Consider the following 57,671-nt stretch of genomic DNA (forward strand, 5'->3'; position numbering starts at 1 on the left):
CGTCTTTATACCAAACAAAGCATTCTTTCCAGTTTTCAGACTGCCTTGTTAAAGTAAGCGTGTATTAAATTCTGACGGTTGCCATTATGTTGTTACTCAAAACGCCTTCTGTATTGCCGGGTTTCAAGCTCAGTTTGGGTTTGACGGTTTTATGCCTGTCGCTTTTGGTGGTTTTGCCGTTTGCGATGATGGCGGCCAAAGCAGCAGAAATCGGCTGGAGCGGATTTTGGAACACGATTACCGAACCCAATGTCTTGGCGGCCGTCTGGCTGAGCTTGCGGATGTCGTTTTATGCGATGTTAACCAATATCGTGTTCGGCACGTTGGTCGCCTGGGTATTGGTGCGCTATGAATTTCCGGGCAAAGGGTTGGTAAACGCTTTGGTCGATTTGCCGTTTGCGCTGCCGACAGCGGTAACAGGCATTGCGTTGGCAACCCTGTATGCGCCCAATGGCTGGATAGGCCGTTTTTTCGAGCCTTTGGGTATCAAAATCGCCTTTACGCCCATCGGTATTTGGATTGCGCTGATTGTCGTCAGCCTGCCCTTTATCGTCCGCGCCGTACAACCGGTATTGGAAGAATTGTCGGGCGAGTATGAAGAAGCAGCGGCAACTTTGGGCGCAAGCCGTTGGACTACGTTCCGCCGTGTTCTCTTGCCTGAAATCACACCGGCCTTGTTGACCGGTGCAGGCATGATGTTTGCCCGCTCTACCGGCGAATACGGCTCGGTCATTTTCATCGCGGGCAATATTCCGATGGTGTCTGAAATCCTGCCCTTGATTATTACCGGCAAACTGGAGCAATACGATGCTCAGGGCGCGTCTGCCGTTGCTCTGTTTATGCTGATGATTTCGTTTGTCATCCTGCTGATTTTAAACATTATGCAATGGACTTTGAGCCGCCGTGCCGGAGCGAAGGTTTAACAAACAATAGGCCGTCTGAAACATCAAGCAAACATTTTTTAGACGGCCTAAACGGATACAAGAATAAATAGAGACTTCACTAACATGAAAACCCATTCTACCAATCCAAACCTGAGCGAACCGCGTTGGCTGCGCGTATTGCTGACTGCTACCGCCTTGGGCTTTCTGCTGCTGATGCTGGTCGTGCCTTTGGTTGCCGTATTCTACGAGGCCTTAAAAGGCGGTTGGGATTTATACCTGCAATCCTTGACCGATCCCGAAGCATGGTCTGCCATCAAATTAACCCTGATTACCGCTCTGATTGTTGTTCCTATCAATGCCGTATTGGGTGTGGCGATGGCGTGGCTGTTGACCCGTTTCGACTTTCGCGGCAAGCAGTTGCTGACCACCCTGCTCGATTTGCCGTTTTCCGTATCGCCCGTGGTGGCCGGTTTGATGTTCGTCTTATTGTTCGGCACGCATACGGCATTGGGCGGCTGGCTTGAAGCGCAAGGCATACAGATTATCTTCGCCATCCCCGGCATTATTTTGGCGACGCTGTTCGTTACCTTCCCCTTTGTCGCGCGCGAAATCATTCCTTTAATGCAGGCGCAGGGCGACAGCGAAGAACAGGCCGCGCTAATACTCGGCGCAAGCGGCTGGCAGATGTTTTGGCGCGTTACCCTACCCAACATCAAATGGGCGCTGCTCTACGGCATCATCCTCACCAACGCCCGCGCGATGGGCGAATTCGGCGCGGTCAGCGTGGTATCGGGACACATCCGCGGCGAAACCAACACCATCCCGCTTTTGGTTGAAATCTTCTACAACGAATACAACTTCACCGGCGCATTCGCCCTCTCCGGCGTATTGGCACTTTTAGCCTTGGCCACATTGCTGGTGCAAAACATCATCACAAAATTACAAGACAAAAAACTCGCCGCCGCTGAAAGGAACGCAGCATGAGCATTACTATTCAAAATCTAAACAAACACTTCGGAGCGTTCCACGCGCTGAAAAACATCAACCTCAACGTCCCCACCGGCAAACTCGTTTCCCTGCTCGGCCCATCCGGCTGCGGCAAAACCACGCTCCTGCGCATTATCGCCGGACTGGAAAACGCCGATGGCGGCCAAATTCTCTTTGACGGCCAAGACGTAACCGCCAAGCATGTGCGCGAGCGCAAAGTCGGCTTCGTATTCCAACACTACGCCCTCTTCCGCCACATGAACGTGTTTGACAACGTCGCCTTCGGTTTGACCGTATTGCCCAAGTCCGAACGCCCGTCCAAAGAACAAATCCGCGCCAAAGTCGAAGAATTGCTCAAACTCGTGCAGCTTTCCCAACTCGCCAAATCCTATCCGCACCAGCTCTCCGGCGGCCAACGCCAACGCATCGCCCTCGCCCGCGCCCTCGCCGTCGAACCCAAACTTCTGCTCTTGGACGAACCCTTCGGCGCGCTGGATGCCAAAGTGCGCAAAGAATTGCGCACCTGGCTGCGCGACATCCATCACAACCTAGGCGTAACCAGCATTCTGGTGACGCACGACCAAGAAGAAGCCCTTGAAGTTTCCGACGAAATCGTCGTCATGAACCACGGCAAAATCGAGCAAACCGGCAGTGCCGAAGCCATTTACCGCAAACCTGAAAACGCCTTCGTTACCGAATTTCTCGGCGAAACCGACGCCTTCGAAGGCAGAATCGAAAAAGGCATCTGGCATTACAACGGCTTCGCGTGGAAATTGGACACGCACTACAAATGGCAGGAACAAACCGCTATCGGCTACATCCGTCCGCACGAATGGCAGCTTGCCGCCGAAAACGAAACCCCGATGATCCGCGCCAAAATCGAAAAAATCCACGCCGTCGGCGCATTGACGCATATTGTGGTAAAACACGACAAACAAGACGTGCATATCACGCTGGCAGGCAGCGATGCCGCGCGTTACCAAATCGCCGAAGGCAAAGAATTGAGGCTGATTCCGAAACAGGTTTATGTCTTTTCTCAAAACGAGCTGATTGAATATTCGATTTGAGACTAAAGCATAAGGCCGTCTGAAAATCTGCTTTCAGACGGCCTTTCATCTTATTTAAACCTGCCAATCAATCGGCTCTAAACCATGTGCCTGCAAATAAGCGTTTGCCTGCGAAAAATGTTTGCAGCCAAAAAAGCCGCGATATGCCGATAAAGGCGAAGGGTGCGGCGCGGTCAGCACCAAATGGCGATTGCGGTCGATAAACGCGCCTTTCTTCTGCGCATGGCTGCCCCACAGCATAAAGACTAAATGCTCGCGTTCCTTATCCAATTGTCGGATGACTTCATCGGTAAACGCCTCCCAGCCAAAAGTCGCATGGGAATGCGCTGAACCGGCACGGACAGTCAATACCGTGTTCAACAGCAACACGCCCTGTTCCGCCCAATGCTGCAAATAGCCGTGTTGCGGAATCTGAAAACCCTCAATATCCGTCGCCAACTCTTTATAAATATTGACCAGCGACGGCGGCACCGCAATTTCAGGCTGGACGGAAAACGCCAAACCATGCGCCTGACCCGCACCGTGATACGGGTCTTGCCCTAAAATCACTACCTTTACATTTCCGAATTCAGTCGTCCGAAAGGCATTGAATACATCGCGCTCGGGCGGATAAACGGTTATCCCCGCCTGCCTTTCATGGCGCACCTTCTCCAAAATCGTTTGAAAATACGCCTTTTCTTTTTCCGCACCAATTGCCTCGTGCCAAGTCTGCATTATTTGCCGCTCCGTATTTGAATGGGCTTATTATAAAGGATATGCCGCATAACGATATGGTTTGTTGTCGCCGCAGGACTGAAGATTATCGACAGCAACAAACCTAAAGCGTCATAATAGCGTTCTGACTCAGGCCGTCTGAAAACCCAATACGGCTTTTCAGACGGCCTTTTTATATCGTTCGATTTTTATATGAATACACAAACCATCAAAACCTATCTTGTCGGCGGCGCTGTCCGCGACCATCTTTTAGGCCTGCCCGTCAAAGACCGCGACTGGGTAGTCGTCGGTGCAGATGCGCAAACCATGTTGGCTCAAGGCTATCAACCTGTTGGCAAGGATTTTCCCGTCTTTCTCCACCCGGACAGCCACGAAGAATACGCCCTCGCCCGTACCGAGCGTAAAACTGCCAAAGGCTATGCCGGATTCAGTTTTCATGCCGATAAAGACGTTACGCTGGAACAAGACCTAATGCGCCGCGACCTGACCATCAATTCCATGGCTCAGGATTCAGACGGCACGATCATCGATCCTTTTGGCGGACAACAAGATTTGGCGGCCGGCATCCTGCGCCACGTTTCGCCTGCCTTTGCCGAAGACCCTGTGCGGATTTTGCGTATCGCCCGTTTTGCCGCGCGTTATGGTTTTCAAATTGCCGATGAAACCATGTCGCTGATGCGGCAAATGGTAGAAAACGGCGAAGCGGATGCCTTGGTTGCCGAACGTGTCTGGCAGGAATTGGCCAAAGGCTTGATGGAGAAAAATCCGCGCCGAATGATTGAAGTTTTGCGCGAATGCGGCGCACTCAAAGTTTTACTGCCAGAAGTCGATGCCCTTTTCGGCGTACCGCAACGCGCCGACTATCATCCCGAAATCGACAGCGGTATTCATACGCTGATGGTTGTACAACGAGCCGCCGAGATGAACCTGTCCCTCGCTGAACGCTATGCTGCCTTATTGCACGACTTGGGCAAGGCAAAAACACCGGCCGATATACTGCCGAAACACTACGGACACGACCTTAACGGCGTCGAACCCGTCCGCGAAGTCAATCAACGCCTGCGCGCGCCCAAACACTGCGCCGAGCTTGCCGAACTCGTCTGCCGTTGGCACATCATGCTCCATCAAGTCGGGCAGTTCAAAAGTAAAACTATTTTGAATGTTTTGAAAAAAACCGACGCATTCCGCCGCCCCGAACGTTTTCAGACGGCCTTAAACGTCTGCGTGGCCGACAAACAAGGCCGTCTGAATCTTGAAAACACGCCTTATCCGCAACGTGAACACTGGCTGGCCTTACTTGAGGCCGCCAATCAAGTAGATGCAGGCAAAATTGCCGCCGAGTGCCGCGCACAAGGCAAAGCCCATTTAATTGCCGAACAAATCGATCATGCCCGCTTGGCGCAAATTAGGCCGCTGCAAAAAGCGTATCAGGCTGAAAAAATAGGAGGCTATTGATGGCATCTTCGCGTTATAAAATCGAACGCATGCCCGACGGCATTGCCGTATCTGCTCGTGTTGTACATGACTCGCAGGAAATCGGTTTTACCGCGGTATTTCTTATGTTTTCCTTTGTTCTTACATGCATCGCGCCGTTTTACCTTGAAGAGCACTATTTCACTAATTTAGAAGCCATTCTCATCCCTTTACTTTTTACTTTCTACTTAGTCGGTTCACTTGTTTACGGCCTTCTTTGGCAACTTTTCGGACGTGAAAACATCAAGATCCGTAACCATACGCTGTCTCATGGTTATACCTTGTTTTCCATTGGGCGTTGGCGTAGTTTCCCGTTGTCAGAAATCTCCGAATGGCATTCTCGTGACCATATTCCCCAAGCTCCTGTTGCACAAGGAAGGAAACAGAGGTTGCCAAACGAAAACCTCTACCAAAATGGTATGAAACGAAAAATTCACAATGTCCCCAATATTTTACGTATCCAAAAATGTGTACAAGGTGCATGGTCTTTCGATTATCAGGGAAAAACCATACGTATCGGCGATTTTTTTGATAGCCGCGATTTTCAGGCAGTCAATATTGAATTGAACAGATTTATCCCCACATTCGCCAAAGCCCGTCAACTTAAAGACGCCCTTTGAAACAGCCGACACGATATCCGCTATAATCCGCACCTTAACCATCTTATTTCAACAATAAAATCATGACTATCCAGACCAATTTACTTCACGAAAAAATCAGCAATAAAGATTATCAACGCCTCATTGTCAAACACAGCGAATCTTTCAGCGACGGCGAAATCTGCCTATTGAATGAGATTTTGGAAAAATTTGAATTTGATGTCGTACAGGAACAAGCATTGGCGCAAGCTGTGATGCAGCAGGTGCGCTTCGATCCAAACGACTACCATATCGACAGCGACGATGAAGACACAACCGGCATCTGTCCGCACTGCATCAATCCGCCCATGCCACCCCTGCGCGATTATTTGGTTTGGCGCGAAACACGCGGCTGAAAATTTTCCTAATCGATTTTGATAAGTTATTAACAATTCGCTATCGAATAAGGCCGTCTGAACAGGTGTCATCGTTACATATGTTCAGACGGCCTTTTGTAAATAAATGTTCACAATTAGGATAAATCAGTATAATCTGCGCCATTTGAATTTTCTTCGGAGCTTTTATGAATCAGCTTAAAACGGCGGTAGCCGGTGCGCAGATTTTGTTTGTCGCATTCGGTGCCATGGTGCTTGTGCCGCTTCTGACGGGACTGAACCCGGCTTTGGCATTATTGGGCGCAGGCTTGGGCACTTTGTTGTTCCAATTGGTTACCAAACGTAAAGTGCCGATTTTCCTCGGCTCTTCTTTTGCCTTTATTGCACCGATTATCTACTCCATCGGCGAATGGGGCCTGCCTTCTACCATGTTCGGCCTGTTTGCGGCAGGTTTCATGTACTTTGTCTTTGCCGCGCTAATTAGATGGCGCGGTCTAGATGCGGTACACAAGCTGTTGCCGCCCGTGGTTATCGGTCCGGTGATTATGGTAATCGGTTTGTCCGTGGCCGCTGCAGCCAGCAGCATGGCCATGGGTCAGGCGGATGGAAAACAGGTCATCGACTATATCGACTCGCTGATTCTGTCCGGCTTTACCTTTGCGGTAACCGTCATTGTTTCTGTCTTCGGCAGCAAAATGATGAAGCTGATTCCGATTCTGATCGGCGTGGCTTCAGGCTATGTGTTGGCTTTGATCATGGGCTTGGTCGATACCAGCGCCATCATCAACGCTCCTTGGTTTGCCGTCCCTCATTTTGAAACGCCTCAAGTCAACTGGCAGGCTGCCTTGTTTATGTTGCCCGTTGCCATCGCCCCGGCCATCGAACACATCGGCGGCATTATGGCCATCGGTAATGTAACCGGCAAAAACTACACTAAAGACCCGGGCTTGGACAAAACCCTCGCCGGCGACGGCTTGGGCGTGTGCGTGGCCGGTTTGATCGGCGGCCCGCCTGTGACCACTTACGGTGAAGTGACCGGCGCGGTGATGATTACCAAAAACAGCAACCCCGTTATCATGACTTGGGCGGCAATTTTTGCGATTTTCATGGCATTTTTCGGTAAGTTCAACGCGTTTTTGGCTTCGATTCCTATGCCGGTTATGGGCGGCATTATGTTGCTGCTGTTCGGTACAATCGCCTCTTTGGGCATCAAAACATTGATTGATGCGAAAGTCGATTTGATGCAGCCGAAAAATCTGGTTATCGTCAGTTCCGTATTGACGACAGGTATCGGCGGCATGATTATCAAAGTAGGTACTTTGAGCTTCGCCGGTGTAGGTTTATGCGCCGTATTGGCCATTATCCTGAACTGCGTTTTGCCCAATACAAAATCAGAAGAAGCATAAATAGCTGGCTCATAAACTCAAAGGCCGTCTGAAAATGAGATTTCAGACGGCCTTTTTATTACGCTTTATACAATGAAAAATGCCGGAGACTTAACCATCTCCGGCATTTTTGAATAAGGTGGCGAGCCGAACCCCCGGCACTGGCTCATCAGAGTGGGCTGCTGGCTTCCGCCCCTGACCCGGTGTTCCGAATTACCATGCGGGGAGACCCGCCATAGAAGAAACGCATTATAGCGGTTTTACAGAAAAACTCAAGCGATAAAATCTGTCAGGCCGTCTGAAAATCATTTACATGACAAGATTGTAAACAATATTACCTAGTTGAAAATCATTCCCATTGAAATGTTTATTGTCTTTTCCGTTGAAAAATATCGAAAATTACACTACATTAACACTTTACGCCATCAAGAAGAAATTGCATTTTTCAGACGGCCTTTAATATAAAAACATTACATCCATCAACGGAACACGACCATGACCACGACTACTGCCCCTCAGCGTATTCGAGAAATTCCCTATAACTATACTTCTTATACCGACCGCGAAATCGTCATCCGACTGTTGGGCAACGAAGCGTGGCAAATCCTGCAAGACCTGCGCGGTCAACGCAAAACAGGACGTTCGGCACGAATGCTGTTTGAAGTATTGGGCGATATTTGGGTGGTCGTGCGTAATCCGTATCTGGTCGATGATTTGCTGGAGCATCCGAAACGCCGCGCCGCGCTGGTGCGGGAAATGCGCCACCGCTTAAATGAAATCCGCAAACGCCGCGACGATAATCGGCAAGTGGATGTCTTGGTTGCAGCAGCAGAAAAAGCAGTCGAGCGTTTTGATAGCAGTTTTGATGAAACCAGCCAAAAACGCCATCAAATTTTGGATCGCTTAAGCAAAATTACCAAGCCGCACAATATTATGTTTGACGGATTGGCTCGAGTAACGCACGTTACCGATGCGACTGACTGGCGCGTGGAGTATCCGTTTGTTGTCGTTAATCCTGATACCGAGGCAGAGATCGCGCCTTTGGTGCGCGCTTTAATTGAGTTGGACTTGGTCATTATCCCACGCGGTGGCGGTACCGGCTACACTGGTGGCGCAGTACCTTTAGACGCAAACAGCGCAGTCATCAATACCGAAAAACTCGACAAGCATCGCGGCGTCGAATATGTTGAGCTGGCAGGCTTGGACGGCAGACATCCGATTATCCATTGTGGCGCAGGCGTAGTAACCCGCCGGGTGGAAGAAACCGCGCATCAGGCGGGTTTGGTGTTTGCCGTTGATCCGACTTCCGCCGATGCGTCTTGCGTGGGCGGTAATGTGGCGATGAATGCAGGTGGCAAAAAAGCTGTGCTGTGGGGTACTGCCTTGGACAACCTCGCCTACTGGAACATGATCAACCCTCAAGGCGAATGGTTGCGTATCGAACGCGTTCGCCACAATTTTGGCAAAATCCACGATGAAGAAATCGCCTTGTTTGATGTACATACGTTGGATTCAGACGGCCGCAATATCGTCAATACCAAACGCTTGGAAATCCCCGGCCACAAATTCCGCAAAGTCGGTTTGGGCAAAGACGTTACCGACAAATTCTTGAGCGGTCTGCCCGGCGTGCAGAAAGAAGGCACAGACGGCATCATCACCAGCGTCGCCTTCGTATTGCACAAAATGCCGAAATACACGCGTACTGTATGTATGGAATTTTTCGGTACAGTCGCCACCGCAACGCCTTCCATCGTCGAAATCCGCGATTTCCTGCTTACCCATGAAAGCGTTCGGCTGGCGGGTTTGGAGCATTTAGACTGGCGTTACGTCCGCGCCGTCGGTTATGCCACCAAAGCGGCAGGTAAAGGCCGACCTAAAATGGTCTTGCTGGCAGACGTGGTTTCCGATGACGAAGCCGCCGTACAGGCAGCCGCCGAACACATCTGCAAACTTGCCCGCGCCCGCGACGGCGAAGGCTTTATCGCCATATCTCCAGAAGCGCGCAAAACCTTCTGGCTTGACCGCAGCCGCACCGCCGCCATCGCCAAACATACCAACGCCTTTAAAATCAACGAAGACGTAGTGATTCCGCTGGAGCGGCTCGGTGAGTATTCAGACGGCATCGAGCGCATCAACATTGAGCTTTCCATTCAAAACAAACTCAAACTCTGTGCCGCCTTAGAGCAATATCTGTCCGGCAAACTCCCCATCGACAAAATGGGAACAGACCTGCCAACCGCCGAACTATTGGGCGAACGCGGCAAACACGCCCTAGCCCACGTTTCCGCTGTCAAAGCGCGTTGGGAATGGCTGCTTGCTAACTTAGACGCGCCGCTTGCCGACTATAAAGCACGCTATGGCGCAGCCGTCCACGCTGCGCCCGAAGCCAAAAACAATGAAAGCTGCTTTATTGCCTTCCGCGATTTCCGCCTGCGCGTGTCTGTCAAAGCGGACGTAATGAAGCCGCTTTCTGAAATCTTCAGCGGCAAAACAGATACCAAAATTATCCAAGGCTTGGGCAAAATCCACGCCAAAACCGTACGCAGCCGCGTCTTCGTCGCCCTGCATATGCACGCCGGCGACGGTAACGTTCACACCAATATTCCGGTTAACTCAGACGATGCCGAAATGCTTCAGACGGCCTACCGTTCTGTGGAACGCATCATGAAAATCGCCCGTTCGCTCGGCGGCGTAATTTCCGGCGAACACGGCATCGGCATTACCAAGCTCGAATTCCTGACAGATGAAGATTTGCAACCGTTTTGGAATTACAAAAACCAAGTCGATCCCAAACACACCTTCAACCGTCACAAACTGATGAAAGGCTCGGACCTGCGCAACGCCTATACGCCGTCTTTCGAGCTTTTGGGTGCGGAATCGCTGATTATGGAAAAATCAGACCTCGGCACCATCGCCGATTCCGTCAAAGACTGCCTGCGCTGCGGCAAATGCAAACCTGTTTGCTCTACTCATGTTCCGCGTGCCAACCTACTGTATAGCCCCCGCAACAAAATCCTCGGTGTGGGCTTACTGACCGAAGCCTTCTTATACGAAGAACAAACCCGTCGCGGCGTTTCCGTCAAGCATTTTGAAGAACTGATGGACATCGGCGACCACTGCACCGTGTGCCACCGCTGCGTTAAGCCCTGCCCTGTCAACATCGACTTTGGCGACGTTACCGTAGCCGTCCGCAACTACCTTGCCGATTCCGGCCACAAACGCTTTGCGCCTGCAGCTTCAATGGGTATGGCATTTTTGAACGCCACAGGCCCGAAAACCATTAAAGCCCTTCGCGCCGCCATGATACAGACCGGCTTCCCAGCGCAAAACTTTGCCTACAAAATCGGCAAGCTTCTTCCGATTGGCACTAAAAAGCAAAAAGCCGAACCGAAAGCCACCGTCGGTACCGCCTCAATCAAAGAACAGGTTATCCACTTCATCAACCGTCCTTTGCCGAAAAGCGTGCCTGCTAAAACTCCACGCTCCATGCTGGGTATAGAAGACGACAAGAGTATTCCTATCATCCGCAATCCGGCTTCTCCGGAAGATGCCGAAGCCGTGTTCTACTTCCCCGGCTGCGGCTCTGAGCGCCTGTTCAGCCAAATCGGACTAGCCGTTCAAGCCATGCTCTGGCATGTCGGCGTACAAACCGTCCTGCCGCCGGGCTATATGTGTTGCGGCTATCCGCAAGACGCAGGCGGAAATAAGGCTAAAGCCGAAGAAATGAGCACCAACAACCGCGTGGCTTTCCACCGTATGGCGAACACCCTCAACTACCTCGACATTAAAACCGTCGTCGTCAGTTGCGGTACCTGCTACGACCAACTGGAAAAATACCGTTTTGAAGAAATCTTCCCAGGCTGCCGTATCATCGACATCCATGAATATCTGCTTGAAAAAGGTGTGCAGCTAAACGGCGTACAAGGTCAGCAATACCTCTACCACGACCCTTGCCATACCCCGATCAAAACCATGAATGCCACCCAAATGGCCAGCAGCCTGATGGGACAGAAAGTCGTCTTAAGCGACCGCTGCTGCGGCGAGTCCGGTATGTTTGCCGTCAAACGACCCGACATTGCCACTCAGGTCAAGTTCCGCAAACAAGAGGAAATTGAGAAAAACCTCAAAGAGCTGCCTCAGGGCGAACCCGTCAAAATGCTTACCTCCTGCCCAGCCTGCCTGCAAGGCCTGAGCCGCTACGCCGACGACAACAATATGCCTGCCGACTACATTGTCATCGAAATGGCGAAACACATCCTCGGCGAAAACTGGCTGGATGAGTTTGTAAAAAAAGCCAATAACGGCGGTGTAGAAAAAGTATTGCTCTAAGGACTTAGACAAAAACTTTTGGATGTAATAAAGGCCGTCTGAAAATCTTTCAGACGGCCTTTTTATTCAAAAGAATCAAAATACAATAATCAAATCAAATGCCTTTACAAATAGCGATGCTACACCAGCAGTATTCAATAAAAAATAAAACTTGAGGCTTTTATCCCCCAGGTTTTATTTTCAAGTCTTATGCTTTTTCTTGCTGACGTTTTCTTTCTGCCATCATCTCATGCAATGTTTGCTTGGCAGGTTTCATCGGAACATGGTTATTGGTCCAGCTTAACTGCTTGCTTGGCGTCAATGCACGGAATTTGGTAGCAGCCCAGCCGAATGCTCGATAAGCCTTACTGCCGCTGAAAATGCCGTTAAACGTACGCCACGCCATTTGCTCGCCGAAGGTATGCGATGCGCCTTGACCACGGATAGGATGAGGAACGGTTTCTGTTGGCGAACGTTGCGCTTCAACACGCAGACGTTGCATTTGTTCGGTAATCGGAATGCGTACCGGACAAACCTCAACACAGGCGCCACACATGGTACATGCAGTCGGCAGATCGCGTGTCGCATCCAAGCCTAACAAATGCGGAGAGATAATCTCGCCAATCGGGCCGGGATAAGTCGTACCGTAGGCCGCGCCACCGATACGGGTATAAACCGGACAGTGGTTCATACACGCACCGCAACGGATACATTGCAAGGTACGGCGCATTTGATCTTCTGCATACGCTTGACTACGGCCGTTATCAAGCAGTACCAAGTGCATTTCTTGAGGGCCGTCCAGCTCTTCGCTACGGCGAGGACCGGTAATCATATTAAAATAAGTGGTAATGTTCTGACCGATGGCGGAGCGTGGCAGCAGGCTGTACAAAGGCGGAACATCCGACAGCTTCGCAACCACTTTTTCAATACCGGTAATGGCGATGTGCACAGGCGGTACAGTGGTACTCAAGCGGCCGTTGCCTTCATTTTCGACCAGACACAAAGTGCCCGTTTCAGCAACGGCAAAGTTCACACCGCTCAAACCGACATCGGCAGTGCTGTAAATATCGCGCAATGCTTTACGCGCAAATCCAGTCAACTGGTCTACATCATCTGTTAATGGAGTGCCGAGGTTTTGATGGAAAAGCTCGCTAACCTGCTCTTTGGTTTTATGAATGGCAGGCATCACGATATGGGTTGGTTTCTCGCCGGCCATTTGAACGATAAACTCGCCCAAGTCGCTCTCAATCGCTTTGATGCCTTGATCTTGCAGATAATGGTTCAGCTCAATCTCTTCGCTGACCATAGATTTGCCTTTCACCATCAGCTTACCGTTTTTATCGGTAATGATGTTGTGAATGATTTGGCAGGCTTCGGCAGGTGTTTCTGCCCAGTGGACTTTAACGCCCAACTTGGTCAGGTTTTCTTCCAGCTGTTCCAATAATGCAGGCAATTTGGACAACGAACGTTGACGGACATGCTCACACAAGTCACGCAGGCTTTGCAGCTCTTCTTCATCTGTCAAAACGGCTTTGCGCTTGGTCATCAGCATGTCCATCGCTGTGCGCAAGCTTTTACGCAAAGGTTTGTCTTGCAAAGAAATCGCGGCGTTTTGCTTGAACGTTTCCGGCTTCATATGGAATTTAATGGTTTGGGAACTCATGCTTTTTCCTCCAAATCGGCAGGGGAAATGTGATCAGGCAGAACGGCCAAAACCACCAAATCGCGCGGGCCGTGTGCACCATAGGCCAAAGTCAATTGAATATCAGCAGTCTTAGACGGGCCGGAAATCAAAATAACGTTGGTAGGCATGCCTTTTTCTACCAGTTTTTCGCCTTCAACAGCATTATGTAATTCGTTGTACATTTTGCTGGTGTCAAACAAGCAGAAATGCACAGGCGGAACCAAACTCAGGCTGCGTGGCTCGACAGGACTGGACTCCAGCATAATCGTACCGGTACGGGCAATACCGCATTTAGAGCCGCTAAAACCAGCCTCAATATCGGTAAAGAATTCGTTTTTCCAGTCGTCGATTTTTCGCTCAAAACCACGCGGTTCAATATCGGTATCGGCCAAAGCTGCACGGGCCAGCTGACCATGTTCTGTTTCCAATGGAAGCAGAATGTTTTTCAAGCCCTTGCCTTCGGCGGCTTGACGGAATACTTGCGGCCAGTTGGATTTGGTAACCCAATAGATTTCAGTTTTGACGGCACGCATGGCAGCCGCCCAATGTTTCAAGCGTTCGACATCGTTTGCCCAAGAAACACCCATTTCACGGTAATAATCGAAAACCGGCGGTTCTTCCATCGGCAAGGCATCGGCTTTTTTCAATTTCGCTAAAATATTTTCGCGCGCGCTCATGCTTTACCTCCGGTGCGTTCCAACAGGAAAGATGCAATATGTTTCGGACGTGGCATATTGGGTTCGTCTTTAGCGATTTTGCCGCCAATATTCATCATGCAACCGCAGTCCGCGCTGATGATTTCAGTTGCGCCGGTTTCTTTCAGCGCGGCAACTTTGTCGGTTACCATCGCTCCGGAAATATCGGCTTGTTTCACAGAGAATGTACCGCCAAAACCGCAGCACTCGCTTTCATGGTCGTGAACGATACGTTCAACATTTTCCATGCCGTCGATCAACTGCCAGCCTGACAAATGTACATTCATCTCGCGACGCGCCGCGCAGGAAGTATGAACAGCCACTTTAACCGGCTCGCCTTTATCTTCAGGTTTGTAACCAATCGCCAGCAGGAAGTGGGTAAATTCAATGATACGATTGGCGCAATCAATGGCTTTTTGCTCGTACTCGGTACCTTTGAACAAAGTCGGCCAGTGGTGTTTCATCATGCCGCCGCAAGAACCGGAAGGCACGACAATCGGCCAATTTTCAGGGAATAAATCCAGTTGCGCTTTGGCAACATCAAAGGCTTCTTTAGGATGGCCTGACGAATAGGCCGGTTGACCGCAGCAGCTTTGCTCCATTGGATAATGGACACGGATACCCTGTTGTTCGATTAAAGTAATGGCATCCATGCCTGCTTCAGGCATGAAAAGGTCGAGAACGCAAGTACCGAAGAAATAAGCATCGGTTGGCTTGCTGTCGAATACAGTGATTTGTGGTGGTTTGATTGCGCTCATTTTTTAGAACGGGACAACCCGTTTTCTTGTGTAAAAATAAGATGGATACTTTAAGTAATTGCTTGTAATGGGTCAAGTCTAATTTTAAAAAATAATATTAAAAAAGCATGACAAACCAGACAAACACCTTTTCCTTATTAACTTGATAATCTACATAATAACCACTATCAATAAGAAAACTGATGGATTCATTTTTTAATGAATGAAGCTCGTACATTCTCTCTATTTAAAACACAATAACTGCCTCTTTATAGAATCTTGATTTACATCAGAAGTCATGAACTTAATCTCTATGACTCATTTTTAAACAAAATAAGCGACCCATTATGCTGTACATATGTTTCAGACGGCCATATCTGAATAAAAAGATGTCTAAGATAATAAAAATAAAAGTTTTTCTCACAAGACTCAGGTCGTCTGAAAGATAAGTTCGTCAAAAGGCCGCTTTCCATATGCTCAACCTTACTTTTAATCAAAATCAAACACTTGAAAAATCATCCTTCTTAACCTTGAAAACTCTATGCACACTCAAGCACTTCCAGTATCATTGAGACAGTCTCTTGACGCAAAATTACAGTCTTAGCCGCCCACAATCGGCATGGATTTGTAAAAGAAGTGAAACCAAGCTTCAAAACAATTTCACCTTAATTTCAGAGTAGGCATTATGTTGACCCAGACTCAACAGGTTGATTTGACCTTGCATCACCTTAAAGAACGCACCCTATCGATTTATACCCCCGAACAGCGTGCAAGCATCGAGACATCTGAAGACTGGAAACAGTTTGACAGACGACTTGAGGAACACTTCCCAAAACTGATGCATGAGCTGGACAACGTATACAACAACAACGAAGCCGTCCTCCCTATGCTGGAGCAACTGATTGCCCAAGCATGGCAAAGCTATTCCCAACGCAACGCATCTTTAAAAGATATTGATATCGCGCGAGAAAACGATCCTGACTGGATTTTGTCCAACAAACAGGTTGGCGGCGTGTGCTACGTCGATTTGTTCGCAGGCGATCTGCAAGGGTTGAAAGCCAAAATCCCTTATTTCCAAGAATTGGGCCTGACCTATCTACACCTGATGCCCCTGTTTAAATGCCCTGAAGGCAAAAGCGACGGCGGCTATGCGGTCAGCAGCTACCGCGATGTCAATCCAGCACTGGGTACAATAGACGACTTGCGCGATGTCATTGCCGCCTTGCACGAAGCAGGCATTTCCGCCGTTGTCGATTTCATCTTCAACCACACTTCCAACGAACACGAATGGGCAAAACGCTGCGCTGCCGGCGATCCACTCTACGACAACTTCTACTATATTTTCCCTGACCGCTGGATGCCCGACCAATACGACCGCACCCTGCGTGAAATCTTCCCTGACCAACATCCGGGCGGCTTCTCCCAACTGGAAGACGGACGCTGGGTATGGACGACGTTCAACTCCTTCCAATGGGACTTAAATTACAGCAACCCGTGGGTATTCCGTGCCATGGCAGGCGAAATGATGTTCCTTGCCAACTTGGGCGTTGATATTCTGCGCATGGATGCCGTTGCCTTTATTTGGAAGCAAATGGGCACAAGCTGCGAAAACCTGCCTCAGGCACACGCCCTGATTCGCGCGTTTAACTCTGTAATGCGTATCGCAGCGCCAGCCGTGTTCTTCAAATCCGAAGCCATCGTCCACCCTGACCAAGTTGTCCAATACATCAGCCAAGACGAATGTCAAATCGGCTACAACCCTCTGCAAATGGCATTGTTGTGGAACACCCTCGCCACGCGCGAAGTCAACCTGCTCCATCAGGCACTGACCTACCGCCACAACCTGCCCGACCACACTGCATGGGTCAACTACGTCCGCAGCCATGACGACATCGGCTGGACCTTTGCGGATGAGGACGCATGGCAGTTCGGCATCCACGGCTACGACCACCGACAATTCCTCAACCGCTTCTTCGTCAACCATTTTGACGGCAGCTTCGCGCGCGGTGTACCGTTCCAATACAACCCCAACACTGGCGACTGCCGTGTCAGCGGTACAGCCGCAGCATTGGTTGGTTTGGCTCAAAATGACCCGTATGCCGTTGACCGCATCAAACTTTTGTACAGCATCGCTCTGAGTACCGGCGGTCTGCCGCTGATTTACTTGGGTGACGAAGTGGGTACGCTCAACGATGACGACTGGTCGCAAGACAGCAATAAGAGCGACGACAGCCGCTGGGCACACCGTCCTCGTTATAATGAAGAGTTGTACAACCAACGCCATGACAGCTCGACCACTGCCGGTCAAATCTTCCAAGGTTTGCGCCATATGATTGCCATTCGCCAAAGCAATCCGCGCTTTGACGGCGGCAAGTTGGTTACCTTCAATACCAACAACAAACACATCATCGGCTATATGCGCAACAACGCACTATTGGCATTCGGCAACTTCAGCGAACATCCGCAAACCATCAGTGCGCATACGCTGCAAGCCATGCCGTTTAAAGCACACGATTTGATCAGCGGTCAAACCGTTTCCCTGAATCAGGATTTGGTACTGCAACCCTATCAAGTCATGTGGCTTGAAATTGCATAAGCCGAAATTTTGATACACCACTCAAGGCCGTCTGAACAAATCAGCGTTCAGACGGCCTTTTAAGAAACTAAGATGTATTTTGTATTTTGGGCAGTTTCGCTTAGAATGCATGCTTTAATACCAGATGACACACTAAAAATCAGGAGTAAAAATCCATGTTGAAAAAATTCGTACTTGGCACCATCGCTGCAGTAGTTTTGGCTGCTTGCGGCGGCGAAAGCAGCAACTCAGCTTCTTCTGCACCGGCCCAATCCGGCGCGGCCTCCGGCTCACTGATTGAGCGTATCAACAACAAAGGTACCATCACTGTCGGCACAGAGGGCACTTACGCACCCTTCACCTACCATGATAAAGACGGCAAATTGACCGGCTACGATGTCGAAGTTACCCGCGCCGTTGCCGACAAATTGGGCGTAAAAGTCGAATTTAAAGAAACACAATGGGACTCCATGATGGCAGGTTTGAAAGCCGGCCGTTTCGACGTGGTTGCCAACCAAGTCGGCCTAACCAGCCCTGAACGTCAAGCAACTTTTGACAAATCCGAGCCTTACAGCTGGAGCGGTGCTGTATTGGTTGCACGCAAAGACAGCAACATCAAATCCATCGACGACATCAAAGGCGTGAAAACCGCACAATCCCTGACCAGCAACTATGGCGAAAAAGCCAAAGCGGCAGGAGCTGAACTTGTACCGGTAGACGGCTTGGCGCAATCCCTGACCTTGATTGAACAAAAACGTGCCGATGCAACTCTGAACGACGAATTGGCGGTATTGGACTACCTGAAGAAAAATCCGAATGCCGGCGTGAAAATCGTTTGGTCTGCACCGGCTAACGAAAAAGTCGGCTCCGGCTTGATTGTCAATAAAGGCAACGATGAAGCATTGGCTAAATTCAGCACAGCCATGAACGAACTGAAAGCCGACGGCACGCTGAAAAAACTGGGCGAACAATTCTTCGGAAAAGACATCAGTGTTAAATAATTTCCTTGCCTCTCTGCCGTTTATGACGGAAACACGCGCTGATATGCTCATCAGCGCGTTTTGGCCCATGGTCAAAGCCGGCTTCGCAGTATCTTTGCCTTTGGCGATCGCTTCTTTCGTTATCGGCATGATTATTGCCGTAGCAGTTGCTTTGGTGCGGATCATGCCCTCCGGTGGTGTTTTCCAAAAATGCTTGCTGAAGCTGGTAGAATTTTATATTTCCGTCATTCGCGGTACGCCGCTTTTGGTGCAGTTGGTCATCGTATTCTATGGTTTGCCTTCCGTCGGCATCTATATCGATCCGATTCCTGCCGCCATCATCGGCTTTTCGCTCAATGTCGGCGCATACGCTTCCGAAACCATACGCGCGGCAATCTTGTCCGTACCTAAAGGCCAATGGGAAGCCGGTTTCTCCATCGGTATGACCTATATGCAGACGTTCCGCCGCATTATCGCGCCACAGGCATTCCGCGTTGCCGTACCGCCTTTGAGCAACGAGTTTATCGGCTTGTTCAAAAATACCTCGCTTGCCGCCGTAGTAACGGTAACCGAGCTTTTCCGTGTTGCCCAAGAGACAGCAAACCGTACTTATGACTTTTTGCCCGTTTATATCGAAGCCGCATTGGTTTATTGGTGCTTCTGCAAAGTGCTGTTTATGATTCAGGCGCGCTTGGAAAAACGCTTTGACCGCTATGTCGCCAAATAAGGAGTTGTCATGATTAAAATCCGCAATATCCATAAAACCTTTGGCGAAAATACCATTTTGCGCGGCATCGATTTGGATGTCGGCAAAGGACAAGTGGTTGTTATCCTAGGCCCGTCCGGCTCGGGCAAAACCACGTTTTTACGCTGTTTAAACGCTTTGGAAATGCCTGAACAAGGTCAGATCGAGTTTGACAACGCACAGCCGTTAAGCATCGATTTTTCCAAAAAACCAAGCAAACACGATATTTTGGCACTGCGCCGCAAGTCCGGCATGGTGTTCCAACAATACAACCTCTTTCCGCACAAAACTGCGTTGGAAAACGTCATGGAAGGGCCGGTTGCCGTACAAGGCAAGCCTGTCGCCCAAGCGCGTGAAGAGGCTGTCAAATTGCTTGAAAAAGTCGGTTTGGGCGACAAGATCGACCTCTACCCCTACCAGCTTTCCGGCGGTCAACAGCAGCGCGTCGGTATTGCCCGAGCATTGGCGATTCAGCCTGAACTGATGCTGTTTGACGAACCGACTTCCGCGCTTGACCCCGAATTGGTGCAAGATGTTTTGGATACCATGAAGGAGTTGGCACAAGAAGGCTGGACCATGGTTGTCGTTACTCATGAAATCAAGTTTGCCTTAGAAGTGGCAACCACCGTCGTCGTGATGGACGGCGGCGTTATTGTCGAACAAGGCAGCCCGCAAGATTTGTTCAATCATCCCAAACATGAACGGACACAAAAATTCCTGCGCCAAATCCGTGCGGACAATGGCGATCTTCAAATTTAATTGAAACGACAGACAATTTGAAAGCATTTCCGACTGTCATTTCATAAAGGCCGTCTGAATAAGTAAAATAGAAATCAGTGATTTCGTTTTCATACTTGTTCAGACGGCCTTTTATATGTCTTTTCAGGTAAAATAATGCCTTTCGTTTTACACCCCCTTGCCTGCCATCATGATAGAAATTAAAAAACTCACCCTCCAACGCGGTTTGAAAGTCCTACTCGACAAAGCCGATGCCGTAATCAACCCCGGCCAACGCGTTGGTTTAATCGGTAAAAACGGTACGGGAAAATCCAGCCTGTTTGCGCTGATAAAAGGTGAAATCACACAAGATGGCGGCGAAATTCTTATTCCCAAAACATGGCGTCTGGCTTCTGTCTCTCAAGAAACGCCTGATTTAGATATCTCCGCTTTAGATTACGTTTTGCAAGGTGACGCTGAATTGCAGGCTTTTCAGACGGCCTTGGCTCAAGCAGAAGCGCAAAACGATGGCATGAAGCAAGCCGAATATCACGCCAAACTTGAAGAAATCGATGCCTATACTGCTCCGGCACGCGCCGCCAAACTGCTTAACGGCTTGGGTTTCGCACAAGAAGAACATACCCGTCCCGTCAAATCTTTTTCCGGCGGCTGGCGTATGCGCCTCAACCTTGCCCAAGCGCTGATTTGTCGTGCTGATTTGCTGCTTTTGGACGAACCGACCAACCATTTGGATTTAGAAACCGTACTATGGCTGGAAAACCATCTCGCTTCCCTGCCCTGTACGCAAATCATCATCTCCCATGACCGCGACTTTTTGAATGCCACCACAACGCACACCATCGAACTGTCGCAACAAAAACTGACCCAATACGGCGGCAATTACGATTTCTATCAAGCCGAACGCGCCCAACGTCTGGCGCAACAACAAGCCGCCTACGTCAAACAGCAGGCGCAAATCAAACATCTGCAATCCTTTATCGACCGTTTCAAAGCCAAAGCCACAAAGGCCGTACAAGCTCAAAGCCGCATGAAGGCATTAGCCAAGCTCGAGCGCATCGCCCCTGCTCATTTGGATAGCGAGTTTTCCTTTGAGTTTGCCAATCCGACCCACCTGCCCAACCCATTATTGAAACTCGACCATGCCGACTTGGGCTATGGCGACAATACCGTTTTACACGATATCACCTTGTCTCTGGAAAGCGGCGCACGTTACGGCCTATTGGGCGTTAACGGCAGCGGTAAATCCACATTTATCAAAGCATTGGCAGGAAAAATCGATTTACTTTCCGGCAGCATCGTACGCTCCGAAAAGCTCAATATCGGCTATTTTGCCCAACACCAACTGGACACATTGCGCGCCGATCAAAGTCCGGTTTGGCATATCCAACAGCTTTCGCCCGAAGTCCGCGAACAGGAAATCCGCAACTTTTTAGGCGGTTTCAACTTTGTCGGCGATATGGCGGTTCAAAAGACCGAGCCTTTTTCGGGTGGTGAAAAAGCGCGGCTCGCCCTTGCCATGATTATCTGGCAAAAACCTAATCTGCTGCTGCTTGACGAACCGACCAACCACCTAGACTTGGATATGCGCCACGCCCTAACACTTGCCCTGCAAAGTTTCCAAGGCGCATTGATTGTCGTATCGCACGACCGCAGCCTGCTTGAAGCGACTACCGACAGCTTCCTCCTTATCGACAAAGGCCGTCTGAACAACTTCGACGGCGATTTGAACGACTACCGTCAATGGCGGTTGGCACAAGAAAACGCTGCAGCAGCCCCCGCCGCATCTGCCCAAAGCCAAAGCCGCAAGGACACCAAGCGCATAGAAGCACAAATCCGTCAGGAAAAAGCCAAACGCAGCAAACCGATTCAGCAGAAGATCGACAAAGCCGAAAAAGAAATCGCACGATTGACTGATATTCAGACAGCCTGTGAAGCATTTTTGGCACAAGAATCTGCTTATTCAGAAGAAAATAAACCCAAATTGCAAGAGACACTCGCACAATTAACAGAAACTAAAGTAAAATTAACGCAACTGGAAGAAAACTGGCTGCAATGGCAGGAAGAGCTTGAGCAAATCCAAGTTGATGTCGAAGCCGAGTTTTCCCAATAAAAATAGAGCCATCAGGCCGTCTGAAATAAAACACAATACGGAAAAACATGACTTCAACCATCAAACAAGCCGGATACTTCCTCGTATCCTCTTTCGTCTTGGGCATTTCTCTTCATGCAGCCGCCGCAGTCTACTCCTGCGGCAACGGCAGCTATACCTCCGAACCCAAATCCTCCTGCGCACAGGCTCAATTGCCTAAAATCAGCGGCCATCAAGGCAGCGGTTACCACCTTAACATCCGAAGCCTCAATGCCTCTGATGAACGCGCAAGTGCAAAGCCTAAGAAAAAGGCACGCGCGGAAAAATCTGATAAACAAGAGAAAAAAGCCGACAAACCGAGCAAAAACAAAAACAGTGCAAAAGCTAAAAAACAGCAGCCCATACCGTCTGAACAAGAATAAAATGCTCAAGTGCAACGAATCAGCCCTATCTGAATCATGAAAAAATATCTGCTTACCCTATCCCTGCTGCCGCTCGCTGTTTTCAACAGCCAAGCCGACGCCGCAAAAATTTACACCTGTGAAGTCAACGGCTCGATTGTCTATACCTCGCGCCCAAGCGGCAACTGCCAGGCCGTCAACGATTTGCCGATTGTCGGAAAATACAGCAGCAGCCGATACGATGCCCCGGTCAGCGATGCGCCTACACTCAACGCGCCGACATCACAAGCGGCTCCGGCAAAAAGCAAAAATACGGCTGCAAAATCCAACCATAAGGTAACGCCCAAACCTGCCCCTGTCCGCACCACTTCTGAAACAGCTCCTCCTCCGGTTCCAAAATCCTCCGGCGTCAACAGTCGCCGCTCTATTCTGGAAACCGAGTTATCCAATGAACGCGCAGCTTTGGCCGATGCCAAAAAGCAACTGAGCCAAGCGCGGACAGCCAAAGGTGGCAGCGTCAATCAACAGGCCATCAGTACGCTGCAAGGTGCGGTTCTGGATAGAGAGAAAAACATTCAAGCCCTACAACGCGAACTGGGCAGAATGTAAGTCCAAATCAATCAAAACATCAGGCCGTCTGAATAGGTGGAAACGAAATCCAAAATTTTCGTCACGCCAAACAGACGGCCTGAATCCCATAATGATTACGCCCGTTTCAATTTCTTGTGCCCAGTAAATACGGTATAATTTGCCCTTTACGCACATTACCTCCGGTCTTTTCAGACGGCCTTTATCTCATGACTGCAAAATCTTCTAAAACCCAAACAAAAAAACGCGTCTCTACCAAACCGGCAGCCAAACCGACCACACGCAAATCCACCAAAGCACAAACTCAAGCCGACAATAAAGTCTCCCAACGCCTCAAGGCCGCCAAAGAGCTGCAAAGAAACGAAGAAAAAAAAGCGCGCCCCGAGCATGTCGTAAACTTGATTAATGATGCTTTATGGCTGTTTGGCTTGGTTATCACCATTTATCTGGCTATTTCCTTGGCCAGCTTCAGCATGGACGACCCTGCATGGTCGCGCAGCGTTCCCAAAAGCAACGATGTCGCCAACCTTGGCGGCCTCTTTGGCTCCTATCTTTCCGATGTCGGATATTATCTGTTCGGCCTGTCGTTTTGGTGGTGGATAGCTGCATCTTGCGTTTTCCTCTACAAAAACTTCCGCCCCATGAAAAAGCAGGAAAACCACAAGCCCTACAATCATGGCGTAGCCGCTTTGGCATTGTTTCTCCTGCTGGTGTGCAGCCCGATTATCGAACATTTTCTGTTTGACAACGCATTGAGCGAATCCCTTCCCGTTGGTGCCGGCGGCTTGGTCGGCTTACTTGCGGGCTCAGGCTTGGCTTGGCTATTGGGCAAATCAGGCAGCCTGTTGATTATGCTGGTGATGTTACTTTTATCCATTTCCCTGTTGGCTCAGGTGTCATGGTTGGAAGTCATGGCCAAATCCGGCAGCCATATGGGCGGCCTGTTTGGCAGCCTGATGAAAAAACTGTCTCAATTCCAAAATAGAAAAGAAGATGTCCGCACCGAAGCTTTGGAAACCCAAAATACGCGCCGCATGGTTAAAGAGGCCAAAACCATTACCGCCACTCCGGTTGCTCCGTTGGCAGGCAGCAGCAGCAACCGTAAAACTGTTGCCGTATCCGTTGCGCCGCCCCCTAAAATCCAAACTTCCCTGTTTGACGATACAGAACCTAAAAACAACGGCGAATACCACAAACCCAACATGAACCTGTTGCGTATGCCGTCTGAAGAACCGGTTGCCGTCAATCCGGATGAATTGCAACAGACCGCAGAATTGATTGAAGCCAAGCTGGCTGAATTCGGCATCGGCGTACAGGTTGTTTCCGCCACTTCCGGCCCCGTGATTACCCGCTACGAAATCGAACCGGCACAAGGTGTCAAAGGCAGTCAAATTGTCGCCCTGTCCAAAGATTTGGCGCGCTCGATGTCTCTGCAAGCGGTACGCATCGTAGAAACTATTGCCGGTAAAAACACCATGGGCATTGAATTGCCCAATGAGAAGCGCCAAGACGTCATGTTGAGCGAAATCCTCTCTTCATCCGTGTTTACCGACGCCAAGTCCAAACTGACCGTTGCCTTGGGTAAAGATATTGCGGGTACGCCCGTTGTCGGCGACTTGGCAAAAATGCCGCATCTTTTGGTCGCTGGTATGACCGGCTCGGGTAAATCCGTCGGCGTGAACGGCATGATTATGTCCATGCTCTTTAAAGCCACGCCCGACGAAGTCCGCTTCATCATGATTGACCCGAAAATGCTGGAATTGAGCATTTATGACGGCATTCCGCACCTGCTCTGCCCGGTTGTGACCGATATGCGCGAGGCCGGACAAGCATTGAACTGGTGTGTTGCCGAAATGGAAAAACGCTATCGTCTGCTTTCCCATGCCGGCGTGCGCAATCTGGACGGTTTCAACCAAAAAGTCGAACAAGCCAAAGCAGCAGGCAAACCATTACTCAATCCGTTCAGCTTAAATCCTGATGATCCTGAGCCTCTGGAAAAACTGCCGTTGATTGTGGTCGTTATCGACGAGTTGGCTGACTTGATGATGACCGAACGCAAATCCGTTGAGCAGCAAATCGCACGCCTTGCCCAAAAAGCGCGTGCGGCAGGTATTCACATGATTGTCGCCACCCAACGCCCAAGCGTTGATGTGGTTACCGGCCTGATTAAAGCCAACATTCCGACACGCATGGCCTTTACCGTACAAAGCAAAATCGACAGCCGCACCATTCTTGACCAAATGGGTGCGGACGAATTGCTCAAATACGGTGACTCATTATTCCTGCAACCGGGCAGCGCGGAACCGACACGCCTGCAAGGTGCGTTTGTTTCCGATGATGAAGTGCATCAGGTCGTCAATTTCGTCAAAGAACAGGCTCCGACCAATTATGTGGAAGGTCTGCTCAGTGGTGAAGCAGCCATCGAAACCACCAATATTGTCAATCCGAATGCAAACAGCGATGAGCTATTCGATCAAGCCGTTGCCTTCGTATTGGAAAGCCGGAAAACTTCCATTTCTGCACTGCAACGCCAATTACGCATCGGCTACAACCGTGCCGCCAATTTAGTAGATGCGCTTGAAAATGCCGGTGTTCTCTCTCCTGCAGACATCAACGGCAGCCGACGGATTCTGGCTCAAAAAGACCAGCTGTAAAAAACAACAATATTGAAACGCAAAGGCCGTCTGAAAAGAATTTCCTACTTTTCAGACGGCCTTTTTATGTTATTCGTGAAACATTGTGTTATACTAAGCAGCTAAATTTTGACCTTATGCACGCTTCCGAAATCTTTCGGAATACTGAGCAGAAGGATAACCGTTTAAACACAACAAATTTAAGGGCTTACGATGAGCGTAACTGTTGAAACTTTAGAAAATCTGGAACGCAAAGTAGTATTGTCTCTGCCTTGGTCCAAAATCAACGCAGAAACTGAGAAAAAACTGAAACAAACCCAACGCCGTGCAAAAGTTGACGGCTTCCGTCCGGGTAAAGCACCGTTCAAAATGATTGCCCAAATGTACGGCGCAAGCGCACAAAACGACGTTATCAACGAATTGGTACAACGCGAATTCTACGAAGTTGCCGTTGCTCAAGAATTGAAAGTTGCCGGTTACCCACGCTTTGAAGGCGTTGAAGAACAAGACGATCAAGAGTCTTTCAAAGTTGCCGCTATTTTTGAAGTCTTCCCCGAAGTAACCATCGGTGACCTTTCTGCCCAAGAAGTAGAAAAAGTTATTGCGACTGTTGGCGATGCCGAAGTTGACCAAACTGTAGAAATCCTGCGCAAACAACGCACCCGTTTCAACCATGTTGACCGTGAGGCCCAAAACGGCGACCGCGTCATCATCGACTTCGAAGGCAAAATCGACGGCGAACCTTTCGCCGGCGGCGCGTCTAAAAACTACGCTTTTGTATTGGGCGCAGGTCAAATGCTGCCTGAATTCGAAGCCGGTGTTGTCGGCATGAAAGCCGATGAAAGCAAAGACGTTACCGTAAACTTCCCTGAAGACTACCGCGGTAAAGATGTTGCCGGTAAATCTGCCGTATTCACCATCACTCTGAACAACGTTTCTGAAGCTACTTTGCCTGAAGTTAACGCTGACTTTGCTAAAGCTCTGGGCATTGAAGACGGCGACGTTGCCAAAATGCGTGAAGAAGTGAAGAAAAACGTCGGCCGCGAAGTTGAGCGCCGCATCGGTGAACAAACTAAAGAATCTGTAATGAACGCCCTGCTCAAAGCAGCCGATTTGCAAGTTCCTGTTGCTTTGGTCAACGAAGAAGCCGCTCGCTTGGCAAACGAAATGAAACAAAACTTCGTTAACCAAGGTATGGCTGACGCTGCCAACTTGGATCTGCCTTTGGATATGTTCAAAGAACAAGCAGAACGCCGCGTTTCTTTGGGTCTGATTTTGGCTAAATTGGTTGAAGAAAACAAACTTGAGCCAACTGAAGACCAAATCAAAGCCGTTGTTGCCAACTTCGCTGAAAGCTACGAAGATCCTCAAGAAGTTATCGACTGGTACTACGCAGAGCCTTCCCGCCTGCAAGGTCCGACTTCTTTGGCAGTAGAAAGCAACGTTGTTGATTTCGTTCTGAGCAAAGCTAAAGTAACTGAAAAAGCGCTGTCTTTTGACGAAGTAATGGGCGCACAAGCTTAATTGCTCCAAGGCCGTCTGAAACAGACAATCAAAAGCACCGAAGCGCTTTAAATGCTTTGGTGCTTTTCCATCATTAACAGGAGACAAAAATGTCCTTCGATTTCAATAATTACCTTGTCCCTACCGTTATCGAACAAAGCGGTCGCGGCGAGCGCGCATTCGACATCTACTCACGCCTTTTGAAAGAGCGCATCGTTTTCTTGATCGGCCCGGTGACAGACGAATCTGCCAATCTGGTTGTTGCGCAATTACTGTTCTTGGAAAGTGAAAACCCTGATAAAGATATCTTCTTCTATATCAACTCTCCGGGCGGTTCGGTTACTGCCGGTATGTCGATTTACGACACTATGAACTTCATCAAGCCTCATGTTTCTACCTTATGCTTGGGTCAAGCGGCAAGTATGGGCGCATTCCTGTTGTCCGCAGGCGAAAAAGGCAAACGCTTTGCCCTGCCAAACAGCCGCATCATGATTCACCAACCGCTCATCAGCGGCGGCTTGGCTGGTCAGGCTTCCGATATTGAAATTCACGCTAAAGAGCTGCTGAAAATCAAAGAGAAACTGAACCGCTTACTCGCCAAACATTGTGATCGCGATTTGGCCGACTTGGAACGCGATACCGACCGCGACAATTATATGTCTGCCGATGAAGCTAAAGAATATGGTTTGATTGACCAAGTTTTGGAAAACCGCGCCTCTCTGCAAGCCTAATCTTTATAGTTTTTAAATCAAAAGGCCGTCTGAAAAATATATATTCAGACGGCCTTTCTTCAATCTTACTTCGTGTTGTCTTTGTTATTCACTTGAACCGGATACAGCAAAATCAAAGGATTGGCTTTCACTTGACTCCAGAAACTCTTCAGCAGATTACGCATACTGCCCAAACGCGTGCCTCGAGAGCGGAGCGCAACGGCCAAAGCTAAAGAAAAGCTGACCACCAGATTCACCATGCCGATTGCCAATACACTTGCCAAGCCAAGCATAAAAGTGAATATATCTGCATGACCGCTAATCGCGGCATAACCCAAATTTGCCGAAGAAAACGCCACATGGCGAATATCCAGCGGCAAGCCGAAAAGATGGCCAAAATAGCCGGTCATACCTAAAAGCATACCGAAAATAAAATTGCCCATAAGCGAGCCGTAATGCTTATGAATATAAGCGGCCAGAAGGCGGCGTGGCTGCGGGCGCATGATTTTTCGTAACAACGGATTAAACGGCAGACGCTGACGCAGGTTCAGATAATCGGAACGATTGTCAAAAAAGCCGGCAATAATACCCGAACAAAATAACCATACACCGGCAATAGCGGCATACCATAAGGTCGGCTGAGTAAAAATCTCAATAGATTTAAGCTGGTAGGCTGTAACCGCCTCGTTTAATAAAGGCTGACCATGCGTGTAGGCATAACCCCAAGCGATCCCCGCCGCCAACAATATGGCAATCGATACATTGCCAAACACGGCAACACTTTGCGAACGGCACACATCAATCAGCAGTTTTGCCAATTTATTGTCCACCGCTTTGCTACCTTCATTTGAGTCCACCTGCTCGGCAAAGCTCGCCGCCGTCATGGCTGGCTGCTTGGTCGCAACAGTGCAGTGCAGCATATGAATCAGCATAAAGCCTAAGCCGTAGTTAAGTCCGGCAAGGAATGAAGTCGTAAACTCGCCGAACCCCAAAGACGCAATATGGATTTTATTCAATGCCATCAAAGCAATAATTACGCCACCGCCCGCTGCGGAATAAAACATTTTGAAATATTCGCTACGGTTGCGCGTAATGTAATGCTCGCCATGATGACTTTTGTTTTCCGTAATACTGCGTGCCAGCATTCGGATACTGCTTTTACGCAAGTGGCTGGTGCTGTATTGCTCCACCGCCGCATAAATCATCGCATTCATCAGATTGACAGTTAAGCGGGTACGGCTAGTTTCGATTTGAATATTGGTCAACAATTTCAGGCGGTCTATGGTTTGTTGCAGGCGTTCGAGCAAGTGGGCAACTTTTACTGACGAACCAGACCCGGCTCCGGTACCACGACGGCGCAAATAGTCAATTTGCTTTTCACACTGGTCAAACATAACCTCCAAATGCGCCGTGTCATAAGCTTCTTCGCTATGGCGATAGTGTTCCACCATCTTCGCAATTTCGCGCTGTAAAGCGACAAATGCAGAATCCGCTTCCAACAAACGGGGGGCAATCCGTATTAAATCTGGCTCAATCGCTTCGGAAGCAATCCAAATAGACAGCATTTCTACCGCTCGCAAACGGGCATCCGCCAACTGTCGGCTGGCCGTCTGAAGCAAAGCAGGATCCGCCTTACCCTGCAACAATTCATACATGCTCAACCATTGTCGCAAACTCAGTGTTTGCAACCATTTATCATCGTTTTCAGAATGAAAAAGATATAAAAACACTTCGCGCAAGTTGGAAAAATCTTTATAAGACGGACTGAACCGCTCATAAATCCGTATGCCCATTTCCCGGGTAAAACTATGGCGCGAGAAAATACCCAGTTTAATCAGCGCAGGATAAATGTGAACTTTAGACAGCCAAGTATAAAAGCGCAGGCTGAATTGACGGCATAAAGCATCGTCTTGTTTTAAAGTAGATAAAATCAAATCGAAACGTTCGGAAGCCTGTTTTTTACCTCCTCGGCGCAAAAATTTGATTAATGCATTGAGAATAAGAACAAAGTCGGTATCATTTAAGCGTTCCGACAAAATAATGTGAAGATTTTGATTAGTCAGTTTCTGCATTGTAGCATTATTACATAAAATGAGATATTTAGCAAGAACCTCGGCAAACAGGTCGAATTATATCGTATTCTTTATCAACCCATGTCACAAGATTTTCAATTAATATTCTCTAAAATTCAATGAATAATCAAATTACATAATAAATATATGATGTGAATCAATAACTAAGAAAGGCCGTCTGAATTCTTTCAGACGGCCTTTTACAACAACATACTACATTGTTTAAATCCTATGCAAACAAGAGCTTACCACCCTCTTCTTTAACATGGATTGTGCTATCAGGTGCATATTTGCCTTCAAGCAATGCTTTTGCCAGCGCATTTTCGATTTCTGACTGGATGGCGCGTTTGAGCGGACGGGCACCATACACAGGATCAAAACCGGCTTCGGCAATCAGATCCAAGGCAGCATCATCGACTTTCAGATGCAGATGTTGCACTTCCAAACGTTTTTCCAAACCTTTAAGCTGGATTTTCGCAATGCTGCGGATATTGGCCTGATCCAAACCATGGAACACGACTACTTCGTCAATACGGTTGATCATTTCAGGACGGAAATGTTCTTTCACATCCTCCATCACAACTTCTTTCACCGCTTCATAGTCTTGAGTACCCATTTGTTGGATATGTTGGCTACCAATATTAGAAGTCATCACGATAACGGTATTTTTGAAGTCCACAGTGCGGCCTTGTCCATCGGTCAAACGGCCGTCATCCAAAACTTGCAACAGGATGTTGAACACGTCGGGATGGGCTTTTTCCACTTCGTCCAAAAGAATCACGCTGTACGGTTTGCGGCGGACTTGTTCGGTCAGGTAACCGCCCTCTTCGTAGCCAACATAGCCGGGAGGAGCACCGATTAAGCGGGCAACAGCATGTTTTTCCATGTATTCGGACATATCGATACGAATCAGATGATCTTCGCTGTCAAACAGGAAGCCTGCCAATGCCTTACACAATTCGGTCTTACCCACACCGGTCGGGCCTAAGAACAAGAAGCTGCCATAAGGTTTATTCGGATCGGCCAAACCAGAACGGCTACGGCGGATAGCGTCGGACACAGCACGCACGGCTTCGTCTTGACCAACCACGCGGCGGTGTAATACTTCTTCCATCTTCAGCAGCTTATCGCGTTCACCTTCCATCATTTTTGACACAGGAATGCCGGTCATACGGGAAACGATTTCGGCCACTTCGTCCGCACCAACTTCGGTACGGAAGAGTTTGTTTTGTTTTTTGCCGTCGGGGTTACTTTCCGCAGCTTGCAACTGTGCGCCCAATTTCGGCAACTCACCGTATTCGAGTTCGGACGCACGGGCAAAATCGCCTTGGCGTTTGGCCTGCTCGATTTTGACTTTGATGTCGTCCATCTGTTTCTTGATGTCGGCGGTACTGGAAGACGCCGCTTTTTCGGCTTTCCAGATTTCGTCCAAATCGGCGTATTCTTTTTGCAGGCCGTCAATTTCTTCGTCTATCAGTTCCAAACGTTTTTTGCTGGCGTCATCGCTTTCTTTGGCAACGTGCATTTTTTCCATTTTGAGCTGGATAATGCGACGGTCAAGTTTATCCATTTGCTCAGGTTTGCTATCCAGCTCCATTTTGATGCGGCTGGCTGCTTCGTCGATCAAATCAATCGCTTTATCAGGCAGGAAGCGGTCGGTAATATAACGGTCGCTCAACTCCGCTGCGGCAACGATAGCAGGGTCGGTAATATCGATACCGTGGTGGATTTCATAACGCTCTTGCAAACCGCGCAAAATAGCGATGGTGTCTTCCACGCTGGGCTCGCCGACCAATACTTTTTGGAAGCGGCGTTCGAGTGCCGCATCTTTCTCGATGTACTGACGATATTCGTCCAAAGTAGTCGCGCCTATGCAGTGCAGTTCGCCGCGTGCCAAGGCCGGTTTCAACATATTACCTGCGTCCATCGCACCGTCGGTTTTACCTGCACCAACCAAAGTATGGATTTCGTCAATGAAAATCAAAGTGTTACCATCATCTTTAGCCAAGTCGTTCAAAACGCCTTTCAAGCGTTCTTCAAATTCGCCACGGTATTTCGCGCCGGCAATCAAAGCCGCCAAGTCCAGAACCAAAAGGCGTTTGTTACGTAGGGATTCAGGCACTTCGCCGTTAACAATACGTTGCGCCAGGCCTTCAACAATAGCGGTTTTACCCACACCAGGTTCACCAATCAGCACAGGGTTATTTTTGGTACGGCGTTGCAATACCTGAATTGCACGACGGATTTCATCATCGCGGCCGATAACAGGGTCGAGCTTACCGTCTCGGGCGCGTTGAGTCAGGTCAAGTGTGTATTTTTTCAAAGCATCGCGTTGGTCTTCGGCATTCGCATCGTTCACGTTTTGTCCTCCTCGTACCGCATCAATCGCGGCATTGATATTTTGTTCGGTTGCACCGGCTTCTTTCAAAATTTTGCCGGTCGCATCATTCTGCTGAACCAAAGCCAGCAGGAAAAGTTCGCTGGCGATATAGGCATCGCCACGTTTGGTCGCAGCCTTGTCCATCAAGTTCAATACAGCTTGCAGCTCACGGCTAGGCATAATATCGCCACCTTGACCGGATACTTTTGGCAAGCTGCTCAAATGTTGCTGCAAACGTTGTTTTACTTGAGGCACATTCACACCTGCATGAGCCAGTAACGCAGCAGTACCACTGTTTTGATCGTCAAGCAACGCTTTTAAGATAAAGCCTGCCTCTAGGTAGCTGCTGTCCGCAGCCAAAGCCAGACTTTGACCTTCTTGCAGAGCTTGCTGAAATTTGGCAGTCAATTTATCAAATCTCATTTTAAGTTCCTCTTCAAATATATTCTGTTAGGGCCTATATAAGCGCAAATGTGGATAACTCAAGAGCCATTTATCCCATTAATCAACAATTTTTACTATATTATTGTTTTATAACGTTTTATTTTTATGATTTTATGTGCATAACTTTTATTATCCATCTACTCTTTACTCAAAAGGCCGTCTGAAAAATCAAGAATAATCAGGTATAATCGGCACCATATTTATTTTCAGACGGCCTTTGTGCCGAAGGATACTTTCATGAGCAAAAAACGAGTTTTAACAGGCGTTACCACAACAGGTATTCCACACTTGGGCAACTACGTCGGTGCCATCCGCCCGGCCATCCGCGCGGCGCAAGATTCCAATACCGAATCATTCCTCTTTTTGGCCGACTATCACGGCATCATCAAATGTCATGAGCCGGAAATGATTCATCAATCTACTCAAGCTGTTGCCGCCACATGGCTCGCCTGCGGACTCAATCCGGAACAGACCACTTTCTACCGTCAAAGCGATATTCCCGAAGTGATGGAGTTGAACTGGATTCTGACCTGTATTACCGCAAAAGGCCTGATGAACCGCGCTCACGCTTATAAAGCCGCAGTACAGGCAAATACCGAAAACGGTCAGGAAGATCCGGATCATGGCGTGGAAATGGGTCTGTACAGCTACCCTATCCTCATGACTGCCGACATTCTTATGTTCAATGCCCATGAAGTACCAGTCGGTCGCGACCAAATCCAACACGTTGAAATGGCACGCGATATTGCCGGCCGCTTCAACCACCGCTTCCAAGAACTCTTCACCCTGCCAGAAGTGAAAATTGACGAAAATGTCGAACTCTTGGTCGGCTTGGACGGACGCAAAATGTCCAAGTCCTACGGCAATACCATTCCGCTTTGGGAAAACGACAAGAAAACCCAAAAATCCGTTAACAAAATCATCACCAACATGAAAGAGCCCGGCGAACCGAAACAGCCTGATGAAAGTCCTCTGTTTGAAATCTACAAAGCCTTCTCCACGCCGTCTGAAACTGCCGAGTTTACACAAATGCTGGCCGAAGGCCTTGCTTGGGGTGAGGCTAAGAAACTCTTGGGCGCAAAAATCAATGCCGAGCTCGCAGAACCGCGCGAGCGTTACAATGAGTTGACAGCCAAACCCTCTCAAATTGAAGACATTTTGCAGGCCGGCGCACAAAAAGCGCGTAAAGAAGCACGCGAATTGTTGGATAAAGTACGCGATGCAGTAGGTATTCGTCCGTTGAAATAATAATAGTAAGGCCGTCTGAATATTTTAGACGGCCATAATATCGTTTATCATTTGAAATATAATCGTTTTCTAGGGTTTCTCATATGAAAAAAACCTTCCCCCTTATCTTGCTCAGCCTTTCATTGGCTGCCTGCGGCGGTAAATCTGAAGATACTGCCGCCAATGATGCTGCTTCAGGCAAAGCGCCCAAGCCTACCTTCAAAGTTAAATATATCGATGAACAAGCCATAGCCGGTTTGGATTTAGGTACAGCTCAAGACGGCGAAACGAAAGAAGGTAAGAAACAACGCACCTATCCGATTAACGGCATAGAGGGCGGTGTTATCAATCTGATTGGTAAGCACCCTACCGACTTAGAAGTCATCAGCGGCCAATGCATGGAAAAAAATGAAAAAGGCGTTTCAGCCGGCTGGTCAGCCAACGGCGTCTGCCACACTGCCTTTGCAAAAATGGTGGACAATATCGCCCAAGACGGCAGCAAACTGACCGACTATCTGATTTCACACGCTGCTTTGCAGCCTTATACCGAGGGCAAAAGCGGTTATGCCGCCGTCCAAAACGGCCGCTATATTTTAGAAATTGACAGCGAAGGCATGTTCTATTTCCGTCGCCGTCATTACTAAAATCCTGCCTATCCTATTTTCCTCCTGACACAAGGACTGAATCATGGCTCAAGTTACTTTCCAAGGCTCTCCTATTTCTACAAACGGCAATTTGCCTGCCATCGGCCAAGTTGCACCTGATTTCACATTGGTAGCAGCAGACCTATCTGAGAAATCATTGGCTAACTTTGCAGGCAAACGCAAAGTGCTGAATATTTTCCCTAGCATTGACACCGGCGTATGTGCCCAGTCCGTCCGCACTTTCAACAAATGCGCCTCTTCTTTGGACAATACCGTCGTCTTGTGCATTTCTGCCGATTTACCGTTTGCACAAGCCCGTTTCTGCGGCGCAGAAGGTTTAGAAAATGTTGTGACACTTTCTACATTCCGCAGCAGCTTTTCTAACGATTACGGTGTTACACTGACAGAAAGCCCATTACGTGGCCTTACTGCCCGCGCAGTGGTGGTTTTGAACGAGCAAAACCAAGTTCTCCACGCTGAATTGGTTTCTGAAATTGCGAACGAGCCTGACTACGAAGCAGCTTTGGCTGTTTTGTAATTAACCAAATAAAATCAGGCCGTCTGAAAATTTTCAGACGGCCTGAGACCTTTGCAAAATTCCTTTTCCCCCGACAGCCGAAACCTAAACAAAGATTTTCGGCTGTTTGTGTTTCAAATATCCACTGATTCTACCCAAATACCCCCTTAATCCCTCTTGGATACCTGATTAATCAGGCATCCAACCGCCTTTTAGGCAGCAACAGGCGCACTTAGCCTGAGACCTTTAGCTTATCTTCAAAATAAAAACGGTAGCTTAAAAGCTACCGTTTTCTGTTTCAAACCTTATACAGATTTATCTGTTTTGTCTGCTTCTACTGACTCAGTATTCTGAACCTCATTTTGCTCAACAGGTTCAACAGCTTCAGCAACAGGAGCTTCAGGCTCTTCTACTTTGTCATCGCGGACATTGTGGCTGTAATCCTTAGGCGGACTAGGCTGTTTACCAGCCATAATTTCCAAAACTTGGTCTCGATCGATGGTTTCCCAATCCATCAGTGCCCTGCACATGGTTTCCATCTTATCACGACTTTCATCCAAGATTTTGTAAGCCACTTGGTATTGCTCTTCTAAAATACGGCGGATTTCCGCATCGATATCTTGTTGGGTTTTCTCGGAAATATTTTGAGAACGGGTTACGCTACGACCCAAGAATACTTCACCTTCGTTCTCAGCATAAACCATCACACCCATTTTGTCGCTCATACCATAACGCGTTACCATCTCGCGTGCCATTTGAGTTGCACGCTCGAAGTCGTTAGATGCACCGGTAGAAATACGGCCAATAAAAATATCTTCAGCAATACGGCCACCAAACAAGATTGAGAGCTGGCTCAGCATTTGGTCTTTGTACATACTGATGCGGTCACGCTCAGGCAGTTGCCAAGTCAAACCCAATGCACGGCCACGAGGCATAATCGTTACTTTGTGAACCGGATCGGTAAACGGCAGGCTTTCCGCTACGATTGCATGACCGGCCTCATGATAGGCTGTTGCACGTTTTTCATCTTCGTGCATCACCATGCTGCGACGTTCCGGACCCATGTAGATTTTGTCTTTCGCATCTTCAAAGTCGCTTTGATCAACTTTAACTTTATTGCGACGGCCGGCAAACAAAGCTGCTTCATTGACCAAGTTTGCCAAATCCGCACCTGAAAAACCAGGTGTACCACGAGCCAAAGAAGTCAAATCTACGGAGGCATCCAAAGGTACTTTTTTAGCGTGTACTTTTAAGATTTGCTCACGGCCACGAATATCAGGCAATGGAACAACGACTTGACGGTCAAAACGGCCCGGACGCTGCAACGCAGGGTCAAGTACATCAGGACGGTTGGTTGCTGCGATCACAATAACAGTTTGGTTGCTTTCAAAACCATCCATTTCAACCAATAATTGGTTTAATGTTTGCTCACGCTCATCATTGCCACCGCCCAAACCGGCACCACGCTGACGGCCGACCGCATCAATTTCATCAATAAAGATGATACATGGAGCGTTTTTCTTGGCCTGCTCGAACATATCGCGGACACGGCTCGCACCGACACCGACAAACATTTCTACGAAGTCAGAACCTGAGATACTGAAGAATGGCACCCCTGCCTCACCAGCAATCGCTTTGGCCAGCAATGTTTTACCCGTACCAGGGCTACCAGCCAACAAAATACCACGCGGCACACGACCGCCTAAGCTTTGGTAACGATTGGGGGCTTTTAAATAATCTACGATTTCTTGTACTTCTTCTTTTGCCTCATCACAACCGGCAACATCGGCAAAAGTCACTTTATTGGAATCTTTATCCAACAAACGCGCACGGCTTTTACCAAAAGAGAAGGCGCCGCCTTTACCGCCACCGCCGCTTTGCATGCGCATGAAGTAGAACCATGCACCGATCAACAACAAAACAGGCAGCAGGCTGTAAAACAGACTGGCCAGCATGCTTGGTTTTTCTTCCGGAGTCACTTTGACGCGTACTTTGTTATCCAACAGTGTTTTAACCAAGTTGTCATCCAAAGGCGCATTGGTATAGAAGGCAGTTTTATCGGTGCGCTCACCTTTAATCAGATAGCCGCTGACAACAGATCCTTCAATATTGACATTGGATACTTCGCCACTATTAACTTGCTGAATAAATTGAGAATATTCGATTTGCTGTTTATCTTCCTGCTTATCGCTGAGTGCATTGAATGCTGCTAAAAGCATAGCACCACCCACTACCCAGACTAATATGTTTTTAATGGTATTCCCCACTGAACAGGCTCCATGGTTACAAAATAAATAAAATCAAGGGAAAGAATTTTAAAGCACCTACCCTACATTGTCAGCGTTTATTTTTACCTAATAGGTAAATCTCACTGGAACGATTGCGGGAAGCATCCGGCTTTCGAGTTTGTACACTGGCAAAAATTTCACGCATAGCCGCCGTATACTCTTGATAACCCGCGCCTTGAAACACCTTCACTAGAAAACTGCCTCCGGTTTTCAAATGTTGGGAGGCAAAATCCAAAGCCAGTTCACACAAATAAAAACTGCGTGCCTGGTCTGTTACGGCATTGCCTGACATATTGGGTGCCATATCACAGATTACAAGGTCTAACGGACGATTATCCAATAAGGCTTCAAACTGTTCCAAAACAGCATCTTCCCTAAAGTCGCCCTGAATAAACGACACGCCTTCAATAGCATCCATCGGCAAAATATCCAAAGCAAACACTGCCCCTGTTTTACCGACCAGCTTGGCCGCTACCTGTGACCAACTTCCCGGCGCGCTGCCCAAATCCGCCAAAACCGTACCCGGCTTGATTAATTTATCTTTTTGATTGATTTCCAATAATTTATAAGCCGCTCTGGCACGATATCCGTCTTTTTGTGCCATATGGACATAATGATCGTTGACGTGCTCATGCAGCCATGCTTTTGAAGATTTTGAGCGTACAGCCATCTTGATTTGAAATGCTTAAGTTGAAATCAGCATTGTACGTTATTTCCCCCGTAAATGTTCTAAATCGCGTACAATATAGCCATTATTCTTTTTAATTGGATACTTATCAAAATGAGCGACAACAAACTAAGCACCAAAGAAATTTTGGCCTTGAAAGCCCAAGCACACCACCTTCATCCCGTTGTTATTGTTGGCCAACAAGGTTTGACCGACTCCGTCATTAAAGAAACCGACGCCGCATTGACAGCACACGAATTGATTAAAGTCCGTGTTTTTGGCGATGATCGTGCTGAACGTATTGAAATTTGTGATGCCCTGTGTGAAACACTGGGTGCTCAACTGGTGCAACATATTGGCAAATTACTTGTTTTGTGGCGTAAAAAACCGGATGATAAATAATTTAAACTGAATAAACAGCAGAAGTATTTTCTCAACCCACTTTATCATATCCTTCTGTTGTATTTATGCAGCATAAAAAAAATTATTCCATTATTCTAAGTATAAAAGTACAAATACGGTTGCCTGTTTTTGTAAATAACCTCAAAATTACAAAATCATAACGGCCGCACCCTGTCGGCCGATTATTTTATTCCTAATCCTTCACAAAATATAAAAGCAAACCGATGAATGCTCAACAATATGAAGAATCTTTTCTGCTAGCAGAAAAATTAATCACTCAAGACCCACCTGACTTTGCACGAGCCATCCCATTGCTCTGCGAAGCAGCAGAAGCCGGGCATGTTGAGGCTGCATTTCAGCTGGCAGGATGCCTGTTCGAAAACCAAGAAAACGAACAAGATTTAGCAATTGCAGTTGAATATTTAAAACAAGCGGCAAGAGCCGGTCATCCCTATGCCCGCTACAATCTTCTCCAATTACAAGAAAATAACGGCGCAGAAGTAGAAACGCTTATTTCAGCCTATCAAGAACTTGCCAAAGAAGACTTGGTCCCGGCCCAGCTGCGCCTGATGCGTTTATATGCGGATAGCGGCAATGACCAAGAAGCAGTCAAATGGGCATTGAAAGCTGCCGAGCAACAAAACCCTCAGGCGCAATATTTCTTAGCCCAACACTACCAATACTCAAGCACCCCTGATTTAGAATACTCCCATAAACTCTACCAGCAATCTGCCGCACAGGGGTTTATTGCAGCACACTGGCAACTTGGTCTTCAATATAAATTGGGTCAAGGTGTCGCACAAAATCCTGAAAAAGCAATCGAACATTTACGCATTGCCGCCAATTACGACATTGTTCCGGCGCAAACTTCTCTTGCAGAACTCTTAGTCGCATCAAATCCTGCTGAAGCATTGGAATGGTTTGAAAAAGCTGCCGCACAAGGTGACAGCAATGCGCATGTAGCACTTGCCGAAATCTATCTTTTGGGAAAAAACACCGAGCGAAACCCTCAAAAAGCCTATCAACACGCCAAGTCTGCTGCGGACCAAAATGATCCGGAAGGCTTGCGCCTTTTGGGAGATATCCATCGCTACGGATTGGGACGAGCAGTTGATGCAAACACCGCCCGTCAGTATTATCAACGCGCAGCCGACTTAGGCAATCTTGTCGCTTACCAAAAACTTCTATCTGACAGTGCGTTGAATAACCAGCAAAACTATGAGTTAACCAAAGAAATCGCCCTCCAACGTCAAGAGGCCGAGCGCCTATACAAACTGGCATTTGCAGCGCACTATGGCTTAAAACGTCAACAAAATTACGCTGAAGCACTGGATCTATACCATCAATCCGCAGAACATGGACACAGCAAATCCCAAACCAATCTTGGCATGATGTATTACAGTGGACAAGGTGTACCTGTCGACTATGCCCAAGCTGCAAAATGGTTTGAAGCTGCAGCCAAACAAAGGGATACAATGGCCCAATATAATCTTGCCTGTCTCTATTACCACGGCCTAGGTGTAGAGAAAGACATCAATAACGCATGTTTTTGGCTGCAAGAAGCCATCCAACATGGACATGAGCAGCAAGATGTTCTCAAAGAGCTTTTAGCTCAATGGAAGCAATTTGCCCAAAAATCCTCTGCAGTTTAAAGGCCGTCTGAAATTCTAACTTCCTACATAAATGACATGTTCAGAGCTAAACTAAAAGCCTGTACATGTCATTTTTTCATTTACTCTTCCTAAATAATTATCATCTTCAAATCCCATTTCCTCTTAATCTCTTTAAAGTCTTCAGACGGCCTATTCTCTTTGTAAAGAATCAGATAATCTAAATTTTCTCTTTCAAACCCTAAATCCAATATAAACTTTCAATTTAAAACGAAATTTGAAAAATATTTTTCGTATTCGAATCCATTTACTCAAATATCTGATGCTTTTTTACTGTATCCACTCAATATCCCGATTTAAAAACAAGCTCCATAACTCTTTTAAAAAATCTTATTTTAACCTTTACATCCTATCAATATCTACAGCATGATTTGCCAGTTTGCCCAATTACTGATAGCATTTGCAGGTTGGCCGGTTCGCAAAAAGTTCTATTCTTTCTGATTTTTCATCAACGGTTATAACGTATTGAAAACATTTCAGTAATTAAGACTTTTTCGAATTTGACTCTAGGAATTTTCGTTTTTAACTCATATATGTTCACAAACGAAAATATCGGAGTAATACTCCGTCATTGAAAAACACTCAACACAAGGATAGATATTATGTCCACCCAATTACACGATGTTGACCCAATTGAAACCAAAGAATGGTTAGACGCGTTAAGCTCTGTTTTAGAATATGAAGGCAGCGAACGCGCCCAGTATCTGCTGGAAAGTTTGGTCAAATACAGCCGTGACAAAGGCATCCGTATGCCCCATGGCACCACTACTCCATACTTGAACACCGTTTCCGTTGAAGACGAAAAAGGCATCCCTGGCGACCAAAACATCGAACACCGTATCCGTGCATTCGTTCGTTGGAACGCTGCCGCTATCGTTTTGCGCGCAGGTAAAAAAGATTTGGAATTGGGTGGACACATTGCATCTTTCCAATCAGCCGCCACTATGTACGAAGTCGGCTTCAACCACTTCTGGAAAGCTAAAGGTGAAGGCGAAGAAGGCGATTTGGTATTCTTCCAAGGCCACGTTGCCCCTGGTATCTACGCACGCGCTTTCGTTGAAGGCCGTCTGACTGAAGACCAATTGAACAACTTCCGTCAAGAAGTTGCCGGTCATGGTCTGCCTTCCTATCCTCACCCTCACCTGTTGCCTGACTTCTGGCAATTCCCAACCGTATCTATGGGTCTTGGCCCATTGATGGCGATTTACCAAGCCCGTTTCCTGAAATACTTGGAATCTCGCGGCCTAGCTAAAACCAAAGGCCGTAAAGTATGGGTATTCTGTGGCGACGGCGAAATGGATGAACCTGAAAGCCAAGGTGCTATTGCTCTGGCTTCACGCGAAGGCTTGGATAACCTGGTATTCGTCATCAACTGTAACCTGCAACGTTTGGACGGTCCAGTACGCGGTAACGGCAAAATCATTCAAGAGCTGGAAGGCAACTTTGCCGGCGCCGGCTGGAATGTTGTGAAAGTCATCTGGGGTCGTCGTTGGGACCGCCTCTTGGCAAAAGACAAAGATGGCATCCTGCGCAAACGTATGGAAGAGTGCCTGGACGGTGACTACCAAACTTACAAATCCAAAGACGGTGCATACGTTCGCGAACACTTCTTCAATACGCCTGAACTGAAAGCATTGGTCGCCGATATGACTGATGAACAAATTTGGGCATTGAACCGCGGTGGTCACGACCCTCAAAAAGTGTACAACGCTTACGACCGCGCAGTGAACCACGCCGACGGCAAACCTACTGTCATTTTGGCTAAAACCATTAAAGGTTACGGCATGGGTGCATCCGGCGAAGGTCAAAACGTTGCTCACCAAGCCAAGAAAATGGACAAAGCTTCTCTGAAACAATTCCGTGATCGCTTTGACATTCCTGTTACCGACGAGCAAATCGACAGTGGCAACCTGCCTTACCTGACTTTTGCTCCCGACAGCGAAGAATACAAATACCTGCATGCACGCCGTGAAGCTTTGGGTGGCTACCTGCCTCAACGCAAACCTACCCAAGAAGTTCTGGAAGTGCCTGAACTGTCAGCATTTGAGACTCAACTGAAATCCAGCGGTGACCGTGAATTCTCAACCACCATGGCTTTCGTCCGCATCCTGTCTACTTTGTTGAAAGACAAAAAAATCGGCAAACGCGTGGTGCCTATCGTTCCAGATGAAAGCCGTACGTTCGGTATGGAAGGTATGTTCCGTCAATACGGTATTTGGAACCCTAAAGGCCAACAATACACTCCTCAAGATAAAGACCAACTGATGTTCTATAAAGAATCTGTTGACGGTCAAATCTTGCAAGAAGGTATTAACGAACCAGGTGCTATGGCTGACTGGATTGCTGCTGCGACCAGCTACGCAAACAACGACTTTGCCATGATTCCTTTCTACATCTACTACTCTATGTTCGGTTTCCAACGCGTCGGCGACTTGGCATGGGCAGCAGGCGATATGCATGCACGCGGTTTCCTGCTGGGTGGTACAGCCGGCCGTACAACACTGAATGGCGAAGGTTTGCAACATGAAGACGGCCACAGCCACATTCAAGCAGATTTGATTCCAAACTGTGTAACTTACGATCCGACATTCCAATATGAAGTAGCCGTTATCGTACACGATGGCTTGCGCCGTATGTATGTTAACCACGAAGACGTGTTCTACTACATCACCCTGATGAATGAAAACTATACCCATCCGGACATGCCTGAAGGCGTAGAACAAGACATCCTGAAAGGTATGTACTTGCTGAAAGCCGGCGGCAAAGGCGATAAAAAAGTCCAATTGATGGGTTCCGGTACCATCCTGCAAGAAGTCATTGCCGGTGCCGAATTGTTGAAAGCCGACTTCGGCGTAGAAGCAGACATCTGGTCTTGCCCATCATTCAACCAGCTGCACCGCGATGCCATCGAAGTGGAACGCTTCAATCGTCTGAACCCATTGGAAACTGCAAAAGTACCGTTTGTTACTTCTCAACTGCAAGGTCATGACGGTCCGGTTATTGCCGCTACCGACTACATCCGCAGCTATGCTGACCGTATCCGTGCCTACATCCCTAACGACTACCACGTCTTGGGTACCGATGGCTTCGGTCGTTCCGACAGCCGTGCCAACCTGCGCAGCTTCTTCGAAGTTGACCGCTACAACGTTGCCGTTGCTGCATTGAGCGCTCTGGCCGAACAGGGCAAAGTCAGCAAAGAAACCGTTCAACAAGCCATTGAAAAATATGGTATTAAAGCCGATGCAGCTCCTAGCTGGAAACGCTAATTGATGTTTCAGACGGCCTGTTAACATTAGGCCGTCTGAAAACCAAATGTTTGAATGGTTTGAACAGACAAACTGTACCGATGCCGTGTGAAACAGTTTTCAGACGGCATCAAACTGAAAATATTAAAGGAACTCAAATGAGTATCGTAGAAATCAAAGTCCCTGATATCGGCGGTCATGAAAACGTCGACATCATCGCTGTAGAAGTTAAAGCAGGCGACACCATTGCCGTTGACGACACCCTGATTACTTTAGAAACCGACAAAGCCACTATGGACGTACCTGCCGATGCAGCCGGTGTCGTGAAAGAAGTTAAAGTTAAAGTTGGCGATAAAATCTCTGAAGGCGGTGTTATTCTGACCGTTGAAACCGATGCCGCCGCTGCCGATGCAGCCCCGGCTCCTGCAGCTCCCGCTGCCGATGCAGCCCCGGCTCCTGCAGCTCCCGCTGCCGCTCCTGCCGCAGCCCCTGCAGGCGGGGCAACTGTAAAAGTTGTTGTCCCGGATATTGGCGGTCATACAGATGTAGACATTATTGCCGTTGAAATTAAAGTTGGCGACACTGTTGCCGTTGACGACACTCTGATTACTCTGGAAACCGACAAAGCCACTATGGACGTACCATGTACAGAAGCCGGTGTTGTTAAAGCCGTATTTGTAAAAGTTGGCGACAAAGTATCTGAAGGTTCTGCCATTATCGAAGTAGAAACCGCCGGTTCCGCCGCAGCTGCTCCTGCTCCTGCCGCTCAAGCTGCCGCACCTGCACCAGCCGCTGCTCCGGCTCCTGCTGCTCCCGCACCAGCCGCTACGCCTGCTCCAGCTGCACCTGCAGCTGCCAAAATTGACGAAGCTGCTTTTGCCAAAGCCCATGCAGGTCCTTCCGCACGTAAACTGGCGCGCGAATTGGGTGTAGATTTGGGTCAAGTTAAAGGTACCGGTCTGAAAGGCCGTATCATGGGCGAAGACGTTAAAGCCTTCGTTAAATCCGTTATGCAAAGCGGTGCAGGCAAACCTGCCGCTGCCTCTTTGGGCGGTGGTCTGGACTTGTTGCCATGGCCTAAAGTTGACTTCTCTAAATTCGGCAGCGTCGAAGTTAAAGAACTGTCTCGCATTAAGAAAATCTCTGGTCAAAACCTGTCTCGCAACTGGGTTGTGATTCCTCACGTTACCGTACACGAGGAAGCGGATATGACCGAATTGGAAGAATTCCGCAAACAGCTGAACAAAGAATGGGAACGCGAAGGCGTGAAACTGTCTCCATTGGCCTTCATCATTAAAGCCTCTGTTGCTGCACTGAAAGCCTTCCCTGAATTCAACGCCTCTTTGGATGGCGACAACTTGGTGCTGAAAAACTACTTCAACATCGGTTTCGCAGCAGACACGCCAAACGGCTTGGTTGTTCCAGTAATCAAAGACGTGGATCAAAAAGGCTTGAAACAAATCAGCCAAGAGCTGACCGAATTGTCTAAAAAAGCCCGCGAAGGCAAGCTCAAACCACAAGAAATGCAAGGCGCATGCTTTACCATTTCCAGCTTGGGCGGTATCGGCGGTACAGGCTTCACGCCAATCGTGAATGCTCCTGAAGTTGCCATCTTGGGCGTGTGCAAATCCCAAATTAAACCGGTTTGGAACGGCAAAGAATTCGCTCCTCGCCTGATGTGCCCATTGAGCCTGTCCTTCGACCACCGCGTCATCGACGGTGCCGCCGGTATGCGCTTTACCGTATTCCTGGCTAACCTGTTGAAAGACTTCCGCCGCATTACTCTGTAATCCGAGCATTTTCAGACGGCCTTTTTACTCAGGCCGTCTGAAAAAAGAAGTCCGAACATCATTCAGAAAGATTAGACATGAGCTTAGTTGAATTAAAAGTGCCCGACATTGGCGGTCACGAAAACGTAGATATTATTGCGGTTGAAGTAAATGTAGGCGACACCATTGCTGTGGACGATACCCTGATTACTTTGGAAACCGATAAAGCCACTATGGACGTACCTGCCGAAGTTGCAGGTGTCGTTAAAGAAGTTAAAGTTAAAGTCGGCGATAAAATCTCCGAAGGCGGCTTGATTGCAGTCGTTGAAGCCGAAGGTGCGGCTGCCGCTCCTAAAGCCGAAGCACCAGCTGCTCCTGCGCAAGAAGCACCTAAAGCAGCCGCTCCTGCTCCTCAAGCTGCTCAATTCGGCGGTTCTGCCGATGCCGAATACGACGTAGTTGTATTGGGTGGCGGCCCTGGCGGTTATTCTGCTGCATTTGCCGCTGCTGACGAAGGCTTGAAAGTTGCCATCGTCGAGCGTTACAAAACTTTGGGCGGCGTTTGCTTGAACGTTGGCTGTATCCCTTCCAAAGCCCTGTTGCACAATGCTGCCGTTATCGATGAAGTGCGTCACTTGGCTGCCAACGGTATCAAATACCCAGAGCCTGAACTCGATATCGACATGCTGCGTGCTTACAAAGACGGCGTGGTTTCCCGTTTGACTACCGGTTTGGCAGGCATGGCCAAAGGCCGTAAAGTAGACGTTATCCAAGGCGACGGCCAATTCTTAGATCCGCACCACTTGGAAGTGTCGCTGACTACCGGCGACGTGTACGAGCAAGCGACTCCTACCGGCGAGAAAAAAATCGTTGCCTTCAAAAACTGTATCATTGCAGCAGGTAGCCGCGTAACCAAACTGCCTTTCATTCCTGAAGATCCACGCATCATCGATTCCAGCGGTGCACTGGCTCTGAAAGAAGTACCAGGCAAACTGTTGATCATCGGCGGTGGTATTATCGGTCTCGAAATGGGTACGGTTTACAGCACTTTGGGGTCTCGCCTGGATGTTGTTGAAATGATGGACGGCCTGATGCAAGGCGCAGACCGCGACTTGGTTAAAGTATGGCAAAAACAAAACGAATACCGTTTTGACAACATCATGATCAACACCAAAACTGTTGCTGTTGAGCCTAAAGAAGACGGCGTTTACGTTACTTTTGAAGGTGCAAATGCGCCTAAAGAGCCACAACGTTACGATGCCGTATTGGTGGCTGCCGGTCGTGCGCCTAACGGCAAACTCATCAGCGCCGAAAAAGCAGGCGTTGCTGTAACTGACCGCGGCTTCATCGAAGTGGACAAACAAATGCGCACCAACGTGCCGCACATCTACGCTATCGGCGACATCGTCGGTCAACCGATGTTGGCACACAAAGCCGTTCACGAAGGCCACGTTGCTGCGGAAAACTGTGCCGGCCATAAAGCCTACTTTGACGCGCGCGTTATTCCGGGTGTTGCTTACACTTCTCCTGAAGTGGCATGGGTTGGCGAAACCGAGTTGTCTGCCAAAGCTTCCGGCCGCAAAATTACCAAAGCCAACTTCCCATGGGCTGCTTCCGGCCGTGCAATTGCCAACGGTTGCGACAATGGTTTCACCAAGCTGATTTTTGATGCTGAAACCGGCCGCATCATCGGTGGCGGTATCGTTGGTCCTAACGGCGGCGATATGATCGGTGAAGTCTGCTTGGCGATTGAAATGGGCTGTGATGCCGCCGATATCGGTAAAACCATCCACCCACACCCAACCCTGGGAGAATCCATCGGTATGGCTGCGGAAGTGGCATTGGGCGTATGTACCGACCTACCGGCTCAGAAAAAGAAATAAGTTCACTCAAATAAAATTTGAACGAACTTGATGGAACAAAGGCCGTCTGAATGTTTCAGACGGCCTTTTTGCAAACAAGGAGACTTAATATGAAAAAAATCGAAGCTATTATCAAACCTTTCAAACTCGACGATGTACGCGAAATCCTGACTGAAATCGGCATTACCGGCATGACCGTCAGCGAAGTCAAAGGTTTCGGCCGCCAAAAAGGCCATACGGAAATTTATCGCGGCGCAGAATACGCAGTTGATTTCCTGCCTAAAGTGAAAATCGAATTGGTATTGGCTGACGACAAAGTCGATCAGGCTGTTGATGCCATTTTAGAAACCGCACATTCCGGCAAAATCGGTGACGGTAAAATCTTCATTTATCCGGTTGAAGAAGCTATCCGTATCCGTACCGGTGAACGCTCGGAAGCAGCGCTTTAATAGAAATCGCAAAACACAGAATACAAATGCCGTCTGAAAATAAGTCGTAGCGTGGTTTGCTCAGGACTTATTTTTCAGACGGCATTAATTGAATACCCCCCATTCTCTAAAGTCTATCCAAGTAAACCTATTATCGAAAACTTCACGCTATCAAGCATGGAGGAGTTCGAGGCAATGCTTCACCTGACCTTCGTGAACGACTTTACCGTATCAAATAACTCTTTCCAAAGCAGGGCTAACCCCAATCCCATACTTGCAAAACCTCAACGCCCTCCTTTTAAAATCAATTCTTCGCATTTTTTCCTATTCTTGTTGTTGCCTAACTTTTCAGACGACCCCTTTCTTTATCCAAACTCCGTTATAATGACGGCTTTAAAATTAATTTATCCAAAGACAGTCTTATCATGAAACACATCCACATTATCGGTATCGGCGGCACATTTATGGGCGGCGTAGCGGCTATTGCCAAAGAAGCAGGTTTTAAAGTCAGCGGTTGCGACGCAAAGATGTATCCGCCGATGAGCACCCAGCTTGAAGCCTTGGGCATAGACGTACATGAAGGTTTTGATGCCGCTCAATTGGACGAATTTAAAGCCGATATTTACGTTATCGGTAATGTTGCCAAACGCGGCATGGATGTGATTGAAGCCATTTTGAATAAAGGCCTGCCTTACATTTCCGGCCCGCAATGGCTTGCTGAAAACGTATTACACCATCATTGGGTACTCGGTGTAGCCGGCACACACGGCAAAACGACTACCGCCTCCATGCTCGCCTGGGTCTTGGAATATGCCGGTCTCGCTCCGGGCTTCCTGATTGGTGGCGTACCGGAAAACTTCAGCGTTTCCGCCCGTCTGCCACAACCCCCGCGCCAAGACCCTAACTCAAAATCCCCATTCTTCGTTATCGAAGCCGACGAATACGATACTGCCTTTTTTGACAAACGCTCCAAATTCGTACACTACCGTCCGCGTACCGCCATTTTGAACAATCTTGAATTCGACCACGCCGACATTTTTGCCGATTTGGGCGCCATTCAAACCCAATTCCATCATTTGGTACGCACCGTGCCGTCTGAAGGCCTCATCGTCTGCAACGGCCAACAGCAAAGCCTGCAAGATACTCTGGATAAAGGCTGCTGGACGCCCGTAGAAAAATTTGGTACCGAACAAGGCTGGCAGGTTGGTACCGTCCATGCCGACGGCTCGTTCGACGTACGTCATCACGGCGAAACAGTCGGACACGTCGCGTGGGAACTGATGGGCGAACACAACCGTATGAACGCCCTCGCCGTTATCTCCGCTGCACGTCATGCCGGCGTCGATATTCAGACGGCCTGCGAAGCTTTAAGTGCATTTAAAAACGTCAAACGCCGTATGGAAATCAAAGGCACGGTAAACGGCATCACTGTTTACGATGACTTTGCCCACCACCCGACCGCCATCGAAACCACTATCGAAGGTCTGCGCCAGCACGTCGGTAACGCACGCATCCTCGCCGTCCTCGAGCCACGTTCTAACACTATGAAACTCGGTACCATGAAAGCCGCCCTGCCCGCAAGCTTAAACAATGCCGACCAAGTGTTCTGCTACGCCGGTGGCGTGGACTGGGACGTCGCCGAAGCCCTCGCGCCTTTAGGTGACAAACTGCACGTAGGCAAAGACTTCGATGCCTTTGTTGCCGAAATTGTGAAAAATGCCGAAGCAGGCGATCATATTTTGGTCATGAGCAACGGCGGTTTCGGTGGAATACACGGGAAGCTGTTAGAAGCATTGAAATAGCCTTCTCCAATAACTAAGGCCGTCTGAAAAGTTTTCAGACGGCCTTTTATCATATGCCAATTTAAAATCTATATTTACAAAAAATGTTTTGGTAATACCCAAATAACACTCATCTATTATTTGCCCGTACATACTTGCTCAAGACCATTTTTCCATTATGCATTGCCAACCCACTCAAAAATCTGATAATAATGCAGACAACATCTAAGCCGTGCATATATCATGAAACACAAAATAGCCTTTAAGCCCATAGTTCTCAGTATTGCGCTTTCTATCCTTCTGATTACAACAGTTGTATTTTTTGCTCGTCATCACAATTCTATCCTAAGTATTAATACCGATTTCCTACAACAAAAAATTACCGAACCCAAAGGACCATCACCGAAAATCGTACAATCTGCGCGCAACCAAATCGGCAAAACCCTTCGTTACGACCCAGCTTACACGAAGCTCACTTATCCGATGGGAGATGTGCCGATATCAAAAGGCGTTTGCACAGACGTCATTATCCGTGCCTTGCGCGACCAAAATATAGATTTGCAAGATCTTGTTCATCAAGACATGAGCCGCAACTTTTCCGTCTATCCGAAACGCTGGGGTTTGAAACAACCTGATACCAATATTGACCACCGCCGCGTACCTAACCTAATGACTTATTTCACGCGTCAAGGCTGGGCCGTTCAAGATACAAACTATCAAGCTGGCGATATTGTAACTTGGGAACTGAAAGGCAACCGTCCCCATATCGGTATCGTCTCCGATCGAAAAATCGGAGACAGGCCCCTGATTATCCATAATATCGGTTCAGGAACCCGTGAAGACGATGTCCTCTACCGCTACACCATCACTGGACATTTCAGGCTTCCCGTTCAATAAATCCTGGTGCTAAGCTCTAAATACCTAGTTTTGCATCTGAAAAGCCATAGAGCAATAAAAAAGACCGTCTGAAACCATTTCAGACGGCCTTTTACTTTTACCTAACCCTCTTTATTTAACCACAACCGCCGCATTTACCGCAGCCGCTGCTGCAGTCGCGTTTTTTCGGTTTGAATACGAATTTTCGCAAGAGGAAGAATACGCAGGCAAGCATAATCAAGCCGACGATAATATATTGAGTCATGATGATAGTATCCTTGAAGAAATTTGGTAAACCACGAATGCGGCAAAATAAGCCATCAGGAACAAATAGCCTGTAATCATAAGCATATTTTTCGTGGATTTGGTTTCGCGTCTAATCACGGTCAAAGTCGCGGCACACATCGGAGCATACACATACCAAGCCAAGAAGGCAAAGGCGGTCGGCAAGCCCCAGTTGTTGTGTATGATGGGAATTAATGCGTTTTGTACGGCATCTTCAGACGACGCGCTGACGGCATAAACGGTACCCAATGCGGCAACGACCACTTCGCGCGCGGCAATACCCGGAATCATGGCGATACACATTTCCCAAGTAAAACCCAAAGGTGCAAAAAACGGCTGAATAGCATGACCAAGCGTACCTGCCAAGCTGTAATCGATGGCGGCACCGGTTGCGCCTTCAGGCGGTTGCGGCCAGCTTACCAAGCCCCACAAGACCACGGCCAACGCAAAAATGATGGTACCCGCGCGTTTCAGGAAGGCTTTTACCCTATCCCACAAGCTGGTCATGATGTGTTTGAAGTTAGGCGTACGGAAAGTCGGCAATTCCATCAAAAGTGGGAATTGTTGCACATTGCCTTTCATCCGCGCCAAGCGTTTCATGATATACGCTGCCAATGCAGCCGACAGAATGCCTACGATATAAAGAATAAACAATGTCAGGCCTTGCAGGTTGAAAATCCCACCCACTGTACGGTCAGGAATAACAGCGGCGATAATCAGCGCATACACTGGCAAACGTGCGGAACAAGTCAGCAACGGCGCAACCGCGATGGTAACAAGGCGTTCGCGCGGGTCGTTAATGGTACGCGCCGACATCACGGCAGGAACGGCACAGGCAAAGCTGGACAAAAGGGGAATAAACGAACGGCCGGACAAACCGCTTTTTGCCATGATGTTATCCAGCAGGAAGGCTGCACGCGGCAGATAGCCTGAGTCTTCCAATAGCAGGATAAAGGCAAACAAAATCGTAATCTGCGGCAGGAACACCAACACGCTGCCCAAACCGGCAATGACGCCGTTGACGAGCAAGTCGCTGAGGATGCCCGGCTCCATGTTGGCGCCTATCCATTCGCCCAGCGCGGTAAAGCCGCCTTCGATGGCGTCCATAATCGGCGCCGCCCATGTGTAAACCGCTTGGAACACCATAAACAGGATGACCAGCAGCATAATCATGCCCCAGACGGGGTGCAGCACGATGTCGTCGAGTTTTTTGTGCCATGCGGGCAGCGTCATCTGGGTGCGTACCACTTGTGCCAAAATCGATTCGACTTCTTGATAAAGTTTGTCGCTATCCAGCGCATCGAGCGTGCGTTCGGCAGAGGCGGGGTTTGCGGGGAAAGAGCGTTTGCGCGGCAGCTTCGCCACGGCTTCGCGTACAGCCTGTACACCCGACGCGCTCACTGCAACTGTTTCCAAAACAGGTGCATCCAACAACTCGCTCAGTTTGGCCGCGTCGATATTCAAGCCCCTTTTGCGGGCCACGTCGCTCAAATTCAGCGACACCACCATAGGCAGTCCCAGCGTTTTCAGTTCCAAAATCATGCGCAGGGTCATACGCAGGTTGGTCGCGTCGGCAACGGCAATAATGGCATCGGGCGGAATGCCCATCTTGCCTACCATTACATCTTTCGCCACCGCTTCGTCGGGGCTGGTCGTGCGTAGGCTGTATGTGCCCGGCAGGTCGATAATGCGGACGGCCTCGTCGTCGAGGAAGGCGCCCTCGCGCTTATCGACAGTTACGCCCGGATAATTGGCAACCTTGGCATGTGAGCCGGTCAAACCGTTGAACAAAACGGTTTTGCCGCAGTTTGGCGCGCCAATCAAGGCAAAATAGCTTAGTTCCATCATTTTTCCTTATTCTTTCAGACGGCCTTAAACGGCCTCAACGATACGACACATAATCTTCCCGGCCTCTTCCAACCGCAGGGAAAATTGGGATTGATTGCCCAAGCGTACTGCAAACGGTCCTCTTCCAAAACCGCCCACGGCAATCACTTGCAACGGCATTCCGCTGGAAAAACCCAAATCCGCAAGACGACGGGTTACCAAGGAATCCAATTCACCAAAAACAGGGTTGGAAATAATAGAATCAATATGTACGACTGCGCCTTTTTTCAGGCGCGACAAAGGAATGGTAGACATAAGCCTCTCTTTTCATTTGTTTTAAAAGTAGATTATTAAAAAACGTGAGAAGAATGACGAATGTGTGGCACATTTGAAAGATTGGTTATGAGTGGCTATTTGCCTCTTCTTTCGATAAGTGCGGTTTGTTTTAAGTATTGTTATTTTCTTTGCTAATGATAAATCTTATTAATGTAAAAATCAAGTGTAACAAGATAAACTAAAAAGGCTGAAATCCTTTTATCATTAGGATTTCAGCCTTTTTATACACTCAACAAACTAAAGGCCGTCTGAAAGGTTTCAGACGGCCTTCAAAATAAAAAACCGAATCAAATCGGTTTTTTATTCCCATTCAGGGAAAGACTCTAAATTACAGAGCGTCTTTCAATGCTTTACCGGCACGGAATTTAGGAGTTTTAGCAGCAGCAATAGTCAAAGGCTCGCCAGTTTTAGGGTTGCGGCCTTGACGTTCGGCGCGTTCGCCGACGTAGAAAGTACCGAAACCGACCAGAGTAACAGTGTCGCCGTTTTTCAACGCATTGGTTACGGCATTAGTAGTAGCATCCAAAGCTTTTTGCGCAGCAGATTTGGAAATGCCGGCTTCTTGAGCAATTGCTTCGATCAATTCAGACTTGTTCACAATTAGTCCCTTCCTATCGTAAAAAATGATGAAATGCCCGAATACTCGGGGCTTAAGCACTTTTAAAGCACATACGCACTTTATAGCAATTCTGAAATTATCATGTCAAGTAAAAGATGTGGAATTGCCCTATTTTTGTGGCATTCAGGGCAAAACCACATTTTTTGCAACATCAGACGACCAACTTAATGCTTGGTTGCTTTTGTTCTTGACTTCGTCTTAGAAGTTTGCGGGGTCTCGGCAACCGCCAATTCAGCCGCCCATTGCTCAGGCTGAGCTTCCAAACCCAAAGCCAACACTTCATCAATCCATTTGACCGGATGAATGGTCAGACCGGTTTTAACATTTTCAGGGATTTCTTCCAAATCTTTGACGTTGTCTTTTGGAATCAATACATGCTTGATACCGCCGCGCAAAGCAGCCAGCAGTTTTTCTTTCAAACCACCAATCGGCAAGACTTCGCCACGCAAAGTGATTTCGCCGGTCATCGCCACGTCTGCACGCACCGGAATTTTGGTGAAGGCAGAAACCATCGCCAAAGTCATGGCGATACCTGCGCTCGGACCGTCTTTTGGCGTCGCACCTTCAGGCACATGAACGTGAATGTCTTTCTTCTCGTAAAAATCAGGCGCCAAACCCACTGATTCAGCACGGGAACGGACAACCGACCATGCAGCCGATACCGATTCTTTCATGACATCGCCCAGTTGGCCGGTGCATTGAATCGTACCTTTACCCGGCAAGGCAACCGCCTCTACGGTCAATAACTCGCCACCGACTTCGGTCCAAGCCAGACCGGTTACCTGGCCGATGCGGTTTTCGCTTTCGGCCACACCATAGTCGAAACGGCGCACGCCCAGATAGTCATGCAGATTTTTCTCAGTAACTTTAATCGCTTTAGGCTTGGCCTTGCTTACTGTTTTGGATTTGGACGCTTTTTTCTTGTCCTCATTCAAAGTAACCTGCATCACCACTTTGCGACAGATTTTGGCAATTTCGCGATCCAACGAGCGGACACCGGCCTCGCGGGTGTAGTAACGGATAATATCGCGCACCGCACTTTCATCAACCACCAACTCACCCTCTTTCACACCATTGCGCTTCATTTGTTTCGGCACAAGGTATTGCATGGCGATATTGATTTTTTCATCTTCCGTATAACCGGACAGACGGATAATTTCCATACGGTCAAGCAGCGGAGTCGGGATATTCAAGCTGTTTGAAGTGGCAATAAACATCACATCGCTCAAATCATAATCGACTTCGGCATAATGGTCAGCGAACTTGTTGTTTTGCTCAGGATCCAGCACCTCAAGCAAAGCACTGGCAGGATCACCACGGAAATCGCTGCCCATCTTGTCGATTTCATCAAGCAGGAACAATGGGTTTTTCACACCCGCTTTCGCCATATTTTGCAAGATTTTGCCCGGCATAGAGCCGATATAGGTACGGCGGTGGCCGCGGATTTCGCTTTCATCACGCACGCCGCCCAACGCCATACGCACATATTGACGGCCTGTGGCTTTGGCAATCGACTCACCCAAGGAAGTTTTACCCACCCCCGGAGGGCCAACCAGACATAAAATCGGGCCTTTGAGCTTGTCCATACGTTTTTGAACGGCCAAATATTCCAAAATGCGCTCTTTAACTTTTTCCAAACCATAGTGGTCGGCATTCAAAATCAAATCAGCCTTGGCAATATCTTTGCTGACACGGGATTTTTTCTTCCACGGCAACTCAAGCAAAGTATCGATGTAGTTGCGCACGACGGTAGATTCCGCAGACATCGGCGGCATCATTTTCAGTTTTTTCAATTCAGACAGACATTTTTCTTCAGCCTCTTTGCTCATGCCTGCTTCTTTGATTTTGTTTTCCAGCGCATCCAGCTCGTCGCGCTCGTCTTCTTCGCCCAATTCTTTCTGAATCGCTTTTACTTGCTCATTCAAGTAATACTCACGTTGGGATTTTTCCATTTGACGTTTCACACGGCCACGGATGCGTTTCTCGACCTGCATGATATCGAGTTCGGCTTCCAACTGCGCCAGCAGAAATTCCAAACGGTCAACAATGCCGGCAGTCTCCAGTACATATTGACGCTGCTCTAATTTCAGCTGCAAATGCGCGGCAATAGTATCGGCAAGACGGCTGTTGTCATCGATACTGCTGATGGTACTGATAACTTCGGCAGGGATTTTTTTGTTCAATTTCGCATATTGCTCAAATTGAGTCAGCAAGGTACGGCGCAAGGCTTCAATTTCGGGATTGTCCTTGTCGCTGTTTTCATCAATCGCCTCCACATGGGATAAAAACAGTCCGCCTGTTTCGTCAACCGTCAATGCGCGCGCACGACGGATACCTTCTACCAACACTTTAACGGTGCCGTCAGGCAGCTTCAAAACCTGCAAAACTTGGGCAACCGTACCAGTTTGGTGCAAATCTTCAGCTTTAGGGTCTTCTGTATTAGGGTCAAGCTGGGCCAACAGGAAAACCGGATCATCATTAGCCATTGCCGCCTCAAGGGCTGCAATCGATTTAGGACGACCGACGAACAGCGGCAATACCATATGCGGATACACCACGACATCGCGTAAAGGCAAGGTAGCCAGCGCACTGTATTCCTCGAAATATTTGTCTTTTGTCGGCATAGTTAGAAATCTCAATCATTGTTAAATCAGAATGTAGCTCAAAATTGGGCTGAAGCGCTCCATTTCAAGACTTGAAAACAGCTTATCCGCACCTATTTTCTAAAACATCATTTTTAATAGCCCGATATGGACGTTTACGATAAAATATATCGGATTTTGGGCCGTCTGAAAACTTTTCAGACGGCCCTGGCTAACCAAAAAAGGTAGTAAACCATGACAGACTCAACCGAAAAAAAATCATTAATTGAATTCCCTTGCACCTTTCCTGTAAAAGTCATGGGCGTGGTTCATCCGGAATTTGAATCCGCCATCTTGGAAACCGTGCGCAAACACGCTCCCGATACCGAGCCGCACCACATTACTACGCGCCCAAGCAGCAAAGGCAACTATACCGGCGCGACTGTCCATGTAAATGTTGAAAATCAAGAGCAGCTCGACAATATCTACCGCGACCTGACTTCACACGAATTGGTAAAAGTGGTGCTGTAATGAAAATCGTGCACAAAGGCTTGGTCGATTACCTGCCGACTTTCGAAGCCATGAAGGCATTTAATGCCTCGCGTGACGAAAATACCGAAGACGAATTATGGGTGGTCGAACATCCGCCCGTATTCACTCAAGGCTTGGCCGGTAAGCCCGAACACCTCCTCATCCGCGACGATATTCCCGTTGTCCAAATTGACAGAGGAGGTCAAATTACCTACCACGGTCCTGGCCAATTGGTCGTTTATACGATGATCAATTTCAAACGCCGTAAGACCAGTGTGCGCCATATCGTTTCCGCACTTGAAAACAGCATCATCGCCACCTTGGCAGAATACGGCATCGAAGCAGCCGCCGACCCCAAACGTCCCGGCGTTTATGTCGGCGAGCGTAAAATCGCTTCCCTGGGCCTGCGTATCAAAGACGGCTCCGTTTACCACGGCTTGGCGCTTAACGTGAACATGGATTTAAGTCCGTTTACCCATATCAACCCCTGCGGTTATGCCGGTATGGAAATGACCCAAATTGCCGACTTTGTCTCTCCGGCACCCGGCTTGGCAGAAGTTTCAGACAAACTGACCAAGCATTTACAGAAAGAGCTGGCATAAGGCCGTCTGAAAATATTCGACCCCAACACCATCTTTTAACTGCCCCTCTGAACCCACAAGCCCTTAGTTCATAAAGACTACAATAAGCTTTTCAGACGGCCTTTATAACGACAGAAAGAACACATCACCATGAGTGAAGAAGTAAAAAACGACCCAAAACGCGGCATCAAACTGAAAGGCGCAGATAAAACTGCACGCATTCCGATTAAAGTTGTTCCATTGGAACAAAAATTGAAAAAGCCCGAATGGATCCGCGCCAAATTACCGGGCAAGAAATTCTTTGAAATCAAAAACATTCTTCGCGAACAAAAAATGCATACCGTGTGCGAAGAAGCATCTTGTCCAAATATCAGCGAATGCTTTACCAAGGGTACGGCCACATTCATGATCATGGGCGATATTTGTACCCGCCGCTGCCCGTTCTGCGACGTTGGTCATGGCCGCCCCAATATGCTGGATCCTGACGAGCCTAAACACTTGGCCGAATCCGTTAAATCCATGAACCTGCGCTATGTCGTGATTACTTCCGTCGACCGTGACGACCTGCGTGATGGCGGCGCCCAACACTTCGCCGACTGCATCAAAGCCATCCGCGAAACCAGCCCGAATACCAAAATCGAAATCCTTGTTCCCGATTTCCGCGGCCGTTTGGACATCGCACTGGAAATCTTGGCAGAAACACCGCCCGACGTGATGAACCACAACTTAGAAACCCATCCAAGCCTGTATAAAAAAGCCCGTCCGGGTG

44 protein-coding genes, 1 other RNA gene and 2 pseudogenes (1 of these 47 running past the window's edge) are annotated in these 57,671 nt (G+C 48.4%); 33 read left to right on the top strand and 14 right to left on the bottom strand.

Annotated elements, in window-relative coordinates:
* Nucleotides 1–86: 86 nt before the first annotated feature.
* The 3 genes from cysT (at nucleotide 87) to ACTHUM_RS01610 (ending at nucleotide 2,938) form a co-directional block, all read left to right on the top strand.
* Entirely contained in the window at nucleotides 87–923 is an 837-nt protein-coding gene (gene cysT, locus ACTHUM_RS01600) for a sulfate ABC transporter permease subunit CysT (RefSeq protein ID WP_003683475.1), read from the top strand.
* 84 nt (nucleotides 924–1,007) lie between these two features.
* On the top strand, nucleotides 1,008–1,868 hold the full coding sequence (gene cysW, locus ACTHUM_RS01605; RefSeq protein ID WP_049336112.1) for a sulfate ABC transporter permease subunit CysW: 861 nt from the start codon (nucleotides 1,008–1,010) through the stop codon (nucleotides 1,866–1,868).
* Nucleotides 1,865–2,938 (top strand): sulfate/molybdate ABC transporter ATP-binding protein, encoded by a 1,074-nt coding sequence (locus ACTHUM_RS01610; RefSeq protein ID WP_049336114.1) that lies wholly within the window; start codon nucleotides 1,865–1,867, stop codon nucleotides 2,936–2,938. Before cysW ends, ACTHUM_RS01610 begins: the two co-directional genes overlap by 4 nt.
* Nucleotides 2,939–2,992: 54 nt before the next feature.
* On the opposite strand, the gene ung is transcribed toward ACTHUM_RS01610, so the two are convergent.
* A complete protein-coding gene (gene ung / locus ACTHUM_RS01615; protein ID WP_049336116.1) occupies nucleotides 2,993–3,652 on the bottom strand; it encodes a uracil-DNA glycosylase in 660 nt (219 codons plus the stop codon).
* A gap of 192 nt (nucleotides 3,653–3,844) precedes the next feature.
* Between ung and ACTHUM_RS01620 the strand changes: the two genes are divergently transcribed.
* The 4 genes from ACTHUM_RS01620 (at nucleotide 3,845) to ACTHUM_RS01635 (ending at nucleotide 7,504) form a co-directional block, all read left to right on the top strand.
* Nucleotides 3,845–5,107: a multifunctional CCA addition/repair protein gene (locus tag ACTHUM_RS01620; protein ID WP_004520587.1), complete on the top strand. Its 1,263-nt coding sequence runs from the start codon at nucleotides 3,845–3,847 to the stop codon at nucleotides 5,105–5,107.
* Nucleotides 5,107–5,745, top strand: coding sequence for a hypothetical protein (locus ACTHUM_RS01625; RefSeq protein WP_004520588.1), 639 nt, complete (start codon nucleotides 5,107–5,109; stop codon nucleotides 5,743–5,745). Before ACTHUM_RS01620 ends, ACTHUM_RS01625 begins: the two co-directional genes overlap by 1 nt.
* A gap of 62 nt (nucleotides 5,746–5,807) precedes the next feature.
* A complete protein-coding gene (locus ACTHUM_RS01630) occupies nucleotides 5,808–6,119 on the top strand; it encodes a hypothetical protein (RefSeq protein WP_004520589.1) in 312 nt (103 codons plus the stop codon).
* A gap of 167 nt (nucleotides 6,120–6,286) precedes the next feature.
* Nucleotides 6,287–7,504 (top strand): uracil-xanthine permease family protein, encoded by a 1,218-nt coding sequence (locus ACTHUM_RS01635; RefSeq protein ID WP_003679234.1) that lies wholly within the window; start codon nucleotides 6,287–6,289, stop codon nucleotides 7,502–7,504.
* Between the two features lie 117 nt (nucleotides 7,505–7,621).
* Here the strand turns inward: ACTHUM_RS01635 and ffs are convergent.
* An RNA gene (ffs, locus tag ACTHUM_RS01640) (signal recognition particle sRNA small type) lies at nucleotides 7,622–7,718 on the bottom strand.
* 260 nt (nucleotides 7,719–7,978) lie between these two features.
* On the opposite strand from ffs, the gene ACTHUM_RS01645 reads away from it, so the two are divergent.
* Nucleotides 7,979–11,812 (top strand): DUF3683 domain-containing protein, encoded by a 3,834-nt coding sequence (locus ACTHUM_RS01645; protein WP_049336118.1) that lies wholly within the window; start codon nucleotides 7,979–7,981, stop codon nucleotides 11,810–11,812.
* A gap of 187 nt (nucleotides 11,813–11,999) precedes the next feature.
* On the opposite strand, the gene ACTHUM_RS01650 is transcribed toward ACTHUM_RS01645, so the two are convergent.
* Genes ACTHUM_RS01650 through ACTHUM_RS01660 form a run of 3 tightly spaced genes read right to left on the bottom strand, consistent with a single transcriptional unit; the run spans nucleotide 12,000 to nucleotide 14,928 of the window.
* Nucleotides 12,000–13,454 (bottom strand): LutB/LldF family L-lactate oxidation iron-sulfur protein, encoded by a 1,455-nt coding sequence (locus tag ACTHUM_RS01650; protein WP_049344815.1) that lies wholly within the window; start codon nucleotides 13,452–13,454, stop codon nucleotides 12,000–12,002.
* Complete coding sequence (locus tag ACTHUM_RS01655) at nucleotides 13,451–14,152, bottom strand: LutC/YkgG family protein (RefSeq protein ID WP_049344814.1); 702 nt, start codon at nucleotides 14,150–14,152, stop codon at nucleotides 13,451–13,453. The genes ACTHUM_RS01650 and ACTHUM_RS01655 overlap by 4 nt, the downstream gene beginning before the upstream one ends.
* A complete protein-coding gene (locus ACTHUM_RS01660) occupies nucleotides 14,149–14,928 on the bottom strand; it encodes a (Fe-S)-binding protein (RefSeq protein WP_049344813.1) in 780 nt (259 codons plus the stop codon). Before ACTHUM_RS01660 ends, ACTHUM_RS01655 begins: the two co-directional genes overlap by 4 nt.
* A 664-nt stretch (nucleotides 14,929–15,592) precedes the next feature.
* Here ACTHUM_RS01660 and ACTHUM_RS01665 point away from each other — a divergent pair.
* The 11 genes and pseudogenes from ACTHUM_RS01665 to clpP all read left to right on the top strand — a co-directional run bounded on the left by ACTHUM_RS01665 (nucleotide 15,593) and on the right by clpP (nucleotide 27,890).
* A complete protein-coding gene (locus ACTHUM_RS01665; protein WP_440361166.1) occupies nucleotides 15,593–17,503 on the top strand; it encodes an alpha-amylase family protein in 1,911 nt (636 codons plus the stop codon).
* A gap of 155 nt (nucleotides 17,504–17,658) precedes the next feature.
* The gene (locus tag ACTHUM_RS01670; protein WP_070850484.1) at nucleotides 17,659–18,483 is read left to right on the top strand and encodes an amino acid ABC transporter substrate-binding protein; all 825 of its coding nucleotides are present in this window, start codon (nucleotides 17,659–17,661) and stop codon (nucleotides 18,481–18,483) included.
* Nucleotides 18,473–19,189 carry an amino acid ABC transporter permease gene (locus ACTHUM_RS01675; protein ID WP_083325003.1) on the top strand — a complete coding sequence of 239 codons (717 nt, stop codon included), beginning with the start codon at nucleotides 18,473–18,475 and terminating at the stop codon, nucleotides 19,187–19,189. The genes ACTHUM_RS01670 and ACTHUM_RS01675 overlap by 11 nt, the downstream gene beginning before the upstream one ends.
* 9 nt (nucleotides 19,190–19,198) lie before the next feature.
* Nucleotides 19,199–19,966, top strand: coding sequence for an amino acid ABC transporter ATP-binding protein (locus ACTHUM_RS01680; protein ID WP_371460221.1), 768 nt, complete (start codon nucleotides 19,199–19,201; stop codon nucleotides 19,964–19,966).
* Between the two features lie 169 nt (nucleotides 19,967–20,135).
* Complete coding sequence (locus ACTHUM_RS01685; RefSeq protein ID WP_070695595.1) at nucleotides 20,136–22,055, top strand: ATP-binding cassette domain-containing protein; 1,920 nt, start codon at nucleotides 20,136–20,138, stop codon at nucleotides 22,053–22,055.
* 47 nt (nucleotides 22,056–22,102) lie between these two features.
* Nucleotides 22,103–22,456, top strand: coding sequence for a hypothetical protein (locus ACTHUM_RS01690; protein ID WP_004520602.1), 354 nt, complete (start codon nucleotides 22,103–22,105; stop codon nucleotides 22,454–22,456).
* 36 nt (nucleotides 22,457–22,492) lie between these two features.
* Nucleotides 22,493–23,044, top strand: coding sequence for a hypothetical protein (locus tag ACTHUM_RS01695; protein ID WP_049336128.1), 552 nt, complete (start codon nucleotides 22,493–22,495; stop codon nucleotides 23,042–23,044).
* A gap of 188 nt (nucleotides 23,045–23,232) precedes the next feature.
* A pseudogene (locus ACTHUM_RS01700) lies at nucleotides 23,233–23,935 on the top strand (DNA translocase FtsK 4TM domain-containing protein); the annotation flags it as partial.
* Nucleotides 23,936–24,033: 98 nt separating this feature from the next.
* Nucleotides 24,034–25,677: pseudogene (locus ACTHUM_RS01705) on the top strand (DNA translocase FtsK); the annotation flags it as partial.
* Between the two features lie 192 nt (nucleotides 25,678–25,869).
* Complete coding sequence (tig, locus tag ACTHUM_RS01710; RefSeq protein WP_440361167.1) at nucleotides 25,870–27,180, top strand: trigger factor; 1,311 nt, start codon at nucleotides 25,870–25,872, stop codon at nucleotides 27,178–27,180.
* Between the two features lie 89 nt (nucleotides 27,181–27,269).
* Nucleotides 27,270–27,890, top strand: coding sequence for an ATP-dependent Clp endopeptidase proteolytic subunit ClpP (clpP, locus tag ACTHUM_RS01715; RefSeq protein ID WP_003683589.1), 621 nt, complete (start codon nucleotides 27,270–27,272; stop codon nucleotides 27,888–27,890).
* A gap of 65 nt (nucleotides 27,891–27,955) precedes the next feature.
* Here the strand turns inward: clpP and ACTHUM_RS01720 are convergent, their stop codons facing one another.
* Together ACTHUM_RS01720 and clpB are read right to left on the bottom strand one after the other, a co-directional pair.
* Nucleotides 27,956–29,941, bottom strand: coding sequence for a site-specific recombinase (locus tag ACTHUM_RS01720; protein WP_440361168.1), 1,986 nt, complete (start codon nucleotides 29,939–29,941; stop codon nucleotides 27,956–27,958).
* A gap of 229 nt (nucleotides 29,942–30,170) precedes the next feature.
* The gene (clpB, locus tag ACTHUM_RS01725; protein ID WP_049336134.1) at nucleotides 30,171–32,744 is read right to left on the bottom strand and encodes an ATP-dependent chaperone ClpB; all 2,574 of its coding nucleotides are present in this window, start codon (nucleotides 32,742–32,744) and stop codon (nucleotides 30,171–30,173) included.
* 258 nt (nucleotides 32,745–33,002) lie between these two features.
* Between clpB and trpS the strand changes: the two genes are divergently transcribed.
* From trpS to tpx, 3 genes are all read left to right on the top strand, one after another.
* Entirely contained in the window at nucleotides 33,003–34,013 is a 1,011-nt protein-coding gene (trpS, locus tag ACTHUM_RS01730) for a tryptophan--tRNA ligase (RefSeq protein WP_004520609.1), read from the top strand.
* Nucleotides 34,014–34,096: 83 nt separating this feature from the next.
* Complete coding sequence (locus ACTHUM_RS01735) at nucleotides 34,097–34,636, top strand: hypothetical protein (protein WP_004520610.1); 540 nt, start codon at nucleotides 34,097–34,099, stop codon at nucleotides 34,634–34,636.
* 43 nt (nucleotides 34,637–34,679) lie between these two features.
* Entirely contained in the window at nucleotides 34,680–35,174 is a 495-nt protein-coding gene (gene tpx / locus ACTHUM_RS01740; RefSeq protein ID WP_004520611.1) for a thiol peroxidase, read from the top strand.
* 284 nt (nucleotides 35,175–35,458) lie between these two features.
* Here the strand turns inward: tpx and ftsH are convergent, their stop codons facing one another.
* Together ftsH and ACTHUM_RS01750 are read right to left on the bottom strand one after the other, a co-directional pair.
* Nucleotides 35,459–37,420, bottom strand: coding sequence for an ATP-dependent zinc metalloprotease FtsH (gene ftsH / locus ACTHUM_RS01745; protein WP_004520612.1), 1,962 nt, complete (start codon nucleotides 37,418–37,420; stop codon nucleotides 35,459–35,461).
* A 70-nt stretch (nucleotides 37,421–37,490) separates the two neighbouring features.
* Complete coding sequence (locus tag ACTHUM_RS01750) at nucleotides 37,491–38,111, bottom strand: RlmE family RNA methyltransferase (RefSeq protein WP_004520613.1); 621 nt, start codon at nucleotides 38,109–38,111, stop codon at nucleotides 37,491–37,493.
* A gap of 111 nt (nucleotides 38,112–38,222) precedes the next feature.
* Here ACTHUM_RS01750 and yhbY point away from each other — a divergent pair, with 111 nt between their 5' ends.
* The 8 genes from yhbY to ACTHUM_RS01790 all read left to right on the top strand — a co-directional run bounded on the left by yhbY (nucleotide 38,223) and on the right by ACTHUM_RS01790 (nucleotide 50,162).
* Nucleotides 38,223–38,510, top strand: a complete 288-nt coding sequence (gene yhbY / locus ACTHUM_RS01755) for a ribosome assembly RNA-binding protein YhbY (protein ID WP_004520614.1) — start codon at nucleotides 38,223–38,225, stop codon at nucleotides 38,508–38,510.
* A gap of 224 nt (nucleotides 38,511–38,734) precedes the next feature.
* A complete protein-coding gene (locus ACTHUM_RS01760; RefSeq protein ID WP_004520615.1) occupies nucleotides 38,735–40,162 on the top strand; it encodes a tetratricopeptide repeat protein in 1,428 nt (475 codons plus the stop codon).
* A 620-nt stretch (nucleotides 40,163–40,782) separates the two neighbouring features.
* Nucleotides 40,783–43,446 (top strand): pyruvate dehydrogenase (acetyl-transferring), homodimeric type, encoded by a 2,664-nt coding sequence (gene aceE, locus ACTHUM_RS01765; RefSeq protein WP_004520617.1) that lies wholly within the window; start codon nucleotides 40,783–40,785, stop codon nucleotides 43,444–43,446.
* Nucleotides 43,447–43,583: 137 nt separating this feature from the next.
* Nucleotides 43,584–45,215 carry a dihydrolipoyllysine-residue acetyltransferase gene (gene aceF / locus ACTHUM_RS01770; protein WP_440361169.1) on the top strand — a complete coding sequence of 544 codons (1,632 nt, stop codon included), beginning with the start codon at nucleotides 43,584–43,586 and terminating at the stop codon, nucleotides 45,213–45,215.
* A 77-nt stretch (nucleotides 45,216–45,292) separates the two neighbouring features.
* Nucleotides 45,293–47,077, top strand: coding sequence for a dihydrolipoyl dehydrogenase (gene lpdA / locus ACTHUM_RS01775; RefSeq protein ID WP_049344805.1), 1,785 nt, complete (start codon nucleotides 45,293–45,295; stop codon nucleotides 47,075–47,077).
* A gap of 89 nt (nucleotides 47,078–47,166) precedes the next feature.
* Nucleotides 47,167–47,505, top strand: a complete 339-nt coding sequence (locus ACTHUM_RS01780) for a P-II family nitrogen regulator (protein WP_003683576.1) — start codon at nucleotides 47,167–47,169, stop codon at nucleotides 47,503–47,505.
* A gap of 404 nt (nucleotides 47,506–47,909) precedes the next feature.
* Nucleotides 47,910–49,286, top strand: coding sequence for a UDP-N-acetylmuramate:L-alanyl-gamma-D-glutamyl-meso-diaminopimelate ligase (gene mpl, locus ACTHUM_RS01785; protein WP_049344804.1), 1,377 nt, complete (start codon nucleotides 47,910–47,912; stop codon nucleotides 49,284–49,286).
* Between the two features lie 222 nt (nucleotides 49,287–49,508).
* Nucleotides 49,509–50,162, top strand: a complete 654-nt coding sequence (locus ACTHUM_RS01790; RefSeq protein ID WP_049333815.1) for a DUF1287 domain-containing protein — start codon at nucleotides 49,509–49,511, stop codon at nucleotides 50,160–50,162.
* A 115-nt stretch (nucleotides 50,163–50,277) separates the two neighbouring features.
* Here ACTHUM_RS01790 and ACTHUM_RS01795 read toward each other — a convergent pair whose 3' ends face one another.
* The 5 genes from ACTHUM_RS01795 to lon all read right to left on the bottom strand — a co-directional run bounded on the left by ACTHUM_RS01795 (nucleotide 50,278) and on the right by lon (nucleotide 55,832).
* Nucleotides 50,278–50,406, bottom strand: a complete 129-nt coding sequence (locus tag ACTHUM_RS01795) for a FeoB-associated Cys-rich membrane protein (protein ID WP_003683546.1) — start codon at nucleotides 50,404–50,406, stop codon at nucleotides 50,278–50,280.
* Nucleotides 50,403–52,271 carry a ferrous iron transporter B gene (gene feoB, locus ACTHUM_RS01800; protein WP_049336637.1) on the bottom strand — a complete coding sequence of 623 codons (1,869 nt, stop codon included), beginning with the start codon at nucleotides 52,269–52,271 and terminating at the stop codon, nucleotides 50,403–50,405. The genes ACTHUM_RS01795 and feoB overlap by 4 nt, the downstream gene beginning before the upstream one ends.
* Before the next feature lie 27 nt (nucleotides 52,272–52,298).
* Nucleotides 52,299–52,568, bottom strand: a complete 270-nt coding sequence (locus ACTHUM_RS01805) for a FeoA family protein (protein ID WP_036490759.1) — start codon at nucleotides 52,566–52,568, stop codon at nucleotides 52,299–52,301.
* Between the two features lie 349 nt (nucleotides 52,569–52,917).
* Nucleotides 52,918–53,187 carry an HU family DNA-binding protein gene (locus tag ACTHUM_RS01810; RefSeq protein WP_003683413.1) on the bottom strand — a complete coding sequence of 90 codons (270 nt, stop codon included), beginning with the start codon at nucleotides 53,185–53,187 and terminating at the stop codon, nucleotides 52,918–52,920.
* Between the two features lie 185 nt (nucleotides 53,188–53,372).
* Nucleotides 53,373–55,832, bottom strand: coding sequence for an endopeptidase La (lon, locus tag ACTHUM_RS01815; protein WP_049333811.1), 2,460 nt, complete (start codon nucleotides 55,830–55,832; stop codon nucleotides 53,373–53,375).
* A 213-nt stretch (nucleotides 55,833–56,045) separates the two neighbouring features.
* Between lon and ACTHUM_RS01820 the strand changes: the two genes are divergently transcribed.
* From ACTHUM_RS01820 to lipA, 3 genes are all read left to right on the top strand, one after another.
* On the top strand, nucleotides 56,046–56,321 hold the full coding sequence (locus ACTHUM_RS01820) for an HP0495 family protein (protein WP_004519710.1): 276 nt from the start codon (nucleotides 56,046–56,048) through the stop codon (nucleotides 56,319–56,321).
* Nucleotides 56,321–56,923 carry a lipoyl(octanoyl) transferase LipB gene (lipB, locus tag ACTHUM_RS01825; RefSeq protein ID WP_004519711.1) on the top strand — a complete coding sequence of 201 codons (603 nt, stop codon included), beginning with the start codon at nucleotides 56,321–56,323 and terminating at the stop codon, nucleotides 56,921–56,923. The genes ACTHUM_RS01820 and lipB overlap by 1 nt, the downstream gene beginning before the upstream one ends.
* A gap of 129 nt (nucleotides 56,924–57,052) precedes the next feature.
* Nucleotides 57,053–57,671: the 5' portion of a lipoyl synthase gene (gene lipA / locus ACTHUM_RS01830; RefSeq protein WP_003683323.1), read on the top strand. 365 nt of this gene lie beyond the right edge of the window; the window shows 619 of its 984 coding nt (coding positions 1–619); it begins with the start codon at nucleotides 57,053–57,055; its stop codon lies beyond the right edge, outside the window.

The organism is Neisseria sp. P0021.S006 (assembly GCF_051956895.1).

What these genes read in the sequence shown, in the direction of transcription:
- cysT (WP_003683475.1), top strand. Translation starts at nt 87, where the DNA reads ATGTTGTTACTCAAAACGCCTTCTGTATTGCCGGGTTTCAAGCTCAGT.
- cysW (WP_049336112.1), top strand. Translation starts at nt 1,008, where the DNA reads ATGAAAACCCATTCTACCAATCCAAACCTGAGCGAACCGCGTTGGCTG.
- ACTHUM_RS01610 (WP_049336114.1), top strand. Translation starts at nt 1,865, where the DNA reads ATGAGCATTACTATTCAAAATCTAAACAAACACTTCGGAGCGTTCCAC.
- ung (WP_049336116.1), bottom strand. Translation starts at nt 3,652, where the DNA reads ATGCAGACTTGGCACGAGGCAATTGGTGCGGAAAAAGAAAAGGCGTAT.
- ACTHUM_RS01620 (WP_004520587.1), top strand. Translation starts at nt 3,845, where the DNA reads ATGAATACACAAACCATCAAAACCTATCTTGTCGGCGGCGCTGTCCGC.
- ACTHUM_RS01625 (WP_004520588.1), top strand. Translation starts at nt 5,107, where the DNA reads ATGGCATCTTCGCGTTATAAAATCGAACGCATGCCCGACGGCATTGCC.
- ACTHUM_RS01630 (WP_004520589.1), top strand. Translation starts at nt 5,808, where the DNA reads ATGACTATCCAGACCAATTTACTTCACGAAAAAATCAGCAATAAAGAT.
- ACTHUM_RS01635 (WP_003679234.1), top strand. Translation starts at nt 6,287, where the DNA reads ATGAATCAGCTTAAAACGGCGGTAGCCGGTGCGCAGATTTTGTTTGTC.
- ACTHUM_RS01645 (WP_049336118.1), top strand. Translation starts at nt 7,979, where the DNA reads ATGACCACGACTACTGCCCCTCAGCGTATTCGAGAAATTCCCTATAAC.
- ACTHUM_RS01650 (WP_049344815.1), bottom strand. Translation starts at nt 13,454, where the DNA reads ATGAGTTCCCAAACCATTAAATTCCATATGAAGCCGGAAACGTTCAAG.
- ACTHUM_RS01655 (WP_049344814.1), bottom strand. Translation starts at nt 14,152, where the DNA reads ATGAGCGCGCGCGAAAATATTTTAGCGAAATTGAAAAAAGCCGATGCC.
- ACTHUM_RS01660 (WP_049344813.1), bottom strand. Translation starts at nt 14,928, where the DNA reads ATGAGCGCAATCAAACCACCACAAATCACTGTATTCGACAGCAAGCCA.
- ACTHUM_RS01665 (WP_440361166.1), top strand. Translation starts at nt 15,593, where the DNA reads ATGTTGACCCAGACTCAACAGGTTGATTTGACCTTGCATCACCTTAAA.
- ACTHUM_RS01670 (WP_070850484.1), top strand. Translation starts at nt 17,659, where the DNA reads ATGTTGAAAAAATTCGTACTTGGCACCATCGCTGCAGTAGTTTTGGCT.
- ACTHUM_RS01680 (WP_371460221.1), top strand. Translation starts at nt 19,199, where the DNA reads ATGATTAAAATCCGCAATATCCATAAAACCTTTGGCGAAAATACCATT.
- ACTHUM_RS01685 (WP_070695595.1), top strand. Translation starts at nt 20,136, where the DNA reads ATGATAGAAATTAAAAAACTCACCCTCCAACGCGGTTTGAAAGTCCTA.
- ACTHUM_RS01690 (WP_004520602.1), top strand. Translation starts at nt 22,103, where the DNA reads ATGACTTCAACCATCAAACAAGCCGGATACTTCCTCGTATCCTCTTTC.
- ACTHUM_RS01695 (WP_049336128.1), top strand. Translation starts at nt 22,493, where the DNA reads ATGAAAAAATATCTGCTTACCCTATCCCTGCTGCCGCTCGCTGTTTTC.
- tig (WP_440361167.1), top strand. Translation starts at nt 25,870, where the DNA reads ATGAGCGTAACTGTTGAAACTTTAGAAAATCTGGAACGCAAAGTAGTA.
- clpP (WP_003683589.1), top strand. Translation starts at nt 27,270, where the DNA reads ATGTCCTTCGATTTCAATAATTACCTTGTCCCTACCGTTATCGAACAA.
- ACTHUM_RS01720 (WP_440361168.1), bottom strand. Translation starts at nt 29,941, where the DNA reads ATGCAGAAACTGACTAATCAAAATCTTCACATTATTTTGTCGGAACGC.
- clpB (WP_049336134.1), bottom strand. Translation starts at nt 32,744, where the DNA reads ATGAGATTTGATAAATTGACTGCCAAATTTCAGCAAGCTCTGCAAGAA.
- trpS (WP_004520609.1), top strand. Translation starts at nt 33,003, where the DNA reads ATGAGCAAAAAACGAGTTTTAACAGGCGTTACCACAACAGGTATTCCA.
- ACTHUM_RS01735 (WP_004520610.1), top strand. Translation starts at nt 34,097, where the DNA reads ATGAAAAAAACCTTCCCCCTTATCTTGCTCAGCCTTTCATTGGCTGCC.
- tpx (WP_004520611.1), top strand. Translation starts at nt 34,680, where the DNA reads ATGGCTCAAGTTACTTTCCAAGGCTCTCCTATTTCTACAAACGGCAAT.
- ACTHUM_RS01750 (WP_004520613.1), bottom strand. Translation starts at nt 38,111, where the DNA reads ATGGCTGTACGCTCAAAATCTTCAAAAGCATGGCTGCATGAGCACGTC.
- yhbY (WP_004520614.1), top strand. Translation starts at nt 38,223, where the DNA reads ATGAGCGACAACAAACTAAGCACCAAAGAAATTTTGGCCTTGAAAGCC.
- ACTHUM_RS01760 (WP_004520615.1), top strand. Translation starts at nt 38,735, where the DNA reads ATGAATGCTCAACAATATGAAGAATCTTTTCTGCTAGCAGAAAAATTA.
- aceE (WP_004520617.1), top strand. Translation starts at nt 40,783, where the DNA reads ATGTCCACCCAATTACACGATGTTGACCCAATTGAAACCAAAGAATGG.
- aceF (WP_440361169.1), top strand. Translation starts at nt 43,584, where the DNA reads ATGAGTATCGTAGAAATCAAAGTCCCTGATATCGGCGGTCATGAAAAC.
- lpdA (WP_049344805.1), top strand. Translation starts at nt 45,293, where the DNA reads ATGAGCTTAGTTGAATTAAAAGTGCCCGACATTGGCGGTCACGAAAAC.
- ACTHUM_RS01780 (WP_003683576.1), top strand. Translation starts at nt 47,167, where the DNA reads ATGAAAAAAATCGAAGCTATTATCAAACCTTTCAAACTCGACGATGTA.
- mpl (WP_049344804.1), top strand. Translation starts at nt 47,910, where the DNA reads ATGAAACACATCCACATTATCGGTATCGGCGGCACATTTATGGGCGGC.
- ACTHUM_RS01790 (WP_049333815.1), top strand. Translation starts at nt 49,509, where the DNA reads ATGAAACACAAAATAGCCTTTAAGCCCATAGTTCTCAGTATTGCGCTT.
- ACTHUM_RS01795 (WP_003683546.1), bottom strand. Translation starts at nt 50,406, where the DNA reads ATGACTCAATATATTATCGTCGGCTTGATTATGCTTGCCTGCGTATTC.
- feoB (WP_049336637.1), bottom strand. Translation starts at nt 52,271, where the DNA reads ATGGAACTAAGCTATTTTGCCTTGATTGGCGCGCCAAACTGCGGCAAA.
- ACTHUM_RS01805 (WP_036490759.1), bottom strand. Translation starts at nt 52,568, where the DNA reads ATGTCTACCATTCCTTTGTCGCGCCTGAAAAAAGGCGCAGTCGTACAT.
- lon (WP_049333811.1), bottom strand. Translation starts at nt 55,832, where the DNA reads ATGCCGACAAAAGACAAATATTTCGAGGAATACAGTGCGCTGGCTACC.
- ACTHUM_RS01820 (WP_004519710.1), top strand. Translation starts at nt 56,046, where the DNA reads ATGACAGACTCAACCGAAAAAAAATCATTAATTGAATTCCCTTGCACC.
- lipB (WP_004519711.1), top strand. Translation starts at nt 56,321, where the DNA reads ATGAAAATCGTGCACAAAGGCTTGGTCGATTACCTGCCGACTTTCGAA.